This window comes from Flavobacterium selenitireducens, from assembly GCF_014748335.1.
In the GTDB taxonomy this organism is placed as follows: Bacteria; Bacteroidota; Bacteroidia; order Flavobacteriales; family Flavobacteriaceae; genus Flavobacterium; species Flavobacterium selenitireducens.
The window spans coordinates 57,672-115,342 of record NZ_JAAVIY010000001.1; the positions used below are offsets into that span (position 1 = coordinate 57,672).

Annotated in this window: 46 protein-coding genes and 3 tRNA genes (2 of these 49 cut by a window edge); 27 read left to right on the top strand and 22 right to left on the bottom strand. The window is 48.5% G+C overall.

The features are described from left to right. The 3 genes in view from thrC to thrA are tightly spaced (at most 58 nt apart) and all read right to left on the bottom strand, a layout consistent with a single transcriptional unit that may run on beyond the window. Positions 1–729: the 5' portion of a threonine synthase gene (gene thrC / locus HC229_RS00255; RefSeq protein ID WP_191018436.1), read on the bottom strand. It extends 570 nt beyond the left edge of the window; only the first 729 of its 1,299 coding nucleotides appear in the window; it begins with the start codon at positions 727–729; its stop codon lies beyond the left edge, outside the window. Between the two features lie 3 nt (positions 730–732). Beyond that, positions 733–1,662: a homoserine kinase gene (locus HC229_RS00260; protein ID WP_191018437.1), complete on the bottom strand. Its 930-nt coding sequence runs from the start codon at positions 1,660–1,662 to the stop codon at positions 733–735. 58 nt (positions 1,663–1,720) lie between these two features. Continuing rightward, positions 1,721–4,168: a bifunctional aspartate kinase/homoserine dehydrogenase I gene (gene thrA / locus HC229_RS00265; RefSeq protein WP_191018438.1), complete on the bottom strand. Its 2,448-nt coding sequence runs from the start codon at positions 4,166–4,168 to the stop codon at positions 1,721–1,723. A 625-nt stretch (positions 4,169–4,793) separates the two neighbouring features. Here thrA and hutH point away from each other — a divergent pair. From hutH to HC229_RS00295, 6 genes are all read left to right on the top strand, one after another. Further along, a complete protein-coding gene (gene hutH, locus HC229_RS00270) occupies positions 4,794–6,299 on the top strand; it encodes a histidine ammonia-lyase (RefSeq protein ID WP_191018439.1) in 1,506 nt (501 codons plus the stop codon). Positions 6,300–6,776: 477 nt separating this feature from the next. Further along, a complete protein-coding gene (locus tag HC229_RS00275; protein WP_191018440.1) occupies positions 6,777–7,652 on the top strand; it encodes a carbon-nitrogen hydrolase in 876 nt (291 codons plus the stop codon). A gap of 116 nt (positions 7,653–7,768) precedes the next feature. After that, positions 7,769–8,830, top strand: coding sequence for an agmatine deiminase family protein (locus HC229_RS00280; RefSeq protein ID WP_191018441.1), 1,062 nt, complete (start codon positions 7,769–7,771; stop codon positions 8,828–8,830). 381 nt (positions 8,831–9,211) lie between these two features. After that, the gene (locus HC229_RS00285; protein ID WP_191018442.1) at positions 9,212–9,457 is read left to right on the top strand and encodes a hypothetical protein; all 246 of its coding nucleotides are present in this window, start codon (positions 9,212–9,214) and stop codon (positions 9,455–9,457) included. 109 nt (positions 9,458–9,566) lie between these two features. Then, the gene (locus HC229_RS00290) at positions 9,567–9,803 is read left to right on the top strand and encodes a hypothetical protein (protein ID WP_191018443.1); all 237 of its coding nucleotides are present in this window, start codon (positions 9,567–9,569) and stop codon (positions 9,801–9,803) included. Positions 9,804–9,895: 92 nt separating this feature from the next. Continuing rightward, positions 9,896–10,882 carry a carboxylesterase family protein gene (locus HC229_RS00295; protein ID WP_223845478.1) on the top strand — a complete coding sequence of 329 codons (987 nt, stop codon included), beginning with the start codon at positions 9,896–9,898 and terminating at the stop codon, positions 10,880–10,882. Here HC229_RS00295 and HC229_RS00300 read toward each other — a convergent pair. From HC229_RS00300 to HC229_RS00310, 3 genes are all read right to left on the bottom strand, one after another. Next, a complete protein-coding gene (locus HC229_RS00300) occupies positions 10,874–11,389 on the bottom strand; it encodes a DUF421 domain-containing protein (RefSeq protein ID WP_332871617.1) in 516 nt (171 codons plus the stop codon). The genes HC229_RS00295 and HC229_RS00300 overlap by 9 nt on opposite strands. Further along, positions 11,386–12,768: a 30S ribosomal protein S6--L-glutamate ligase gene (gene rimK, locus HC229_RS00305; protein ID WP_191018444.1), complete on the bottom strand. Its 1,383-nt coding sequence runs from the start codon at positions 12,766–12,768 to the stop codon at positions 11,386–11,388. Before rimK ends, HC229_RS00300 begins: the two co-directional genes overlap by 4 nt. Positions 12,769–12,930: 162 nt before the next feature. After that, the gene (locus tag HC229_RS00310) at positions 12,931–15,477 is read right to left on the bottom strand and encodes an ATP-dependent Clp protease ATP-binding subunit (RefSeq protein WP_191018445.1); all 2,547 of its coding nucleotides are present in this window, start codon (positions 15,475–15,477) and stop codon (positions 12,931–12,933) included. 259 nt (positions 15,478–15,736) lie between these two features. Between HC229_RS00310 and gyrA the strand changes: the two genes are divergently transcribed. From gyrA to HC229_RS00330, 4 genes are all read left to right on the top strand, one after another. Further along, positions 15,737–18,298, top strand: a complete 2,562-nt coding sequence (gyrA, locus tag HC229_RS00315) for a DNA gyrase subunit A (protein ID WP_191018446.1) — start codon at positions 15,737–15,739, stop codon at positions 18,296–18,298. 15 nt (positions 18,299–18,313) lie between these two features. Continuing rightward, positions 18,314–19,609, top strand: coding sequence for a tetratricopeptide repeat protein (locus HC229_RS00320; protein WP_191018447.1), 1,296 nt, complete (start codon positions 18,314–18,316; stop codon positions 19,607–19,609). Between the two features lie 177 nt (positions 19,610–19,786). Continuing rightward, a complete protein-coding gene (locus HC229_RS00325) occupies positions 19,787–20,113 on the top strand; it encodes an ArsR/SmtB family transcription factor (protein WP_191018448.1) in 327 nt (108 codons plus the stop codon). Beyond that, positions 20,110–20,604, top strand: a complete 495-nt coding sequence (locus HC229_RS00330) for an SRPBCC family protein (RefSeq protein WP_191018449.1) — start codon at positions 20,110–20,112, stop codon at positions 20,602–20,604. The genes HC229_RS00325 and HC229_RS00330 overlap by 4 nt, the downstream gene beginning before the upstream one ends. A 37-nt stretch (positions 20,605–20,641) precedes the next feature. Here the strand turns inward: HC229_RS00330 and HC229_RS00335 are convergent, their stop codons facing one another. The 3 genes from HC229_RS00335 to HC229_RS00345 all read right to left on the bottom strand — a co-directional run bounded on the left by HC229_RS00335 (position 20,642) and on the right by HC229_RS00345 (position 23,445). Then, positions 20,642–21,403 carry a C40 family peptidase gene (locus HC229_RS00335; RefSeq protein WP_191018450.1) on the bottom strand — a complete coding sequence of 254 codons (762 nt, stop codon included), beginning with the start codon at positions 21,401–21,403 and terminating at the stop codon, positions 20,642–20,644. A gap of 214 nt (positions 21,404–21,617) precedes the next feature. Then, positions 21,618–22,796 (bottom strand): acetyl-CoA C-acyltransferase, encoded by a 1,179-nt coding sequence (locus tag HC229_RS00340; protein ID WP_191018451.1) that lies wholly within the window; start codon positions 22,794–22,796, stop codon positions 21,618–21,620. 575 nt (positions 22,797–23,371) lie between these two features. After that, positions 23,372–23,445, bottom strand: a tRNA-Arg gene (locus tag HC229_RS00345). 284 nt (positions 23,446–23,729) lie between these two features. Between HC229_RS00345 and HC229_RS00350 the strand changes: the two genes are divergently transcribed. Then, positions 23,730–25,892, top strand: coding sequence for a hypothetical protein (locus tag HC229_RS00350; protein WP_191018452.1), 2,163 nt, complete (start codon positions 23,730–23,732; stop codon positions 25,890–25,892). Between the two features lie 604 nt (positions 25,893–26,496). Here the strand turns inward: HC229_RS00350 and HC229_RS00355 are convergent. Both HC229_RS00355 and HC229_RS00360 read right to left on the bottom strand, forming a co-directional pair. Beyond that, a tRNA-Pro gene (locus HC229_RS00355) sits at positions 26,497–26,571 on the bottom strand. A 52-nt stretch (positions 26,572–26,623) separates the two neighbouring features. Beyond that, a tRNA-Ser gene (locus tag HC229_RS00360) sits at positions 26,624–26,707 on the bottom strand. Positions 26,708–26,900: 193 nt separating this feature from the next. Here HC229_RS00360 and HC229_RS00365 point away from each other — a divergent pair. Further along, positions 26,901–27,632 carry a M15 family metallopeptidase gene (locus HC229_RS00365; protein ID WP_191018453.1) on the top strand — a complete coding sequence of 244 codons (732 nt, stop codon included), beginning with the start codon at positions 26,901–26,903 and terminating at the stop codon, positions 27,630–27,632. Here the strand turns inward: HC229_RS00365 and HC229_RS00370 are convergent. From HC229_RS00370 to tsaD, 7 genes are all read right to left on the bottom strand, one after another. Then, positions 27,625–28,194: a hypothetical protein gene (locus HC229_RS00370; protein ID WP_191018454.1), complete on the bottom strand. Its 570-nt coding sequence runs from the start codon at positions 28,192–28,194 to the stop codon at positions 27,625–27,627. The two genes, HC229_RS00365 and HC229_RS00370, sit on opposite strands and share 8 nt — an antisense overlap. Then, positions 28,195–29,376, bottom strand: a complete 1,182-nt coding sequence (locus tag HC229_RS00375; RefSeq protein ID WP_191018455.1) for a THUMP-like domain-containing protein — start codon at positions 29,374–29,376, stop codon at positions 28,195–28,197. A gap of 2 nt (positions 29,377–29,378) precedes the next feature. Beyond that, positions 29,379–30,467, bottom strand: a complete 1,089-nt coding sequence (locus tag HC229_RS00380) for an AI-2E family transporter (RefSeq protein WP_191018456.1) — start codon at positions 30,465–30,467, stop codon at positions 29,379–29,381. A 2-nt stretch (positions 30,468–30,469) separates the two neighbouring features. Then, entirely contained in the window at positions 30,470–31,111 is a 642-nt protein-coding gene (locus HC229_RS00385; protein WP_191019065.1) for a DUF4159 domain-containing protein, read from the bottom strand. A gap of 146 nt (positions 31,112–31,257) precedes the next feature. Further along, complete coding sequence (locus HC229_RS00390) at positions 31,258–32,280, bottom strand: alpha/beta fold hydrolase (RefSeq protein ID WP_191018457.1); 1,023 nt, start codon at positions 32,278–32,280, stop codon at positions 31,258–31,260. 4 nt (positions 32,281–32,284) lie between these two features. Further along, positions 32,285–32,989: a 16S rRNA (uracil(1498)-N(3))-methyltransferase gene (locus tag HC229_RS00395; protein ID WP_191018458.1), complete on the bottom strand. Its 705-nt coding sequence runs from the start codon at positions 32,987–32,989 to the stop codon at positions 32,285–32,287. Further along, entirely contained in the window at positions 32,989–34,011 is a 1,023-nt protein-coding gene (gene tsaD / locus HC229_RS00400; protein ID WP_191018459.1) for a tRNA (adenosine(37)-N6)-threonylcarbamoyltransferase complex transferase subunit TsaD, read from the bottom strand. The genes HC229_RS00395 and tsaD overlap by 1 nt, the downstream gene beginning before the upstream one ends. A 188-nt stretch (positions 34,012–34,199) precedes the next feature. Here tsaD and HC229_RS00405 point away from each other — a divergent pair, with 188 nt between their 5' ends. The 4 genes from HC229_RS00405 (at position 34,200) to HC229_RS00420 (ending at position 42,002) form a co-directional block, all read left to right on the top strand. Then, entirely contained in the window at positions 34,200–38,654 is a 4,455-nt protein-coding gene (locus tag HC229_RS00405) for a translocation/assembly module TamB domain-containing protein (protein ID WP_223845479.1), read from the top strand. A gap of 205 nt (positions 38,655–38,859) precedes the next feature. After that, a complete protein-coding gene (pfkA, locus tag HC229_RS00410) occupies positions 38,860–39,846 on the top strand; it encodes a 6-phosphofructokinase (RefSeq protein ID WP_191018460.1) in 987 nt (328 codons plus the stop codon). A 99-nt stretch (positions 39,847–39,945) separates the two neighbouring features. Further along, the gene (gene gap, locus HC229_RS00415; RefSeq protein ID WP_191018461.1) at positions 39,946–40,950 is read left to right on the top strand and encodes a type I glyceraldehyde-3-phosphate dehydrogenase; all 1,005 of its coding nucleotides are present in this window, start codon (positions 39,946–39,948) and stop codon (positions 40,948–40,950) included. Positions 40,951–41,153: 203 nt separating this feature from the next. After that, positions 41,154–42,002, top strand: a complete 849-nt coding sequence (locus HC229_RS00420; RefSeq protein ID WP_191018462.1) for an N-acetylglucosamine kinase — start codon at positions 41,154–41,156, stop codon at positions 42,000–42,002. Between the two features lie 143 nt (positions 42,003–42,145). Here HC229_RS00420 and HC229_RS00425 read toward each other — a convergent pair whose 3' ends face one another. Then, entirely contained in the window at positions 42,146–42,535 is a 390-nt protein-coding gene (locus HC229_RS00425) for a RidA family protein (RefSeq protein ID WP_191018463.1), read from the bottom strand. A 124-nt stretch (positions 42,536–42,659) separates the two neighbouring features. Then, a complete protein-coding gene (locus tag HC229_RS00430; protein WP_191018464.1) occupies positions 42,660–45,338 on the bottom strand; it encodes a putative LPS assembly protein LptD in 2,679 nt (892 codons plus the stop codon). 131 nt (positions 45,339–45,469) lie between these two features. Between HC229_RS00430 and HC229_RS00435 the strand changes: the two genes are divergently transcribed. The 11 genes from HC229_RS00435 (at position 45,470) to HC229_RS00485 (ending at position 56,870) form a co-directional block, all read left to right on the top strand. Next, positions 45,470–46,624, top strand: a complete 1,155-nt coding sequence (locus tag HC229_RS00435; protein WP_191018465.1) for an N-acetylmuramoyl-L-alanine amidase family protein — start codon at positions 45,470–45,472, stop codon at positions 46,622–46,624. A 49-nt stretch (positions 46,625–46,673) separates the two neighbouring features. Continuing rightward, positions 46,674–47,636 carry an MlaD family protein gene (locus tag HC229_RS00440; RefSeq protein WP_191018466.1) on the top strand — a complete coding sequence of 321 codons (963 nt, stop codon included), beginning with the start codon at positions 46,674–46,676 and terminating at the stop codon, positions 47,634–47,636. A gap of 5 nt (positions 47,637–47,641) precedes the next feature. Further along, positions 47,642–48,973 (top strand): (Fe-S)-binding protein, encoded by a 1,332-nt coding sequence (locus HC229_RS00445; protein WP_191018467.1) that lies wholly within the window; start codon positions 47,642–47,644, stop codon positions 48,971–48,973. A gap of 261 nt (positions 48,974–49,234) precedes the next feature. Then, on the top strand, positions 49,235–49,681 hold the full coding sequence (locus HC229_RS00450) for an LNS2 domain-containing protein (protein ID WP_191018468.1): 447 nt from the start codon (positions 49,235–49,237) through the stop codon (positions 49,679–49,681). A gap of 151 nt (positions 49,682–49,832) precedes the next feature. Further along, a complete protein-coding gene (locus HC229_RS00455) occupies positions 49,833–50,624 on the top strand; it encodes a (Fe-S)-binding protein (protein WP_191018469.1) in 792 nt (263 codons plus the stop codon). Next, a complete protein-coding gene (locus HC229_RS00460) occupies positions 50,621–51,214 on the top strand; it encodes a hypothetical protein (RefSeq protein WP_191018470.1) in 594 nt (197 codons plus the stop codon). Before HC229_RS00455 ends, HC229_RS00460 begins: the two co-directional genes overlap by 4 nt. An 11-nt stretch (positions 51,215–51,225) precedes the next feature. Beyond that, entirely contained in the window at positions 51,226–51,708 is a 483-nt protein-coding gene (locus HC229_RS00465) for an ABC transporter ATPase (protein WP_191018471.1), read from the top strand. A 128-nt stretch (positions 51,709–51,836) separates the two neighbouring features. Continuing rightward, positions 51,837–54,737, top strand: a complete 2,901-nt coding sequence (locus tag HC229_RS00470) for a glycoside hydrolase family 3 N-terminal domain-containing protein (protein ID WP_191018472.1) — start codon at positions 51,837–51,839, stop codon at positions 54,735–54,737. 40 nt (positions 54,738–54,777) lie between these two features. After that, entirely contained in the window at positions 54,778–55,272 is a 495-nt protein-coding gene (locus tag HC229_RS00475) for a hypothetical protein (RefSeq protein WP_191018473.1), read from the top strand. A gap of 42 nt (positions 55,273–55,314) precedes the next feature. Further along, positions 55,315–56,448, top strand: coding sequence for an N-acetyl-alpha-D-glucosaminyl L-malate synthase BshA (gene bshA / locus HC229_RS00480; protein ID WP_191018474.1), 1,134 nt, complete (start codon positions 55,315–55,317; stop codon positions 56,446–56,448). Then, positions 56,445–56,870 carry a protease complex subunit PrcB family protein gene (locus tag HC229_RS00485; protein WP_191018475.1) on the top strand — a complete coding sequence of 142 codons (426 nt, stop codon included), beginning with the start codon at positions 56,445–56,447 and terminating at the stop codon, positions 56,868–56,870. The genes bshA and HC229_RS00485 overlap by 4 nt, the downstream gene beginning before the upstream one ends. A 127-nt stretch (positions 56,871–56,997) precedes the next feature. Here HC229_RS00485 and HC229_RS00490 read toward each other — a convergent pair whose 3' ends face one another. Both HC229_RS00490 and HC229_RS00495 read right to left on the bottom strand, forming a co-directional pair. Further along, on the bottom strand, positions 56,998–57,513 hold the full coding sequence (locus HC229_RS00490) for a hypothetical protein (protein ID WP_191018476.1): 516 nt from the start codon (positions 57,511–57,513) through the stop codon (positions 56,998–57,000). Positions 57,514–57,600: 87 nt separating this feature from the next. Next, positions 57,601–57,671: the 3' end of a UDP-2,3-diacylglucosamine diphosphatase gene (locus tag HC229_RS00495; RefSeq protein WP_191018477.1), read on the bottom strand. Its footprint extends 778 nt past the window's final position; the window shows 71 of its 849 coding nt (coding positions 779–849); its start codon lies off the right edge, out of view; the stop codon is at positions 57,601–57,603.

Here is a 57,671-nt window from a genome sequence, read left to right on the forward strand (position 1 = left end):
AACAAGAGGTCTTCCCAAACTTTTCAGTCGTTTGTATGCGAAGAAGAAATAGAACATTTGCGGAAGCCAGCGGGCCACGTTGATCGAATTGGCCGACGTAAGGTTGAGATGCGCTAGGTCCGGGTCCAAAAAAGCAGCTTTGACCATAGCCTGGCAGTCGTCGAACACGCCATCGACGCGCAACGCCGAGATGTTGCGGCCATAGGTCGTGAGTTGTCGTTCCTGTATATCGGAAACCTTCCCGTCAGGATATAAAATGACGATCTCGACGCCCGGCACGTTCAGGAAGCCACTGGCAACAGCGCCGCCGGTATCGCCTGAGGTTGCTACCAGGACGGTATTTCGGGCGTGTGGATCCGCCCGGTTGAAGTAGCCGACACATCGCGCCATGAAACGGGCGCCCACATCTTTAAAGGCCAGCGTCGGGCCGTGAAAGAGCTCGAGTGAGAACACATTCTTCCCGACTTCTACCAACGGAAACGGGAACGACAGCGTTTCCGATACGATATTTCGGAGTTCCGCTTCGGGAATTTCATCTCCAACGAACTGGCGAATTGCCTGGAACGCGATTTCTTCGTCGGTAAGCTGTTCGATATCTTCAAAAAAGTGGCGTCCCAAAGGCGTGATGCTTTTCGGAAAATACAATCCCTTGTCTGGCGCGAGGCCTTGTATTACCGCGTTCCGGAACGTAACAGAAGGTGATTTGCGATGCAGGCTGTAATACTCCATTTTTTATTTTTTTTCGATGATTCGGATGCCGTCCGGATTGATTCCAGATACGTGTATTTCAAACGGCAGGCCCATGTTTTCGTAGACTTTGCCCATAGCCGAAGCGACCTCGTGAGCGGTTTGCTCGCCCTTGCTCAGTGCAAACACAGACGGGCCGCTTCCCGAAATTCCCGAACCCAATGCCCCGTGTGACTGGGCCGCGCTCTTCAGTTGGTCGAATCCCGGTATCAGCATTCCTCTCACGGGCTCCGCGATTTTGTCCGTCATCGACCTTCCGATGAGATCGTAGTCGTTCGTATACAGTCCGGCTACGAAGCCGCCCACGTTTCCCCATTGGATGATGGCGTTCTGCAACGTGATGCTCTGTTTCAGTATCGAACGCGAATCGGCTGTTTTAAGCTCTATCTCCGGATGGATTACCGTGGCGAACAATTCAGGAGGTGCGTCGATCCTGATCACGTCAACCGGATCGTAACTCCTGATGAGCGTTAATCCGCCCAACAGCGCCGGAGCGACGTTATCCGCATGGGCACTTCCCGAGGCGAGCTTTTCGCCTTGCATGGCAAACTTGATCAGCTCCCGGGCCTCGTAAGGGCGGCCGAGCAGTTCGTTTATTCCAAAGACCGCCCCGGCTGCGCTTGCGGCCGAGCTTCCGATCCCACTTCCGGCTTTGATGCGCTTTTTTATCTCGATTTCGAACCCGAAGTCGGTTTCCCATTCGCGAAGCATCGCCAATGCCGCGACTCCGGCAACGTTGTGCGTGGCTTCCATCGGCAGGTCGGCGCCCTCAATCTTATTGATCCGGACGGTTTTTTCGCCAATCTTGCGAATCGTCATTTCATCCCCGACATTTTCCAGGCAAAGGCCGAGTACGTCGAAGCCGCAGGAAAGATTGGCAATCGTGGCCGGTGAGAATATTTTTATAAAGTCCATCTTATTTGATTAGTGAATTACCGATTCTTGGTCGGGCAGCGATTTCGTGTTAGTTTCGTCAATTGTTCCCTACCCGGATCACATCAGCGAAAATCCCGCTGGCCGTGACCGCCGCTCCGGCTCCGGCCCCTTTGATGAGCAACGGCTGGTCGGGATAGCGATCGGTATAAAACAGCACGATGTTGTCCTTGCCTTCAAGATCGTAGAACGGGTGTGATTCGGGGATAAGCTGCAATCCGACCGAGGCTTTTCCGTCCTGGAACCGCGCGACATATTTGAGTCGGCAGCCCTTCGATCTCGCATTTTCATAAAGTTCGTCAAAATGTTTGGCGTTTGACGCGAGCGACTCAAAAAAATCTGGGACCGAGGTAGTGTTTCTGCAGGTTTCCGGCAGGAAAGACGTATTTTCAATATCGGACATTTCGATTTCGTATCCGCTTTCGCGAATCAGGATCAGGATTTTGCGCGCGACGTCTACGCCACTTAAATCAATTTTCGGATCAGGCTCTGTAAATCCTTGGATTCCTGCTTCTTTTACAATGTCGTGGAAATTTGTTCCGTTCGTGAAATTGTTGAAAATGAAATTGAGGCTGCCCGACAATACCGCTTGTATCGACCGGATTTTGTCGCCCGAGGCAACCATGTGCTTTAGGGTGTCGATGATGGGCAGTCCGGCTCCTACGTTGGTCTCGAACAGGAATGGCGCGGCGTATTTCCGGCTCAGGTTTTTGAGTTTCCGATAACCGTCGTAATCGGACGAGCAAGCGATTTTATTGCAGGTCACCACGGCGACACTTTCGCGGAGAAATTCAGCGTATGTAGCCGCTATGTCAGGATTGGCCGTGTTGTCGACAAAAATGCTGTTGCGCAGATTCAGTTGCTTCACCCGTCCGATAAAATCCGAAATATTAGCAGGCATTCCCGCTGTCAAAGCAGCTTCCCAATCGTTCAGCGAAATCCCGCGCTCATCGAAAATCATCGTTCTGGAATTCGATAAGGCGACCACACGGAGGTTGAGGCGCAGGTTCTCGCGAAGAAATGTCTGTTGTTGACAGATTTGATCCAAAAATTTACCTCCGACGTTCCCGACACCTGTCACGAACAAATTCAGTTGTTTGATATCGTCCTCGAAAAAGCGTTCGTGCAAAGCGTTCAGCGCTTTTTTTACATCGGCTTGCCGTATTACGACCGATATGTTGCGTTCCGAGGCTCCCTGGGCGATCGCGCGGATGTTGACGTTGTTTTTGCCCAAAGTGCTGAACATTTTACCGCTGAGTCCCTGGTGGTTTTTCATGTTTTCGCCCACGACCGCCACAATGCACAAGCCCGTTTCCACGATACAGGGTTCGATTTTTCGCAACAGGATTTCGGCCTCAAACGCTTTGTCGATCGCGCTGCTTGCCTTTTCCGCATCCGAATCCAGTATTCCGACGCAAATCGAATGTTCCGATGAGGCCTGCGTGATGAAAATAACATTGATCGCCTTGTCGGAAAGCACCTCGAACAATCGCTTTGACGAGCCCGCAACGCCGATCATCCCCGATCCTTCAAGCGTCAGCAGGCAAATGTTCTCGATGTGGCTGATTCCTTTTACGGGATTTTCGGAATGTTTCGGCTCGGAGGAGATCCACGTTCCGGCAGCCTCCGGTTCAAAAGTGTTCTTGATGAGGATCGGGATGTTGTGGTCAAGCGCGGGCTGGATGGTTGGAGGGTAAAGCACTTTCGCTCCAAAGTGTGACAATTCCATCGCTTCCTGGTACGAAATCGACGCGATGGGTTGTGCCTGCGCAACGATTTTGGGATTGGCCGTATACATTCCGTTTACGTCGGTCCAGATTTCCAATTGGCGCGCACCGATGGCCGAGGCGATGATGGAGGCCGTAAAATCGGACCCGCCGCGTCCGAGCGTCGTATTCTCGCCTTCCTGCGTCGATCCGATAAATCCGGGTAATATTGTAACCGGCTTATTATCTGATTCAAAAAAAGCTTTTATTAATGTGTTTGTTATACTGAAATTAACATTGGCCTTTCCGAAATTATCATCGGTTTTAATCAATTCTCGACTGTCTTTATAGCGACTCTCCGGAATGGATTGCTTGATCGCTTCCGCCACGATGCACGACGACAGCAATTCCCCAAAACCAATTATGGTATCGGATGTCCGTGGCGACAATTCCCCTAACAGGAAGCAGCCGTCGAGCAACGTATCAAGGTGGTTGAGAAGGCGCTTGACATGGCTCAACAGGGCGCTTTGGTGTTGGATCGGAAGCAAATCCCTGACGACCTCCAAATGTTTTTTTTCTATTTCGGACGCGATATCCCGATATGTTTCCTGTTTGGAAGCGGCCAACCTGCCCGCGGAAACGAGTAGGTCGGTCACGCCGCCGAACGCAGAGACTACGACAATGACGCTTTGTATTTTGCTTTTTTTGGAAACGATTTGGCAAACCAATCGGACATTTTGGGCGTTGGCAACGGATGTGCCGCCGAATTTCATTACTATCATGACAAGAAAATTGGGTAAACGAAGGTTATTGCTCCTGTAAGGGTGCGCACGATTGCCGTAATATGTAGAAGATTAACCCCGAAGGGTCGTGGATGTGCCAACCGTAGTCGCGACCCAAAAGGTCGTAAGCGAAGAGGTGTATGTTGCGTTGATTGGCATTTTCCAAATGTAGCAATTTTATGATGCCATCCAATTCAATTTATAATTTTTGCGAATAATACAAATTGATTTAAGAAAAAAGCCCATCATATTCGCAATAGAAATGACAGGCTCGTAAAAAATATTAAATTTTGAACTATAATGGCAAACGGTCAAGGAGTCTGGCGAGTTCGGGATCGGATGGGCGGGGAGCATCTGCAGTAACGATTTTCATGTCAAGCGATGAGATAAAACGCGGGATGCCGTTAATGTTATACTGATCGGAAATCTTTCCCCGGGACAGTTGTGGTGATTTTAGCCTGGCAAAGCCGTCCGACCAAAAGAAAAAGAGCCAACAGCAATATTTTTTCATATCGATGGTTGGTTTAAAATTACAACCGGAAATCGTTTTCGCAAAGTATATTTTTTCGATTTCATTTGCCTTATCGGATGCAAATGCGGAATTTTGGGAACCTAATTTTACAAGATGGAAACCCACCATTATATCAGCACTGATCTCGTGCGCCTCGACACCTTGTCGGACATTATTTCGTCCGATAAAAAACTGGCGCTTTCCGAAGAAGCCCGCGTCAACATCCGCAAATGCCGCGAATATCTCGATCGAAAAATGGATTCCCAAACCGACCCGATTTACGGCATCAACACCGGTTTTGGCTCACTTTACAATATCAAGATCGACAGCGAAAACTTATCGAAATTACAGGAAAACCTGGTAATGTCCCACGCATGCGGGGCTGGGGCCGAAGTGCCTCGCGAGATCGTTAAGCTGATGTTGTTGCTCAAGATACAATCCTTGAGTTATGGGAACTCAGGCGTCCAGGTGGAAACCGTAGAGCGCCTCGTGGATTTCTACAACGAAAATGTGCTGCCTATCGTTTTTGAACAAGGTTCGCTGGGCGCTTCCGGCGATCTCGCACCATTGGCGCATTTGTCCCTGCCGCTTATCGGACAGGGTGAAGTGTGGTTCGACGGGAAAAGACGGGAGGCGTCAGAAGTCTTGAAACACTTCGGCTGGGAGCCAATCCGACTCAAATCCAAAGAAGGGCTTGCGTTGCTCAACGGGACGCAGTTCATGCTTGCCTATGGCGCCCACGTATTGCTCAAAGCCGACAAATTGTCGTACCTCGCGGACCTAATCGGAACGATTTCCCTCGAAGCCTTCGACGGTCGCAGGGAGCCGTTCAACGAGCTCATCCACGCGGTGCGACCGCACAAAGGCCAAATCGTCACGGCGGCCCGCATCAGTGTTTTCCTCGAAGGAAGCGAAATCATCAAGCAGTCCAAAAAACACGTTCAGGATCCGTACTCGTTTCGCTGCATGCCTCAGGTTCACGGGGCGTCTAAAGATGCGATCGAATACGTCCACAAGGTATTCAAGACGGAGATTAATTCCGTTACGGACAATCCCAACATTTTCATCGAGGCCGACCAGATCATATCGGGAGGAAATTTTCACGGACAGCCGCTCGCTTTGGCGTTGGACTTTCTTGCGATTGCATTGGCGGAACTCGGAAATATCTCCGAACGACGCACATATCAGCTCATTTCAGGACTGAGAGGATTGCCTGCATTTTTGGTGGACAACCCGGGATTGAATTCCGGATTCATGATCCCGCAATACACCGCGGCCAGCATCGTAAGCCAGAACAAACAATTGGCCAACCCGGCCAGCACGGACAGTATCGTTTCATCGAACGGTCAGGAAGACCACGTTAGCATGGGATCGAATTCCGCTACGAAAGTCTTGCGTATCGTCGAGAACCTGGAGACGATTCTCGCCATCGAACTGATGAACGCGGCCCAGGCGCTGGATTTTCGTCGTCCGTTGCGCTCGAGCGAATTCGTGGAAACTTTCGTGAAGTCGTATCGCGAAGAGGTTCCCCATGTTAAGGAAGACCGCATTTTGCATTACGATATCGAGAAGTCGAAGCTTTTCTTGAGGAGTTTTGGGATTGCCGAGGAATTGTTGTAATGCCTACTGTCACGTACTTTTTTCGGATATCTTTTTGTCCACGGATTGCGTGATGCAATTACAACTTCTGACGATTCAGTTGCTGAATTTTCGGAAATTCGTTCGGGTGTTTGGAAAAGCGTAGATCAATTCAGGAAAATTGCGGAGCGGATGCTTTACATGTTTTGACGGATGGTTGCTGAGTGATAATTTCGTGTCCAGGCGGATTTTGGCAAATTTAGGTTTAACAATTCCGGCAGATTTTCTGTAAAAGGGATGTTTTTATTAGGCGTATTTTTACGATGGGAGGGTCGGAACGACCGTTCACAAAAAAACAGTCAGCTGATAGTGAATACCGGACCACGATCGCGAATGCAACACTCCAAAAGTTTAAGCGTGGCAAACAACTAAAAATTAGCATTCTCCTAACAAACTAGGCGATCGGGCGCTTCAAACTCTTTTACTTTTTACGTAAATTTGCGCCCTAAAACGTCAACTATGTCTAAAGTCCAGATTGGTTTGGTTCAGATGTCGTGTGAATCCGATAAGCAAGCCAACCTCAATAAGGCCATTCGCGAGATTCGCGTCGCCGCCAAGAAAGGTGCTCAAATCGTGTGTCTCCAGGAATTGTTCACCTCGCTATATTTTTGCGATGTAGAGGACTACGACAATTTCAAATTAGCCGAGGCCATTCCCGGCCCGAGTACGTCCGCTTTGCAGGAAATCGCCAAGGAGTTGGGCGTGGTGATCATCGCTTCTTTGTTTGAGAAAAGGGCGGAAGGTCTGTACCACAACACAACCGCGGTGATCGATGCAGATGGATCTTATCTCGGAAAGTACCGCAAAATGCACATTCCGGACGACCCTGCTTACTATGAAAAATTCTACTTCACTCCGGGAGATCTTGGCTACAAGGTATTCAAAACCAAATTCGCGACGATCGGAATCCTGATTTGTTGGGATCAATGGTATCCGGAAGCCAGCCGCATCACGGCACTTATGGGAGCCGAAATCATGTTTTATCCGACAGCTATCGGATGGGCGACAGACCAGGACGAGGAAACCAATAAAGACCAATACAACGCCTGGCAGACGATACAGCGTTCACACGCAGTGGCCAACGGTGTTCCTGTCGTGAGCGTGAATCGCGTCGGATTTGAGCAGGATGGGGCGATGAAATTCTGGGGCGGAAGTTTCGCCACGAACGCCCAGGGTAAGTTGCTGTATCTCGGATCTCATGACGATGAGGAAACGGTCGTGGTCGAAATCGACAAGAACGAATCGGATTTCTTCAGGATGCACTGGCCGTTTTTGCGCGATCGCAGGATCGACAGTTACCAACCGATCACGAAGAGATTTATTGACGAAGATTAAATAATTAGCGAGTTAGGAAATTAGCGAATTAGCGAATGATGTGCCTTGAGATTGTAATCTTGGCAAAATCGTGGCACAATTCGCTAATTTGCTAATTCGCCCATTCGCTAATTGACATGACTCCAAAACAACTAGGCTTCCATTTCCCTGCAGAATTCGAAAAACAAACCGCCTTATGGCTTTCCTGGCCGCATAAAGAGGCGTCGTGGCCGGGAAAAATCCATATGATTTACGATTCGTATTGCGAATTCATACTGAGAGTGGCTTCCCACCAAAAAGTTTGCGTCAACGTGGCGGGAGAGGAGATGAAGGCGTTTGCTTTGTTGAGTCTTTACAATTCGTTGTACGCAAAAACGGCTGTCAATCTTGAAAGCCTGCTCGACAACGTGAAATTTTATTTTCATCCGACGAACGATGCATGGTGCCGCGATCACGGGCCTGCGTTTCTGGTGAATCGGGAGACGCGCGAGAAAGCCATTGTCGATTGGGGCTATAATGCCTGGGGCGGAAAGTATCCGCCGTTCGACCTCGATGACGTTATTCCGACGGAAATCGGGAAAGCCCTTGGGTTGCCGGTTTTCAATCCCGATATCGTCATGGAAGGCGGAAGCGTCGAGTTCAATGGGAAAGGAACATTGCTTACCACGACGGCTTGTCTGCTCAACAAGAACCGCAATCCGCATCTGACTCAAAAACAGATTGAGCAGTATCTCGTAGATTATTATGGTGTGGACAATATTTTGTGGATAGGCGACGGGATCATCGGTGACGATACAGACGGGCATATCGATGATATCACGCGTTTTGTAAGCGAGGATACGGTGGTAACGGTGATCGAGGAAAACAAATCGGATGAGAATTACGACATCCTTCAGGAGAACCTTAAAACGCTTAAGACGCTGAGGCTGGAAACCGGAAAGCAACTCAACATCGTGGAACTTCCAATGCCGAAGCCCGTAATTTACGACGACCAAATCCTGCCGGCGTCGTATGCAAATTTTTACATTTCAAACGAAAATGTGATCGTGCCGACTTTTCGCGACGCCAACGACGACAAGGCCTTATCGATTTTACAGGATTGTTTTAAGACCCGAAAAGTGATCGGCATCGATTCGACCGACATCATCTGGGGATTGGGAAGTTTTCACTGTCTAAGCCAGCAGGAACCGGCGGTCTGATTAGTCAATTAGTCAATTAGTCCATTAGATGATTAGTCGATTAGTCAATTAGATAATTAGTCGATTAGATAATTAGTCGATTAGATAATTAGTCGATTAGTCGATTAGTCAATTAGATGATTAGTCAATTAGATGATTAGTCGATTAGATAATTAGTCGATTAGTCGATTAGATAATTAGTCGATTAGTCGATTAGTCAATTAGATGATTAGTCGATTAATCAATTAGTCAATTAGTCAATTATCTAATTATCTCATTATCTAATTATCTAATTATCTCATCATCTAATTACCCACCCATTCTGCCAACTTTGTGCTAAACGTCTTTTCGTTTCTTGTTGGTTTGTGTAACTTGTTGTAACAACTTAAAAACACAACTATCATGGAAACCAACCACAATGATGCACGACATCGGGAAGATGAACGCAATCGCAAGCCAAATACCAACGAAAATGAAGAGCCGTATGTAGGTGCGGACAAAGACGTATCGGGTAACGACATCCGCGATGAAGGACGTGAAGAACGGCGTTTTCACCAAGATCACGGAAACAGGAAATACGAGTCGCATTCGAACCATTCCTCGGCCGACGATCAGCCCACAACCAATACCGGTCCCGGAAATATATAATGATGACAAGAGCCTTAGGGCTCTTTTTTTTGTAGCGTTAAAAATCAGTAAATGATTGGTGGTCAGGATATTTAAAAGTAACTTTATCTGATAATTTAACTTGGTATCCATGGAAACTGATCGAACCGGTTTTACTCCCGAAGACGAAATTTCGGGACAAAACCAAAGCCCGTCCGGATCATTCCTGCAATTCGATCGATTGCGGCACGATGATTCTTTTGGAGAAACGGCGAATGAGGCTGCCGACAAGAAGCGCCACCATTCGCATCATGGAATTGGAAGGTACAGGTCGTTCTCGAATTATTCCTCGGCAAGCGACCAACCACACACGAACACGGGATGGTAACGAATGAACTTCAACCTGCTTCACGGCAGGTTTTTTTATTGCAGATGAGACCATCGCATACGACTTGTGCGTTTTAGCGTTAAATTGTCGGCATGAAAAGAATCGCATCGCTATCGTTATTGCTTTTGGTTTCAGTCGTAATGGCGCAACAGACCGCCCAAAAATTTGTATTGGAAACCAAGTACTTATTGTATTTGCCGGATGGATACGAATCGGACACGACCAGGAATTGGCCACTTATGATTTTTCTTCACGGGTCCGGCGAAAGCGGGGAGGATGTCGACAAGGTCAAAGTGAACGGCCCGCCTAAGCTGATCGAACAGGGAAAAAAATTCCCGATGATCGTTATTTCTCCACAAGCCCCGAAAGCGGAAGGCTTTAAACCCGAAATCCTGAAAAAGATGCTCGACGACCTGAAATCGAAATACCGCGTTGATGCCGACCGCGTTTATTTGACAGGCTTGAGCATGGGCGGGTTCGGGACGTTTGAGTTTGCCGGTCGGTTTCCGGATGAATTTGCAGCGATCGCACCCGTTTGCGGTGGAGGCGACCCAACTAAAGCGTACCGACTGCGCCACATTCCAACCTGGATTTTTCACGGGGCGAAGGACGATGTGGTGTTGCCCATCGAATCGCAGCGCATGGCGGATTCCTTGTCCAGATTTTCCAAAAATGTCAGGCTTACGATGTATCCCGAGGCCAACCACAATAGTTGGGACGTCACGTACGCCAACGACAGTTTGTATTCGTGGATGTTGCAACAGAAAAAATTTCGGTACGCAGGCACAATCGCAGATGCGGGACGGCTCAAGAAACTTCAGGGCACCTTCCGAAACACCCAGGGAAACTCGCTTGTAGTTTTCTTTGCGGACGATGCACTTTGGATCAGGGGAGAATCCGATGAAGAGAAAACAGAGCTAAAACCTTTTTCGTCAGACGGCTTTTTCATCGTCGAAGACCGGTTCATCGAGTTGTACTTCCATCTCGATAAAAAAGGGAAGGCACTGTCGTTCAGCCTCGACGATGCCGAAGGCCGCACAAAATTCACGAAAGTAAAAAATCGGAAAAAGTCAGACTGAAACGACATTTTTGCGATTGCGCCGCCGTTTGTAATGCGTCTGCCTCATTTGATGATTTTCGCCCGAGATGATGCTGATGTTGCCGTCCGATTCGAATATGGCCAGCTTGACATCCGAATAATGTTCCACTCCGTGTTCGCGCATGGCTTCTTTCAATTCGTCATGGCTGATGTCCAATTTTGAAAGAGTCCTGAAATCGGGCACGCCGTCGTGAATCAGGATTTCTGGCTTGTCCCGCAGCAACTTCCGGAAAAACGAAAAGTTACCGGCTGCTTTTTTAAAAATGTAGTTCAATACAAAAAGTGCGACGGCAGCCACGAGCCCGCCGGCCAGGGAAGTATTGCGACCCACCATGGCGTTCTGTACGGCGTTGCTGATCAACAAAATAAGGATGACGTCGAACGTACTCAATTGCGAAAGTTCCTTCCTGCCAAAAACCCGAAGCGCGGCCACCATAAAAATATAGACGGTCGCGCTTCTGAGTATGATGTCAAGATAAGGGTTCACGCTTGGGCTTTTTGGAGTTTGAAGTGTTTTTCAATTGCCTTTATCATTTCGCCTGCCACATCTTTGTTGGTGGCGCCTTCGATTCCTTCAAGTCCCGGAGATGAGTTCACCTCGAGCAATAGCGGGCCTTTCGACGATCGGATGATGTCCACACCGGCCACTTTGAGATCCATTGCCTTGGCCGCCTTGATCGCTATCCTTTTTTCTTCCTGGGTCGGTTTGATAAGCGAGGCCGTTCCGCCTAAGTGAATGTTCGCGCGGAACTCTCCCGGCAAAGCCTCACGTTGTATCGCCGCCACTACCTTTCCGTCGATGACGAAACAACGAATGTCTTTTCCGTCCGCTTCCTTGATGAATTCCTGTACGAGGATGTTGGCATTTAAGCTTTTGAAAGCATTGATGACAGATTCGGCTGCTTTTTTGGTCTCTGCCAAAACGACACCCTTGCCTTGTGTACCTTCGAGCAACTTGACGATCAGCGGCGTCCCACCGACCATTTTGATAAGATCGTCCGTGTCGAGAGGGGAATTCGCAAATCCTGTAGTCGGGATGTCTACGCCGTGATTGAGCAGCAACTGGAGCGAATACAACTTGTCTCGCGATTGGGCGATGGCCTTGGAGGAATTCAGGCTGAAAATCTTAAGCGCCTCGAATTGACGCGTGAGCGCGCAACCATAGAAGGTAATGCTTGGCCGTATTCTTGGGATGACGGCGTCGAAATCGGAAAGTTTCCTGCCGCCACGATAATGGATTTCGGGATTTTGCCCATCCAATTTCATATAACATTCCTTGATGTTCAAAAAGTGCATTTCGTGACCGCGGCTTTCTCCGGCCTCCATGATGCGCTTGTTGCTGTACAGTTCAGGGTTGCTTGCCAACAGGCCGATACGAAGCCCGCTTTTGGCTTGGACCGCATTTTTGTAGACGACTTTCAGATCATCGTTCGAAGGTTGACCCAACAAATACGACTGGCTCGGATCGACCAACATGCGGCCAATCATCGCTTCCCGTCCCAAAAGCATCCGGAATCCCATAGAATCGCGATTGGTCAGCGTGACCTCGATCGGCCAGTTTTGCCCTGCTATCTCAACTTCGGTGGCGATCACGTAGCGTTGTTCGCGATAGCCGCTCGAACTCTTCACGACGCGTTTCCCGACCAATGGCGCTTCGCAATGCAGCACGGTCTTTACGTTTTTCTGGATCGGATTGACATCGAACCGCACCCAATTTTCTTCGTCTTTTCGAAATGGGGCGATGTTGATGGCGTGAAGTGCGGATGTTTTGGCACCCGAATCGACACGGGCTTTGATCTTTGGAATTCCTAGCGTCGGGAAGGAGCACCATTCTTCGCTTCCGATGACAACTTTATCAATTAGCATGGCAATGTGTTTACACCAAAATTAAAATTTAAAAACAGTATGCAAAATTCAAATCTCCGTTTTAATGAAAACTTATCATTTGTTTCCGATCCGGGGCAGACTTTTAGCAATAAAAAAGCCATCCCGTTATGAGATGGCTTTTTATTTATCACGGAATTGGCGTTAGTTCGTAGGTTCTTGTGCTTTTTGCACCGTCACCGTGAGTTCGTCGGCGGCCGTGTCTTCGATATCCATGAAGATTTCGTCTCCTATGCCAATTTTGGACGAGATGATTTCCTCGGCCAATGCGTCTTCCACATATTTTTGGATCGCGCGCTTTAGCGGACGGGCACCGAACTGTTTGTCGAAACCTTTTTCGGCAATAAACGCCTTTGCCGTGTCTGACAATCTCAATGTATAACCAAGATCCGCGATCCTCGCATACAACTTTTTGAGTTCGATCTCGATGATCAGGTCGATGTGCTCTTTTTCGAGCGGATTGAACACGATCACGTCGTCGATACGATTGAGAAACTCCGGAGCGAACGCTTTTTTGAGCGCGTTTTCGATAACCGATTTGGCGTGCTCGTCGGCCTGGTTCATTTTTGCAGATGTACCGAATCCGACGCCTTGCCCGAAATCTTTGAGCTGACGCGCCCCGATGTTCGAGGTCATGATGATGATCGTGTTCTTGAAATCGATTTTGCGTCCCAGTGAATCCGTAAGGAAACCATCGTCCAGTACCTGCAGCATCATGTTGAATACATCAGGGTGGGCTTTCTCGATTTCGTCCAGAAGCACTACGCAATACGGTTTGCGCCGTACTTTTTCGGTCAATTGCCCGCCTTCTTCATATCCGACATATCCCGGAGGCGCCCCAACCAATCGCGAAATCGCAAATTTCTCCATGTATTCGCTCATGTCGATGCGTACCAAAGCGTCTTCCGAATCGAACAATTCCCGCGCAAGGACTTTCGCCAATTGCGTTTTTCCGACACCGGTCTGCCCGAGGAAAATGAACGATCCGATTGGACGGTTCGGATCCTTCAAACCTGCGCGGTTGCGTTGTATCGATTTGGCGATCTTCGCAACAGCCTCGTTCTGTCCGATAACTTTGTCCTTGATAAGATCCGGCAGTTTCGCCAGTTTGTTGCTTTCGGTCTGCGCGATCCTGTTAACCGGGATTCCCGTCATCATCGAAACGACGTCGGCGACATTATCTTCGGTAACGACGATCCTGTTGCTCTTGGAATCTTCTTCCCATTGTTCCTGGGCGATCGCAAGGTCTTTTTCGAGACGTTTTTCATCGTCCCTGAGCTTGGCGGCCTCTTCGTATTTTTGCTTTTTGACCACCGAATTTTTCAATTCGCGCACTTCCTCCAATTGGCGTTCGAGTTCCAGGATCTGTTTTGGAACGTCGATGTTGGTGATGTGTACGCGGGAACCGGCTTCGTCCAGGGCATCGATAGCCTTGTCGGGAAGGAAGCGCTCGCTCATATAGCGGTTCGTGAGTTTGACGCAGGCGTCGATCGCCTCAGGCGTGTAGGTCACGTTGTGGTGGTCTTCGTATTTGTTTTTGATGTTGTTCAGGATCGTGATGGTTTCCTCAACGGAAGTAGGCTCCACGATCACTTTTTGGAAACGTCTTTCGAGCGCCCCGTCCTTTTCGATGTACTGACGGTATTCGTCCAACGTCGTCGCGCCGATGCATTGGATCTCGCCACGCGCCAAAGCCGGTTTGAACATGTTCGATGCGTCAAGCGAACCTGTCGCACCGCCTGCACCGACGATGGTGTGGATTTCGTCAATGAACAAAATAATGTCGTCGTTCTTTTCGAGCTCGTTCATCACGGCCTTCATGCGTTCCTCGAATTGCCCGCGATATTTTGTACCGGCGACAAGGCTTGCGAGGTCAAGTGTCACGACCCTTTTGTTGAAAAGGATGCGCGAAACTTTCTTTTGGATGATACGCAAAGCGAGACCTTCAGCAATAGCCGATTTTCCAACTCCTGGTTCTCCGATAAGCAATGGATTGTTTTTCTTGCGTCGGCTCAAAATCTGGGAAACGCGTTCGATTTCCTTTTCGCGTCCTACGACGGGATCGAGTTTGCCTTCTTCGGCCATTTCGGTCAGGTCGCGCCCGAAATTGTCGAGCACGGGCGTTTTCGACTTTTTGTTCGATTTGCCCTGAGGGTTGTTGAAATTGCCTTCTTTAAGGCTGTCATCTTGTCCCGGATCGTCATTGTAAGACTCGTTCCTAGGCAAGTTTTCCATGAATTCTTCTTCGTTTGGCGTCATATTCAAATACTGTTCTTTGGCTGAATCGTAGTCAATCTTGAGTTTGTTCAGCAGTTTGGTTGTAGGGTCGTTTTCGTTCCTGAGGATGCAAAGGAGCAGGTGGGCCGTGCTGATAGACGTGCTCTGGAATACCTTGGCTTCGAGGAATGTGGTTTTGAGCGCGCGTTCCGCCTGACGGGTAAGGTGCAGGTTTTTCTTTTCGTTGCTCATGTCGACGTTTGGGTTTGCCGGGCTTAGAATTTCGACTTTTCGGCGCAAATGCTCGAGGTCGATCGAGAGGTTGTTCAATATCGTGATCGCCTTTCCGTTTCCGTCCCTTAGAATACCAAGCATCAGGTGTTCGGTTCCTATGAAGTCGTGGCCCAAACGCAGGGCCTCCTCCTTGCTGTAGGTAATGACATCCTTTACTCTTGGTGAAAAATTATCATCCATAATGTTTGTGATTGGGTACGTGAAAAAATTAATTTACGGCCGTGGATTACAAAAACCGTTCCCACCCAAAATCCACTATCGCTAATTGACGAAAATTATGGGAATATACGAGTTAAACAACTACTAATTTATCAACGCCCGATGTCGCCTAATTGTTAATAAAATAAGGGCAAATTAGCATTTATGGAAGTCTAAAACTGCCGTGGAAACGTTATATTAGCGGGATTTTTATACTAAGGTAAATTTTAACAAACGCAATATGTCAGACGGATCAAAGTTAATTCCGATCAACATTGAAGATGAAATGAAAACGGCCTACATCGATTATTCGATGTCGGTCATTGTGTCACGCGCGCTGCCAGATGTGCGTGACGGGTTGAAACCGGTACACCGACGCGTCTTATTCGGAATGTACGAACTGGGCGTGTTATCGAATCGCCCTCATAAAAAATCAGCAAGGATCGTAGGGGAAGTCTTGGGAAAGTATCACCCACACGGCGACTCCTCGGTTTATGATACCATGGTGCGTATGGCCCAGGAATGGAGTTTGCGCTATCTCTTGGTCGACGGCCAGGGTAACTTCGGGTCCATCGATGGTGACAGCCCGGCGGCAATGCGTTATACCGAGGCACGTATGAAGAAGATCTCGGAAGAAATCCTGTCCGATATCGACAAGGAAACGGTAGACTTCCAGCTCAACTTCGACGACACGCTCGAGGAGCCGAAAGTCATGCCGACACGCGTTCCGAACCTTCTGATCAACGGTGCCGCGGGAATTGCGGTAGGTATGGCCACCAATATGGCGCCACACAACCTTACCGAGGTAATTAACGGCACGCTCGCTTATATCGACAATCCTGAAATTGAGATCGATGAATTGATGAACCACATCAAGGCGCCCGATTTCCCGACAGGCGGTGTGATCTACGGATACGAAGGCGTTCGCGAGGCATTCAAGACCGGTCGCGGCCGTATCGTAATGCGCGCAAAGGCGAATTTCGAGGAGGTAGACGGTCGCGAGGCCATCATCGTTTCAGAAATACCCTATCAGGTCAACAAGGCCGAAATGATCAAGAAAACCGCGGACCTTGTCAACGACCGCAAGATCGAAGGCATCGCCAATATACGCGACGAATCGGATAGAAACGGAATGCGTATCGTGTACATTCTCAAACGCGAAGCCGTCCCGAACGTAGTTTTGAATACACTTTACAAATACACCCAGTTGCAGTCGTCTTTCAGCGTGAACAACATCGCGCTCGTCAATGGGCGCCCTCAGTTGCTGAACCTCAAGGATCTCATCCATTATTTCGTCGAGCACCGACACGATGTGGTCGTGCGTCGTACGCAATTCGAATTGAGAAAGGCCGAAGAACGCGCCCACATCCTCGAAGGTTTGATCATCGCATCGGACAACATCGACGAAGTCATCAGGTTGATCCGCGCCTCCAAAGACGGGGACGAAGCAAGAGGAAAATTGATCGAACGCTTCAAATTGTCCGAAATCCAGGCGCGCGCCATCGTAGAAATGCGACTTCGCCAGCTCACGGGACTCGAACAGGACAAGTTGCGTGCGGAATACGAAGAGATCATGAAACTCATCCAGCGCTTGAAGGATTTGCTCGCAAGCAAAGAACTCAGGATGGAACTTATTAAGGAAGAACTCAACGAGATTCTGACCAAGTACGGTGACGAAAGACGTTCGGTCATCGAATATGCCGGAGGCGATGTCAGCATCGAGGATTTGATCGCCGACGAAAGTGTCGTCATCACGATTTCCCACGCGGGTTACATCAAACGCACGCCGTTATCCGAATACAAGACCCAGAATCGCGGTGGCGTTGGCCAAAAAGGCGTGGCGACGCGCGACGCGGACTTCCTCGAACATTTATATGTGGCGACCAACCACAACTACATGATGTTCTTCACCCAAAAAGGGAAGTGTTATTGGATGCGCGTCTACGAAATCCCGGAAGGGAACAAGACGAGCAAAGGCCGCGCGATACAGAACCTTATCAATATAGAGAATGACGACAAGGTAAAAGCTTTTATCTGCACGCAGGATCTCAAGAATACGGAATATGTGAACAACCATTACGTAATCATGGTGACCAAGCAGGGACAAGTCAAAAAAACCTCGCTCGAACAATATTCACGACCTCGAACCAACGGTGTAGCCGCCATTACAATCAGGGAAGACGACGAGCTGCTCGAAGCCAAGCTTACCACCGGAAACAGCCAGGTGCTCGTTGCCGTCAAGTCCGGTAAGCTTGTGCGCTTTGAAGAAGGAAAGACGCGTCCGATGGGAAGGACGGCATCCGGAGTTCGCGGCATCACGTTGGCCGACGACAATGATGAAGTCATCGGCATGGTAACGGTAAACGACATGAATTCCGAAATTCTCGTCGTATCCGAAAACGGTTACGGAAAACGTTCGTCGCTTGAAGATTACCGCATCACCAACCGAGGCGGGAAAGGTGTCAAGACGCTCAACATTACCGACAAGACTGGAAAGCTCGTTTCGATAAACAGCGTGACCGATGCCGACGATCTGATGATCATCAACAAATCCGGATTGACGATCAGGATGGCCGTCGAAGATTTGCGCGTGATGGGACGTGCCACCCAAGGCGTGCGACTCATCAACATAAAAGGAAACGATTCTATCGCCGCCGTGACCAAGGTCATGAAAGAGGAGGAAGCGCTAGAGGTGGACGCCGAGATGCTCGAAGCGAACGGGCCGATTTCGGTAGAAGACCTTCCGGGACACGATGTATCGGATGATGCCGGGCAGGATGAAGAAGACGAAACCCAGGAATAATAAACGCAACAACTTATGAACATACGCAAACTAGCATTGGCCACGATCATCATGGCATCGCTTTCGGCCAATGCACAAAAGGACGAGCTCAAAACGCTCAAAAAGCTTTATTCTATCGAGGAATTCAAAGCCAAGGACATTGCCGATTACAAGGCTGCCCTCAGCAAGGCCGAGCCATTGGTCGCTGAACCTGCCGACAAGATTTACTTCAATTTCTACAAAGGCATGTTGCCGCTTCTTGAACTCAATGTGAAGGAGAATGCGATGAATCCGCAGTTCATCATGACGGCTTTGTCTCCTGAAAAGGTGGACCTGTTATCGAAGTCGCTTAACGCTACTTTGGAACACGAAAAGACCAATAAAAAAGTGTATACGGACGACATTAAGGAAACCATTGAATCGTTCCGGCCGAATTTATTGCAATATGCGGTCGCTTTGGGGAGTTCGGGTAAGAACAAAGAAGCAGGCAAAATCCTTTATTCCATCTATGAATTGGATAAGAACGATAAGGACGTTTTGTACTATGCCGCGAGTTATGCCGTGAACGGCCAGGACTATGACAGCGCCATGAGCTATTACAAGGAACTCAATGCCGCCAAATATACAGGCGAACGCACGATTTATTCCGCCAAGAGCAAGCTCAACGATCAATATGAGGGCTTCAACAACAAAGCAGATCGCGACAATGCCGTTAAACTCGGTACGCACGTGCTTCCAAAGGAAGAAAAAGAGCCGTCAAAACAAGGTGAGATCTATTCCAACATGGTGCGGATCCTGATCCAGCAAAAGAAAAACGACGAAGCTAAAAAAGTCGTGACCGAAGGTTTGGCCGCCATTCCCAACGATCCTACATTAAAGTCACTTGAGTCTGAACTGGTTTTGAATTCCGCGAATTTCGAGGAATACAAAAAAGTCGCCAATATGAGCGATGCCAATGCGGTCTATAACCTTGGCGTGCTCGCATTCCAGGAGAAGAAAATGGCCGAAGCGGAAAAGTATTTTGAAAGCACGATCCAACTCGATCCGAAATACACCAATGCCTACGTCAACCTGTCCGCCGTGAAGCTCGGTGCCGACAAAGCCCTGACCGAGCAAATGAACAAATTGGGAACGTCTGCGGCCGACAATAAAAAATACGACCAACTCAAAGGCCAACGCGTCGCGCTGTTCAAATCGGTATTGCCACTTTTGGAAAAAGCTCACGAACTGGCGCCCGAAGATCCAAACGTAACGAGCAATTTGCTGAGCGTCTACAATTATCTTGAAATGAAAGATAAATACCAGGCATTGAAAGCCAAGCAAACGAAATAAGCTGCTATAAAAAGTGAAGGCCCGGAAGTAATTCCGGGTTTTTTTGTTTATGGTATTTCCATTCAAGCGTCAACCATATTGGATTTACATTATAACGTCATCAAAAAACCGCGGCAAAAATTGCGCAACCGAATAATTGCATATATATTTGCAACCAGATAGTTTCAAATTAATTTAATGGAAACCAGACGTGATATTTTTCAGGCAATCGCCGATCCCACGAGAAGGGCCATAATCGGCCTTATCGCCATACAGGCAATGACGCCTAATGCGATCGCGGAACATTTCGCCAACAGTCGGCAGGCGATTTCAAAACATTTGCGGATTCTCACGGAATGCGAACTGGTAAAGCAGGAACAAAAGGGAAGGGAAATTTATTATTCCCTTGAAATCGAAAAAATGAAGGAAATCGACAAATGGCTCGAACAGTATCGGAAGATATGGGAAATCCGGTTCAGCCAACTCGACGACGTATTATCAACCATCAAAACAAATAAAAAATGAACAACGACTTACAATTCGATTTTACTGTCGACAAATCAACGAAAACGGTATTTATCACGAGGGAATTTGCAGCCGAACTGCCACTGGTCTGGGACGCTTTTACCAAACCGGAACTTCTCGACCGATGGGTCGCGCCCAAACCGTTCGTCTCCAGGACGAAATACATGGATTTTAAAGTAGGTGGGAGGCGCTTTTATGCCATGGTAAGCCCTGAAGGACAAGAGCGATGGTCGGTACAGGAATACACGTCCATTACACCCAAAACGAATTTTAAAATGTACAGCGCCTTTGCAGACCAGGACGAAAACCGCGAGTTGCCGGGTTCCGAATGGAACTACGATTTCAGTCAGCAAAACGGCGTGACCAAAGTCGCCATTTCCATTTACAACGAGTCGCTCGCCCGGCTGGAAAAAATGATTGAAATGGGATTCAAAGAAGGTTTCGCCATGTCGGTGGACAACCTCGAGAAATTGCTGTCAGACTCAAAGTAAACTTCGAACTTTAAACCTTAAACTTTAAACGTTAAATTTAAACATACTTTTTAATCACCCTCAACTTATGCGTATGCCGATTCGTCTCGGCATTGTAAATCCCGAGATGGTCCAATCGGTCGATGCGCACTTTGCCGCTCGCGTGGATGATGTAATTGTTTTCCATGATCAACCCGACGTGGATGATATTGCCTTCCTCATTGTCAAAGAACGCCAGGTCGCCCGGTTCGCTCTCTTCTATGAAACTCAAAGGTTCGCCTTCCGTTGCTTGCTGGGAAGCGTCTCTCGGCAATTTATAGCCGTTGAGTTTGTAGACCATTTGTGTCAGTCCGGAACAATCGATTCCAAAAGGCGTCTTGCCGCCCCACAAATACGGAGCGTTCAGGTACATAAAAGCAGTAGGGATAAGATTCGCTTTCGGACGCTCGCCACTCACGCGCAATCCCTCGAACTCAAATTGCCTGGTGTTGATCTCCTCGCAATTCAGGAAGGCCAGCGAAGCACCGAGCGGAATCGGCATCAGCAGATTGTTGGCGCCCGTCACGTATTCAATGAGATCGGAATTCAGCACCAGGGCTCGCTCGTTGAGCAAGTCGAAATCCGGCTGGGAAAGCGGTTGGTATTGTTTGGTATCGATCCAGCCTTCGTAACTGTCAAACCGCAAACGAATGCGCGTCCAGTTATGCTGGGTCTCGAGCACCTCGAAATGTTCCCCGAAGAGCACTTGCGAGACGATTTCGCTGCGATCGCTGCTTTCGGCGCGCAACGGAATAATGGCGAGATTACAAATTCCGAACATCAGATGGTGTTTAGTTGGAGCATGATCCGGCTCTGCACTTCAAGTTTCTTAAAAAAATGTGGTTTTACGACAGTCGTCTCCGGCTTCCTTTGGTCGCCGTCATCGCCTGGTAAAACCAACATTTTTTTTCTCAAAAGCTTTTCGCTGCGATCCGGGCTAGGTTTCGCGTCAAAAATACGAACTCGTTTCTATACTAAAAAACGAATCACGCCATTTACGCTTTTTCCAGGACGATAGCCGATGCGCCGCCGCCCCCGTTGCAAATCGCAGCCGCCCCGATTTTCCCGTTATTTTGTTCCAGCACATTCAAAAGCGTCACGATGATGCGCGCCCCTGAAGCGCCAAGCGGATGTCCAAGGGAAACCGCGCCTCCGTTCACATTTACTTTATCGGCGTCCAAACCAAGTATTTTGGAGTTGGCCAATCCAACAACCGAAAACGCTTCGTTGAATTCAAAGAAATCCACGTCGTCTTTAGTGATGCCGGCTTTTTCCAACGCTTTCGGAAGCGCTTTGGCCGGAGCCGTCGTAAACCATTTCGGTTCTTGTTCCGCGTCTGCATAACCTCTGATGTAAGCAAGCGGTTTCAATCCCAGTTCGATGGCTTTTTCCTCGCTCATCAGCACCAATGCCGCGGCTCCGTCGTTGATCGTCGAAGCATTGGCGGCCGTGACCGTCCCATCTTTTGTAAACGCCGGATTCAGCGCCGGTATCTTGTCCAACTTTACGTTGGTGTATTCTTCGTCTTTGGCCACAACGATCGGTTCTCCACGTCGTTGCGGTACGGAAACCGCCACGATTTCATTGTCAAATTTCCCGGCGTCCCACGCTTTTGCCGAACGCTCGTAAGACTGTATCGCAAAAGCGTCCTGGTCTTCGCGTGAAAAGTTGTATTCCTTTGCGCAATCGTCAGCGAAGACACCCATGGCGTTGTTGTCGTAAGCATCGCTGAGGCCATCGCGCTGCAATCCGTCTACGAGATTCGCTCCACCGAACTTCACGCCGTTTCTCATCTGTACGTAATGCGGGATCGAGCTCATGTTTTCCATTCCTCCGGCCACGACGATCTCGGCATCGCCGAGTTGAATGGCCTGAGCGCCTTGCATCACGGCTTTCATACCGGAAGCGCATACTTTATTTACGGTAGTTGTGATGACGGAATTGGGCAGTCCTGCGCCCAAAGCAGCCTGTCGGGCAGGAGCTTGTCCAACGCCGGCCTGTACGACGTTGCCCATCAGGACTTCGTCTACCATCTCGGGTTTCAGGTTGATTTTTTCCAAAGCGCCTTTAATGGCCGCTGCTCCCAATTGTGGGGCCGCAACCGACGACAAGGCGCCCATAAAACTTCCTATCGGCGTTCTCACTGCCGATACGATAACTACTTTCTTGTTCATGCGTTATATTGTTTTTCGGGATTCACGAATTTGATTTTCATGAATGGTTTTGGTTTGTATGGACGCGAATTTAGCAAATTTTCAAAAAACTTGGTCGTGTTTTATGGTTCTGTTAATAGGTTGCATAGAAAATGCTTGGTTTCTGATTTTACTGCTTGCGCAATTGTAGAAACCAAGGGGCGTTCGGAGCGAAATGATATTGAAAGGCGGGGCGGTGTTCTGTTAAGTTGATTTGGGAATCGCGTTACGCGGTATTTGATTCTTTGGGTTGGGAATCCCGCTATGCGGTATCTTGGTTTGGTGCTACGCTACGCGGTATCGATTTGATGGTTTGGCACGATGCGAATCCCGCTGTGCGGTATTCTTTGGCGTTGAGCCGCGAGGAATCCTCGAATGTGCGGAAACCGCTGCGCAGTATTCTTTAGCGGGCGCTTTTGGGGACATTTTCGGTGTAAGGATCACGAGGATTCCGCTGCGCGGCATCCTTCAGAGCTCCGCTCTGAGAATGCGAGAACCAAACAAAAAAAGCCTCGAGCGAGCTCGGGCTTTTTTTGTTTGGTTCTTGCATTCATTCGTGATCGCAGAAGGATTCGAACCTTCGACCGCCTGCTTAGAAGGCAGGTGCTCTATCCAGCTGAGCTATGCGACCTTTTTAACGGCTGCAAATATAGGTTGGTTTGTCGAGTTAAGCAATACCAGCGCGCAATAATTTCATGAATGTGGGATGCTGGCGCGTAAAAAACTGTAAATCAACGGCCATTTTAGTTCTGAGCTGAAGTATTAATCGGATACATGGGAAAATAACGCGTGTCGCGGGACACTTTTCGGTTATCGATTTTTGAATACCTGTTTAAAACAGTAAGTTTGTCAGCTAGCGACAAAAGCCTGCTCCTGATCGCAACCGACCAATACAAATCAAAAAGAATTTTTCTCATGAGTCCCAAAATTGCTTCGTTATTTACCGCATTTGCCTGTTTGTTTATCCTTTCAGGGTTCGCACCCTTATCCGACGAAAAAAAACAAGGCGGCGGCAAAAAGGGTGAAATTGTCTACGACAGCAAAAAACACAGCATAACCCTATCGTGGCCGGCTTTCGGCTCGTCCGGAAATTACGTGATCACAAGGGGAGGGAGCCGTCTCGCTACCGATTTTGTATCGGTCGGATCGACTCCAAAACGGGCGTTCACAGATCGGAAACCCAATAAAGATAAGTATGAGAATTACTATAAAATTACCCGAAATGGCAAGACCATCCTGCTTTCGCTCGAAAATCAGATTTTTGGCGACAACATGTATTTTTATGACAGGAAATACGAGACAGCACAAGCGGTAAGAGGCGAGATTAATTCACACTTCGACTCTACCGGTCTGGGTGGCCCGAAAGGCGAGTGGAGCACCAAGCGACAGGCGTATTACCTCAAGCCGAACGTCAACGGACAAACATATGACGCCGGCGGATCGGGATCGGCCTCATCAGCCTCCGCGAACGCCATTGAGCTAGGATTTTACTCTCATATCGGAGGGCTTGGGAAAGTTCCATCGGCAGTCAAACTAGGGGCGATATTTACCAGGCCGCATCTTTCCGGAGGCGCAAACGCTACGTGCACGTTTTGGCGATCCGTCGAAAATGTAACGGTGATGCGGGATTTTGCGTGGACCGTTTCCCAATCGACAAGCGCAAGGAGAATGCTTATCGAAAGCACATCCAAGTATATTTCAGATGTCGGGAACACTAATTTTTGGGGCAGCGGCGGCTTTATTGCCGACACACATTATACGACGACGCGTCCCAACTGGGGCGGACAGCAGCAGTGGTATACTCGCAATACTGTCTTTCCGTCCGGTTCCGAGGCGATGGGCGGTTCTTACAACATGGTTTGGCAAGGGTGCGTCAATCCGCCTGCGTCCGATGTGACCAACACGCCGATCGCGACGACTCCAATCATCCGGGAAAAACCATTCCTCTTTATCGATGACGACGGGCAGTACAAGGTTTTCGTCCCTTCCTGGCAAAAAAACAGGGTAGGAACCTCCTGGTCGTCCGACGATATGGGTGAGGGCCAAATACAGGACCTGCTCACCGGCTGGTATGTGGCAAAGCAAGGCGATACAGACATGGAGATCAACAGCGCACTGAAATCCGGCAAGAACATATTCTTTACACCGGGACATTACGCATTGGATGCTCCCATCCAGGTCAACCGCAAAGGGGCGATACTTTTAGGCGCAGGCATTGCTTCGGTCACGCTCGAACCTACTGTCAAAAATACCTGGGGATGCATTTATGCCGACGACAAAGACGGCATCATCGTCGCCGGGCTGCTCATGGATTCATTCAACAGCACGACCTACCAGATAAGGATCGGAAGCGAAGACGCGAAAGGCGATCATTCCGCGGACCCTATTTTTCTTTCAGACATTACGTGTCGCGTAGGAGGTGTGCAGTCAAAAAATATCCAAATCCACGCATCCATGCAAATCAACAGCAACAATGTCGTAGGCGACCACTTTTGGTTGTGGCGTGCCGACCACGGTTCACAACCCGGCGGAAATTTGCGTTGGACACGCGACCGATGCAAAAACGGGCTTGTCGTAACCGGAGATGATGTCACGCTCTATGCTCTTTTTGCCGAGCATTACCAGGAATACGAGGTGCTGTGGATCGGGGAACGCGGCAGGACGTATTTCTTGCAGAACGAACCGCCTTATGACGCCCCGAACCAGGCGAGTTGGAGCAGCCAGGGCGGCAGGGTCGACGGATATGCGGCATTCAAGGTTGCCAATTCGGTAAAGGAACACAACAGCATCGGCTTGGGATCCTACGCTGTTTTTACCGGTACTGATGGCAATGTCAACAAGAAAAATGGCTTTGAGATTCCGAACCGACAAAACGTCAAACTCGAAAAAATGTGCATTACCCGATTCGCCGGTCCTGGAAATATCCAAAATGTAGTCAACGGAACCGGAGGCAGCACGGCAGACGGTGTTAGGCGCGTGGAGCGGTACAATAACGGTGAAGGCGTGCAACCTTACGACGAAGATTTCGTTTTGCCGAATCGTGAGTCATATCCGGCTTACATCAGCATGGAAAAATAAGACAGCAGTTCGTAAACAATCAGACGGTTTCATTTGAAGCCGTTTTTTTTTTGCGGATAATGCTTTGTAATGCGTCAAATTCGAAGTTCGGGAAGTTGTGACAAAATTTCATGAGAAAAAAAATTGCCACAACTTTTGTGACAATTTTAATTTGCGGATGAAATTGACACATGAGGATCATTGACAAAATAGCGGTGGTTCCGAAAGTCTTTGTCAATGCGAAGCGACTAAGGGTTGTCGGCTATTCGTAAATAAATCTATCTTCTCTTTGAACCTTCGACGGATTACGCCGGCGCATGGCCATATGACGTATTTCGGACGATTCTAATATTGCATGGATGTGCTTTTTGCACGATTACGCTTGTGTGTGATCCTGTTTGATTTCCAAATTAACCATCTTCTTTGGAATTCTTCGAGGGATGACGCTGGCGAATGGCCATATGACGTATTTCGGACGAACCCTAATATTGCACGGATATACCTTTTGGCAGGATTACTCTTCACATGATCCTGTTATAGGTCGATTCAACGAGATCCTCTTCTGCGGGCATGTTTTTCGCAAAACAAAAAATCCCTCCGCACAACGTGCAGAAGGATTTCTTTGTCGGGGTGGCAGGATTCGAACCTGCGACCTCCTGGTCCCAAACCAGGCGCGATGACCGGGCTACGCTACACCCCGAAACTCAGTCGCGTTGCCGAAGCATCTAAAGACTGAATCAAAACATTTAAAGCGGAGAGACAGGGACTCGAACCCTGGCGACGATTGCTCGCCGACAGATTAGCAATCTGCTCCGTTACCACTCCGGCACCTCTCCTAAAGCAAAAAACTCGTTGCTTTTTGCGGTTGCAAATGTAAACGTTCAATCCATATTTTACAAAAGTTTGCATTCTTTTTTTAAAACTTTTTGTGATTGCAATCAAAAGTTGTTAAGCATCAAGGCTTAACACGAAATTTCCGATTTCATAACCTTTGCAATTTTTCCTAACTTAGGCAACAAATCAACGAGAATGCACATTTTTAAGGTTTCTGTAATTTTTATCGCAATTGCTACCGCAGGATGTAAGAGCAGCCGAAGTCAGTCCTTTGAAGGTGTTCAGCCGGAAGGGGATATCATCGCGACGGCCACATTTCCCAAAGTGGCCAAAGCCGAAAAGGTCGTGATTCAACCGCAGGGAATTCCGCCGACGCCGGACAGCACTTTTGTCAGCCTTAGCAATTACAGCGCCGATTTTGTCTACGACATGAAATACGCCACAACCGACAACTTCCTCAAAACCCAAGTCTACAATTGCGGCGAATGTTATTTGCGACATACAACCGCACTGGCGCTTATCGCGGCTCAACGCGACTTTATGTCCGTCGGCTATCGCATCAAGATTTACGATTGTTACCGTCCGTTGGACATACAGAAAAAAATGTGGAAAATCGTGCCCGATGCGAATTACGTCGCCAATCCTGCGAAAGGGTCTGTCCACAATCGGGGCGGGGCCGTGGACATCTCCCTTGTCGATGCAAGCGGTAACGAACTCGACATGGGAACCGCGTTCGACCACTTCGGTCCAGAAGCTGCGATCGACTATAAAAACGCATCGAAAGAAGTACAGGACAATCGGGCGTTACTGCAAACGGTAATGCGAAAACACGGTTTTTCCGTACTTAAATCGGAGTGGTGGCATTTTGATCACGAAGGGGCAACCAAATTCAAAGTATCCAACTTCAAATGGGACTGCCCTAATTGAGGATGCAGTGTAAATTGTCCATAAAATACGTTTCGGGCGTGTAGGTTTTGGCATCCGCTTCAGACACGAACGAGCTTTTCACGATGTAGTCGATAGTTTCGGTCGAGAACCGGATCCGCATCATCGTGATCGGGGAATTTTTAAGTTCCTGGAAACTGTCCCTCATAAATAAGAAAACCGCGGTTTGGATGCGGTTATTCATGCCTTTCTGGTCGCGCACTACCGTTCCGCAGCTGTCGTCGCCTCCGTAAACCATCGTCACGACCTTCCCATTGGCAAGCTGGAAGTAAATGCGCGAATTTTTATCGAGGCAGTTGGCCTTGATGAAATCGTTGCTTTTGGTAATGAAGGTCAGGTTCAAGGTCGGCAGGTCGTCCGTCTTGACAAGTGAAAAGAAAATGTGGGCGCGGCTCGAGCCGAAAATCCGCTCGTGAAACGCATATTCCCTCGTCGACTTGTAAGTTCCGATGCTGTCGGTCACATCGCTGCTGAAATCGCAAGGTTTTTGGGCCGCTGAGGCGAAAACGATCAGATAAAAAGCGAAGGGCAGAAGGCGTTTCATTTATGTGATTTTTCGCGAAAGTAACACAATTTTGTCGTTGTGTCCGACTGTGGTGAAAAAACAATAGCGATCGCCACCGTCCGAAATCTTCCATTTTGAGCGCAATTTTTCTACCGATTCCGGAAAATTCCGAACACTGACATTGGCTTTTTTGCCTTGGAGATGGGCTTTCATGCTCGGTTTATCATACGGCAGGCAGTGCTCTATCTTAAAAATCCGACCCGGAAAGTCCGCAATGAGGTCGTCGGAGGTGTAAAGGTGGGAATTAGGATGGAGTTTTTGGAGGCCGAAACGAGTCCCGACGAGATCGAATGCTCCTGATTTGTAAATCGCGGGATTGGGCTCGTACAAAAATTCAAGCGGCTTGCCAAAATTGCTTTCCGCGTGCTCCGATAACCTGAATTGAAAAGTCTGAGTGCTGTCCTGAAGCAAGTTGGAAGCTGTTATCTCAATCGCCGAATCAAATCCATTTTTCAATACGAAGAGCAATTCCTTGACTTCGTTGGCGACCGACACGATATGGATGTGCTTCACATGTTTGAGTTCCGACAAAGCAGCCGAAATATCGAGCAAAGGTGCCGCCTTGATCAAAATATTGTCGGAATAGGAAAAGTAGAAATCCAATAGTTCCGGCACGTTCGGCAAACAATCGGCCAACATGAAAACTTTGCCCTTGGCATCGTTCCGCCTCGATGGATCGACGTAAATCCAGTCGTAACTGCCGTCGCCCATTCTCAAGATTTCCGTGCTGTTGCCGTTTTTGCAGCTAATATTAGCAACGCCCAAAACCTTGAAATTGTGGGTTGCGATATCCGAAAGGGCACTGTCCAACTCGCAGTGCACGACGTTGGTTACGACTTTCGAAAAATAATAATCATCTACGCCAAAACCTCCCGTGAGGTCGATGAGATTGTCGCCTGAAACCAAATTGGCCTTGTATCGCGCCGTTTTCTCGGACGAGGTCTGTTCTACCGAGACTTTAGACGGGTAGACGATGCCGGTCTTTCCGAACCACGTCGGCAATTTGTCCTTGGATTTCGCGCGGGCCGTGACTTGGTTCAGCAACTGTTTATAATCGATCGTGGGGAACGGGTTTTTGGCAAACGCCAGTTTTTCCGTATTGGCGGATGTGTTCTCAAGAATCCAATTCTGGACATCAGGCTTTGACAATTCCGGGTTCACGGTCAGATTTTTCGCGTCAGCAGTTGCACGATGCGGTTTTCGGGAAAAAATTCTTTTGCGATCACCTTCAGGATCGTGTACATCGGGACGGCGATCACCATGCCCAAAATCCCGAACAGAAAGCCTGCGATAAGGATGACCAGGAAAATTTCGAGCGGGTGCGAATTTACGCTGTTCGAGAAAATCAGTGGGCCCGTGAGATTGTTGTCGATGACCTGGACGACCCAAAATCCGATGAGCACATAAATCGTCGTCGGAAGTATCTCGCTCTGGAAGTCGCTGCCGAGGTTGCTCAGCATCGTCAACAGCGCGGCCAGGATCGATCCGATAAGCGGCCCGACATATGGGATGATGTTGAGGATCGCGCACAAAAAGGCGATGATCAACGCATTCTGCACACCAAAAATCAATAAGACAACCAGGTAGAGCACAAAAATGATCGTCAGCTGTATGACCAGTCCGATAAAATAACGCGACAGCAAATGGTCGATCTTGTCAAGTGAATTCAGGATTTTTTCCTTGTGGTTTTGCGGCAGCAACATTTGGGTGGAATTCGAGAACAACTTTCGGTCTTTCAAGAAGAAAAACGTGATGAACAGCACCGAGGCCAGTCCTACGCCGAAACTACTGATGGTGCCCAGTATGATGTTGAGGAAATTCGGAATGAAATTGAAATTGAGTTTGGACGAAAGGTTCGATTCCTTGAGCAGCCGGTTCGAGTCGATGTTGTGGCTTTCGAGCCAATTGCTGGCCTGTTCGATCAGTTGGGTGATATTCTGTTCGATAGCGGCAGTGTTCAACAACGAGAGATTGTGTCCCTGTGAAGCGATCAACGGTACGAACATCATGATGAATCCGAAGATGAACCCGACAAAAATCAGCAAGGTCGTGATCACGGCAAAGATGTTCTTGAACTTGCACTTGGTTTTGAGGAATTTGACAATCGGCATCCCGATGAGCGTCAGGATCAACGAAACCGCCAGATAGATAATGACCGATTGTATCAGCCACAAAAAATAAAATGCGAGCACGACGGCCACCAATACGGCTACGGCTTTGAGCAGCCCTTTTGCAATTGTATTTGACGTCATACTCATTGGTTGAAAGCGTAATGGATGATATTCGCGCCCATTTTGAGCGCTTTTTCACGAACGTCGACGGGATCGTTGTGTACTTCGGGATCTTCCCATCCGTCGCCGAGATCGGTCTCGAAGGTGTAAAGCAAAGCGAGCCGCCCGTCGATGATGATCCCGAAAGCTTGCGGTCGCTTAGCGTCGTGTTCGTGTATTTTCGGTATGCCCGAGGCGAATGTATTCGGACCCTGGAATATAGGATGGCTGGCCGGCAACTCCACCAAAGGATTGTTCGGGAAAAGCCTTTTGATTTCGCGTCTAGCGTATTCGTCCATACCGTAATTGTCGTCGATGTGCAGGAATCCGCCGCCTTCGAGATAATTGCGCAGGTTTTGGATGTCGTTATCGTTAAAAACCACATTGCCGTGGCCCGTCATGTGCACGAATGGATAGGAGAGCAGGTCCGGACTTGCCGGCTCGACCGTTGCGGGTTTGGGCGTGATACGCGTGTTGAGCGTGCGGTTGCAGAATTTGATGAGATTCGGCAATGCCGTCGGATTCCCGTACCAATCGCCTCCTCCGTTGTATTTGAGCAAGGCGATTTCCTGGGCGTTCGCCACCGTTACAATCAGTAAGGCAAGTCCAAATAACATCTTTTTCATCCAGGCGATCGTATGTATATCCAATGGGAGTGAGTTAAAATTATTGTTGTTTCGGTTACGCTACCCGGCTCGCCTCAATGCGATAGGGCGGTCGGTCCCGAAGCAGTATGAAGGTATCTAAATTATCGTTACGAACAACCATCAACTTAAAAATCATCAGGATTGAATCGGTTCGAATCTACCTGAATAAGGAATTTGCGAACGGCAGCGAAATAGGTTTCCGGATCGTCCCACATTGGGAAGTGCGCGCCTTCAGGACAAAGATACACTGCGGTTTTCGCTTTCATGGTCTTTTTGAGTTGAAAATAACGTTCATCGTGTAGGAAATCGTTTCGCGATCCCAATAAAAGAACCGGTTTCTCTATTTGGCGTAATGCCGACAGATAATCCTGTTTCAAGAAATCGAATTCGTATTTTTCTATGGCCGAATTCTCGATATGCCGCATGCTACGTGCCAACGGCTCCGGAAATTTTCCCGCCTTGGTATAATACATCATACGCCCGAAAATACTGTCGTGGACTTTTCCGAAGCGCTTGGCCAGAGCAGCGTCAGCGATTTTTTGCCGGTTTTTTAATGAGTCGATCCCGATTTGTTTTTCAGCAAATTCCGCTCTTCGCGATGCCCGGTTGAACGCAACGCCATCAAGACTATCCATCAATTTATAAAAATAAGTAGGATCTTGTGTTGAAAAGCCGGGTACATTGGATAAGATTACTCCTTTGAGCTGTCCGGGATATTTTGCCGCATATTTTTGGGCCAGCAATCCGCCCCAGGAATGGCCTAGCAAATAAAAATCCGTCAATCCCAAACCGACGCGCACTTCCTCCACTTCAGTTACGAACCGATCCACGTTCCATATCGCGGCATCATCAGGTTGATCTGAGAAGTAAGCCCCTAGTTGGTCATAAAAATAGACGGTTACATTAGCGCTATTGAGCGCTTCGGGAAAATTTTCAAAATATTCATGTCCATGGCCGGGGCCTCCATGCAGTAACAGGAGTTTGATTTTGCCGTTGCCCCATTTTTGGGTAAACACCTTGTATTTCCCTCCGCAAACCGGTACCATTTTGGTTTGGCTCGCCGCTCTCTTGGCGTGAAAAACGCTGTCCTTTGGCAATTGGGCCGAAAGCATAAGGGAGGTAAACAGCGACAGCAACAAAAGGCGCATCAGGCTATTCGTTAGTGAAAATTACACTGTGGCACGCGACCAACGCCGCGGTTTCCGTGCGCAGTCGTGTCTCCCCTAAAGATACGGGAATAAACGACTTTTCGAAGGCAAGTGCAATCTCTTTTTCGGTAAAATCGCCTTCGGGCCCGATAAGGATCGTGACATCGATGCCTTTCGACAACTCGTTCTTTAGCGACCTCTTTTGGGTTTCCTCGCAATGCGCTATGAATTTTTGTCCGCCGAATTCCATTTTCGTGAATTCCTTAAAACTTTTCGCCTCGTTGAGTTTGGGCAGGAAATATTGGTTGGATTGCTTCATGGCCGACACGACGATTTTCTCAAAACGTTCTATTTTGACCTGGGTACGCTCCGAACGGTCGCAAATCAAAGGCGTGATTTCGCTTACGCCGATTTCGGTCGCCTTTTCGAGAAACCACTCGTAACGGTCGTTCATTTTCGTCGGCGCCACAGCAAGGTGTAGATGGAACGGCAACGGATCGGTTTTTTTCTCGCCCATGATTTTTACCGAGCATTTGCTGTCTGAAGCAAGTGAAATCTCCGTGGTGAAAAGTGAACCCAAACCGTTGGTAACGTATATTTTGTCTCCCGTGGTTTTGCGCAGCACTTTAATAATGTGGCGGCTCTCTTCCTTGTCAAAGACAAAGCTTTGCGTTTGTACGTTTATGTCAGGGTTGTAGAATAATTGCATCAGAATTCGATTCGGGCTTTTGAAACGACGGAAGCATCTTCAAAACTGCCATCGAGAAATTTATGATAACCGGCAATCCCGATCATTGCGGCATTGTCGGTAGTATATTCGAATTTTGGGACAAATGTCTTCCAGCCGAGATCGCGCTCCGCGTCTTTCATCGCCTTCCGGATGCCGGAATTGGCCGAAACGCCGCCTCCGATGGCAACCTGGGTGATTCCGGTTTGAAGCACTGCCGTTTTCATTTTGTCCATCAGGATTTCTATGATCGTATGTTGTATCGATGCGCAAATATCGTCCCGGTTTTCCTCGACGAAATTCGGGTTTTTTGCTTTGTTTTTTTGGATGAAATACAGGATCGCCGTCTTTAGGCCCGAAAAACTGAAATTCAATCCCGGGACTTTTGGCTTGGTGAACCGGAACGCCATCGGATTTCCCTGTTGCGCATATTTGTCGACCAACGGCCCGCCGGGATAGGGAAGCCCGAGGATTTTGGCGCTTTTGTCGAACGCCTCTCCAACCGCGTCATCTGTAGTTTCGCCTATGATTTCCATGTCGAAATAGGAATCGACCCTCACGATCTGGGTATGCCCGCCGGAGATGGTTAAGGCGAGGAACGGAAACCTGGGTTTGTCGAAACCCTCCTCATCGATGAAGTGCGCCAGAATGTGGGCCTGCATATGATTAATGGCGATCAGCGGCACTTCGAGCGCCAATGCAAGTGATTTCGCGAACGAGCTGCCCACGAGAAGCGATCCCATAAGGCCCGGACCTTGGGTGAACGCGATGCAGGACAGTTGGCTGCGGTCGATATTGGCGCGTTTCAGGGCCGTGTCGATCACCGGCACAATGTTCTGTTGATGGGCGCGGGAAGCCAATTCTGGAACAACGCCTCCGTATTCATTGTGGATCGACTGATTGGCCACAACATTCGACAACACCTTGTCGTTATGCAATACGGCTGCTGCCGTGTCGTCGCAGGAGCTTTCTATGGAAAGGATAAAAACATCGTTTTGGCGCATATTGTGGCATTTTTTTTGAGAACTTGTCGCGACTTTTCCAGGTTGGGCAAAAAATCAAATATTTTGCTTCGATTTAGGAAAGATTAAATAAGTTCGATAGTATCTTTGATTGAGAATTCACAGGCAAAATTAAAACATTCGCGGGTATCAAAAAATTTAAAAAAATAGCGATTCGTTCCATCATCGGATTGTTCCTGTTTTTGCTGACGCTCGGCATTTTGCTTTCCCTTCCGCCTGTACAGACCGAAATTGCCCGGTTTGCCACCGAAAAGATCAACAAAGATTTTGGTACCGACATCAAAATCGACAAGATCGCCATCAGTATTTTCGGAGGCGTGAAGCTCAAAACGGTCATCATACGCGATTATCGCAAAGATACGCTGGTCTATGCCAACCGGCTGCATACCAATATTTTAAGTTTCAAGCAACTTTACAATGGCGATTTGATGTTCGGCGACATCCGCGCGGACGGGCTCGTGTTCAACATGAAGACCTACAAAGGCGAGCGCGACACGAATCTCGACCATTTCCTCAAACTTTTCGAGACGCCGGGCCAAAAGCCGTCAGGACGAAAATTCCTCATGAAAGCCGATAATCTTTACGTTTCCAACAGCCGTTTTTTGTTGACCGACGAGAATCGCGCGAATCCAAAAGACCTTGATTTCCGCAGGCTCGATGGCAGGATACGCAACTTTATGGTGCACGGGCCCGAAGTCACGATGGACATTCGCGAGCTGGCGTTTCTCGATCACCGCGGGCTTTACGTAAAGAACCTCACTGCCAGATTCAAATACAACAAAACCAACATCAGCCTTAAAGACCTCGATGTCAACACCGCTCATTCGCTTTTGAAGGGCGACGTTTTGCTGACGTATGTAAAAAAGGATTTCTCGGATTTCAACAACAAGGTTCGGTTCGATATCAACGTGGAACAGGCGACGCTGGCCACAAACGACATCTATTATTTTTACAAGGACATCGGCCGCAACAAGTATTTCAGTCTCAAAGCTCACGTAAGCGGCACGCTCAATAATCTGTATGCCGAGAATCTGAGGCTCAAAGACGAAAAAGGTTCGGAGATCATCGGCGATGTAAGATTCCGGAACCTGTTTGGGAAAACGGGCCAGAACTTCTATATGAACGGCAAATTCGAACGCGTCTATTCCGATTATCAGGAACTTGTGGATCTTTTGCCGAACGTTCTCGGGAAGAAATTGCCGACCTCTCTCAAAAAACTCGGAAAATTCAATATCGTGGGAAATGCCGAGATCACGGCTTCGTCCATACAGACCGAATTGAAGATGTCGACTTCGCTGGGCGATCTCGAGACCGAACTCGTCCTTACCGACATCGACAACATCGACAACGCAAAATACACCGGCCATATCGTGCTGCACGATTTCCAGTTGGGAACCTTTCTTGAAAAACGCGACCTCGGCATCGTCAGCCTTGACGTGGATGTCGATGGGAAAGGCTTCCGACAGGAATTCATGGACACGTCGTTCTCCGGTGACATTTACAAAGTGGGTTACCGCAATTACCTGTATACGAATATTTTGATAAACGGGAATTTCACCAATCCGATATTCGAAGGGCAGGTTTTCGTGAACGACCCGAACCTGTTCATGGATTTCGCAGGAAAAGTGAACTTAAGCCGCAAAGAGATCCAATACGATTTCCACGCCAAGGTCGATTACGCCAACATGGGTAAGATGCGTTGGGTCAAAAACGATTCGATTGCAGTTTTCAAGGGAGACATCAGTACACAGATTTCAGGGAATTCTATAGACGACCTCCAGGGCCGCATCCAAATCAATCAAACTTCTTATCAGAACAAGCGCGATACGTACTATTTTGAAGATTTTACGATAGATGTGAGTTTCGATGCCGACCGCGTGCGGACCGTGGCCATCAACTCTCCCGATATCATCGAAGGAGAAATCGTCGGGAAATATAAATTCGACCAGGTTCCCAAAATGGTAGAGAATTCGCTCGGCAGCCTCTACGCCAATTACACGCCTCATAAGATTGCGAAAGGACAGTTCATGAAGTTCAACTTTTCGATCTACAACAAAGTCCTCGAGATCTTTCTACCGGGCATTTCGATCGGGCCCAACACCCAGGTCGCGGGAAGCATCAATTCGGACAACAACGATTTCAAGTTCCGATTTGATTCGCCTCAGATCGGCGCTTACGAGAATTACTTCGACAACGTCCGCGTCCAGATCGACAACAAGAATCCGCTGTACAACGCCTTTGTCGAAATGGACAGCATACGCACCAAATGGTATAAAGTGGCCGATTTCAGTGCGCTCAACGTCACGGCCCGGGATACGATGTTCGTGCGTACGGAATTCGTCGGAGGCGAAAAAGGGCAGGATTATTACAACCTGAACCTCTATCACACGCTCGATAAGCAGAAAAATGTCGTAGTGGGCTTCGCAAAATCCGAACTTAAATTCAAGGATTATCTTTGGTTTCTCAACGAGAATGACGACCAGGCCAATAAAGTCGTCATCGACCGCACGTTCAGGAACTTCAATTTCGACAATCTCGTGCTTTCCCACGACAACGAGCGCATGAAGATCAACGGTGTGATAAAGGGCGCCAAATACAAAGACCTGACGCTTAATTTCGATCACGTCGACCTGTCCAAGTTCACGCCCGACACGCAGAGTTTCCGCGTCAAGGGAAGTCTTAACGGAACCGTGAGCCTCAAGCAGGAGGGCGATATTTACCAGCCGATGTCGTCCGTTCGCATAGACGACCTGTTCGTCAACGAAACCGAATTGGGCAATCTCGTTCTCGATGTCGATGGAGACGATACCTTCAAGAAATTCTACGTGAATTCGGTACTAGAGAACAAGAATTTTGAATCGTTCCGCGCCGACGGGGAGATCAACGTGGCCGGCGGGCAAACGCTGCTCAACGTCGATTTGCGCTTCAACAAGTTCAACCTTTCGATGCTCAACGCATTGCTCGCGGGCGATGCCATTTCAGATATTAAAGGATTGGCTTCCGGAAACGCCAAGATCGACGGCACTTTCAGCGAGCCCGAGATAAACGGAAGGCTTTACCTCGACGACACTTCTCTCAAAGTTCCGTACCTGAACACCGAATATGAAATGGAAAAGCGATCGGTAGTCGACGTGACCGAAAGCCAGTTCATCATCCGGAACACTTCGATGGTCGACACGAAATACAAGACGGTCGGCTTCCTCGAAGGCAGGATATCGCATAAAAAGTTTGCCGAATGGGAACTCGATCTCAACATTTCGTCCGAGCGATTGTTGGCGCTTGACACACAGGATACCGAAGACGCGGCTTATTACGGAACGGCGTTCATAAACGGAACGGCTTCCATTTCCGGGCCTACGAACGGGCTTTTCATCAAAGTCGAGGCGAAATCCGAACAGGGAACTTCGATAAAGGTCCCGATCAACAACACCGAATCGACGGGATCGCGCAGTTACATCCACTTTTTGAGTCCGAAGGAAAAATACAACCTCGAAAAGGGAATCGTAGAACAGACGCGCAATTACAACGGCCTCGAGCTAGAGTTCGATTTCGATATCACGCCGGAGGCCGAGGTCGAGGTCATCATCGACAAAAACAGCGGCCACAGCATCAAAGGAAAAGGTTTCGGGTCGTTGCTCTTCAAGATCAACACGCTTGGGAAATTCAACATGTGGGGCGATTTCCAGGCATATGAAGGGATTTACAATTTCAAATACGGCGGGCTTATCGACAAGAAGTTCACGCTCAAAAAAGGCGGATCGATCACTTGGGAAGGCGATCCGATGCGGGCCGTCCTGAATATGGAAGCGGTCTACAAAACCTCGGCTAACCCGGCGATTTTGCTGGAGAATCCGTCGGTCAACAGAAAAGTCCCGGTGGAAGTCATAATTGGCGTTCGCGGGAATTTGTCGAATCCTGAACCGGATTTCAACATCAACTTCCCAACAGTGAGTTCGGTACTGAAATCCGAGATACAATACAAGCTCGACGACAAGGATACGCGACAAACGCAGGCGTTGTATCTGCTTTCTTCGGGTACGTTCCTAAGTCCTGAGGGCGTCAATGAATCTGATTTTGCAGGGAATCTTTTCGAGACGGCGAGCGGATTGATAGGCGATATCTTCCAGGATCCGGACTCGAACATAAAAGTGGGAGTGGACTTCCAGGCTGCCGACCGCCGCCCGGGAACCGAAGCCGATGGACGCGTGGGCGTGAACATTTCCACACAAGTTTCGGATCGGATTACGATAAACGGAAAAGTAGGTGTTCCGGTAGGTGGCGTCAATGAATCGGCCATCGTGGGCGACGTCGAGGTGCAATACCGCGTCAACGAGGATGGAACGATGAACCTGCGCGTGTTCAACCGCGAGAACGATATCAACTATATCGGGCAGGGCATCGGCTATACGCAAGGTGTCGGTATTACGTATGAAGTGGATTTCGATACCTTCAAAGAACTCGTGAACCGTCTGTTCAAGACAAAAGTGGATATCGAAAAAGCCGATTCCGAAGTGCCGGATTCCTACATACAGGAAGGCATACAATTCGTCCCTAGGGACAAAAAGAAAAAAAAACCGGTAACTCCAAAACCGAATTCACAGGCGATCCCTTCGCCCGAAGATTGATCTTCTCCCGTCAAGAATGCGGACTCCAATGGTTAGGCGAGCGTTTAATTTAGGGAATTTAAACGAGCTTGTATCTTGATAAATCGGGGCTTTTCTAAAACTTATCAACGAAAACGATTGAAAATCCTTAAAATGCTAAAGTAGTAATAACGGGTCGGCGAAAATGGCACATATTTGCTAAGTTTACATTTTAATACCATAATAAATGTCAAAAACAATAAAACGGATTGGCGTGTTGACTTCGGGTGGAGATGCACCGGGAATGAACGCTGCCATCCGCTCCGTGGTGCGTACCTGCGCCTACCATAACATAGAATGTGTAGGGATTTACAGAGGGTATCAGGGAATGATTGAAGGCGATTTCAAGGAAATGGGTCCTAGGAGCGTCAACAATATCGTCAACAAAGGCGGAACTATCTTAAAGTCGGCGCGTTCAAGGGAATTCATGACGCCGGAAGGGCGACAAAAGGCGTTTGCCAACATCCAAAAAGCCGGGATCGACTCGATCGTGGTAATAGGCGGTGACGGGAGTTTTACCGGTGCCGAGGTTTTCCATTCCGAATTCGGCATCCCAATCATGGGAATTCCGGGAACGATCGACAATGACATTTATGGAACAAGCTTCACATTAGGATACGACACTGCGCTCAATACGGTGGTTGAAGTCATCGATAAGATTCGCGATACGGCCTCTTCCCACAACCGGTTGTTCTTTGTTGAAGTCATGGGCCGCGACGCCGGTCACATTGCGCTCAATGCCGGAATCGGGGCCGGAGCCGAAGAAATCCTGATCCCTGAAGAAAATCTTGGCCTCGACCGCTTGCTGGAATCCCTCAAGAAAAGTAAAGCGTCGGGCAAATCCTCAAGTATCGTCGTGATTGCCGAGGGCGACAGCATAGGCAAGAACGTTTTTGAACTCAAAGATTACGTAGAAGAAAACCTGCCCGAATACGATGTGCGTGTTTCGGTCCTGGGCCACATGCAAAGAGGCGGGGCGCCAACCTGTTTCGACCGCGTACTGGCGAGCCGACTTGGCGTGAAAGCCGTTGAATCGCTTATCGAAGGAAAATCGAATTATATGGTCGGGATCCTGGGTGACAAAATTACCCTTACGCCTATCGAACAGGCCATAAAAGGGAATTCCGAGATCGACCGCGAACTTTTGAAGGTGGCGGATATCATGTCGACGTAAATGTTGTTGAAGTTCAGTGTTTAAAGTTCGCCCAGCCTTAAACTTTGAACTTTTAAACTTTTTTGGAACTCTATATTAAAATCAAATAAAACAAGAAAAATGTCAACAGTTAAATTAGGAATAAACGGTTTCGGACGCATCGGACGCATCGTCTTCCGCGAAAGCATCAACCGCGACAATGTTGAAGTTGTTGCCATCAACGACCTCCTGGACGTCGATCACCTTGCCTACCTTTTGAAGTACGATTCCGTTCACGGACGTTTCAACGGAGATGTGGAAGTAATGGAAGGGAAATTGTACGTCAACGGAAAACACATCCGCACGACGGCCGAAAAAGATCCTGCAACCTTGAAATGGGACGAAGTAGGAGTAGACGTCGTTGCCGAATGCACCGGAATTTTCACCACGATAGAATCGGCTCAGGCGCACATCAAAGGCGGAGCCAAGAAAGTAATCATTTCTGCCCCGTCGGCAGATGCGCCTATGTTCGTAATGGGTGTCAACCATACCGAAGTAAAAGCGACCGATACGGTGATCTCCAACGCTTCGTGTACGACCAACTGCCTTGCGCCACTGGCTAAGGTTATCAACGACAATTTTGGTATTGTCGAAGGTTTGATGACGACGGTTCACGCCTCGACTTCTACGCAAATGGTAGCTGACGGACCTTCGAGAAAGGACTGGAGAGGCGGACGCGCGGCAAGCGTGAACATCATCCCGTCTTCTACAGGTGCCGCAAAAGCGGTCGGAAAAGTGATTCCGGCCCTCAACGGGAAATTGACAGGGATGTCGTTCCGCGTACCGACGATAGACGTTTCGGCGGTAGATTTGACCGTGAGACTTGAAAAAGAAACGACGTATGAAGAAATCATGGCGGTGTTGAAAAAAGCATCGGAAACCGATTACAAGAACATCCTCGGATATACGGAAGACGATGTGGTTTCCCAGGATTTCGTTGGGGATTCGCGCACTTCGATCGTCGATGCGAAGGCCGGTATCGGATTGAACTCCACGTTTTTCAAGATCGTTTCCTGGTATGACAACGAGTACGGCTATTCCAGCAAACTGATCGACCTTGCGGTTCACACGGCAAGCTTGAAATAAATCCTCCATTTGAAAAATCCCGTTGATTACAGGCGGGATTTTTCATTTTTGTTTAAGTTTAAAGTTTAAAGTTTAAAGTTTAAGGTTTAAAGTTTAAGGTTTAAAGTTTACTTTAGATTATTGCCAGACAACCATATAACAAACCAAAGAAGGTTTTGCTTCACAACCTCGAGGCAAAGCTGAATAAACCAACCCTTGACCAAATGAAATTATTAGTAGACAGTGGTTCCACCAAAGCCGACTGGATCGCCATCGACGACGCCGGAAAGGTTTTGTTTACCACACAATCGCTTGGGGTAAATCCCGAAGTGCTCGGCAAGGACGAGGTAATTGCCCGTCTTGACGACCGTTTCGACATTTCCCACAACAAAAAAAGCGTAACGCATCTGTATTTTTACGGTGCGGGCTGCGGAACTGAAAGAATGAGAAGTTTCCTGGCAGCGATCTTCAAGGATTACTTCCCCAACGCGAATATTTCGGTAAACGAAGATACGTATGCCGCAGTTTACGCGACCACGCCCAAAAACGACAAAGCCGTCGTTTGTATTTTAGGGACGGGATCGAACTGCAGCTACTTTGACGGCAAGGAATTGCACCAAAAAGTACAGTCGCTCGGTTACATTGCCATGGATGATTGCAGCGGAAATCGCTTCGGACGCGAATTGATCCGATCGTACTACTTCAACAAAATGCCGAAAAACCTGGCAACGGAGTTTGAAAAAGCCCACAACCTCGACGCCGATGTGATCAAGCACAATCTTTACAAGGAGCCGAATCCGAATGCCTATCTGGCTACGTTTGCAAAATTCCTGATCCAGCACAAGGATGACGCTTTCTGTAAAAAACTCATTTATTCCGCAATGGAGGATTTTGTGGAATTGTATATCAAGCAATATGACGAACATACGTCGGTCCCGGTTCACTTCATCGGATCGATCGCGTTCTATTTAAGAGAAGAATTGAAAGAAGTGCTCGAAAAGCACAACATCAACATCGGAAACGTGTTAAGGCGTCCGATAGACGGGCTGATCGCGTACCACTCACTAAATTGAGTGTTTCGGGAAAGGAGTTCGCGGGACTTGTCGCAAAAAAAAACCATCCGGTATTTGGATGGTTTTTTTTGTTTAAGGTTTAAAGTTTAAAGTTTAAAGTTTAAAGTTTAAAGTTTGAGGTCAACAGTTTAAAGTTTGAGGTTTCACTCGGCCATCTTCCTGGCCATCATCGAAATCTCTACCGTCACGCCCTTCGGCAAACCCGCAACCTGGACGGTTTCACGAGCGGGAGCGGTCTGCTCGTTGAGATAACTCCCGTACACTTCGTTGATCTTGGCAAAGTCATTCATGTCCATGATAAAAATGGTGGTCTTGACCACGTCGTCGAAGGTCATGTCTGCAGCTTCAAGCACGGCTTTGAGATTGTCCATGACTTGCCGGGTTTCGTTCCCGACATCGCCTAAAACAAGTTCCCCGCTTGCCGGATCGATGGCAATCTGACCCGAGGTGTAAAGCGTATCGCCAAACTGGACTGCCTGGCTGTACGGTCCGATCGGAGCCGGAGCCTTGTCGGTATAAATGATTTTTTTCATGTTATCTGGTTTAAGGAAAATCCAATGTCTGCTACGCTATCCGCGAATTTGCTAACTAATTCATTCGCCAATTCGCTAATTGATCCATTCGCTAATTCGCTAATTGATTCATTCGCTAATTATCCTATCGATTCGGCAAACTTCTCTTATCGTATTTGATGTCCTGCAAGATGCTCGACTTGATTCCGATAAAAAAGTTCCAGTAGGTATTTTGTCCGAAAGGCACCCAGCTGAAGTCCATTTTCCAGCTCAGCAAGTCGCGTGAAAAGCGCAATTGGGTAAAAGTGAAGCCTTGCTGGACAAAATCGTATCCGGTGGAGACGCCCACTTTCCACATGGGCGTAATGTCGGTATTGGCCGATACCATAAGGGAATTCCCGGCGATTTCCTTCTCGCGCCTGTTGTTCGAATACGTCAGGGAATAGGCGAGGGTCATGTCCCAGGGAATGTCGAGCTTGAAAAAATCCTTGATGTCGGCCGCTTCATCATCTTCGTCGTCGTCCTGCCTCGGATCGCTCGGGTCGAGGTTGGAACCGAAAAGGTCATCTTCGCGTCCTCCGTTGCGAACGCCTTGTGAGTCGGGGCTTTTCTTGTTTGCCGCGTCGTTTCCGTCCGTACTTGCCAACGAATATCCCACGGTAAGATTGGCGTTTGTGAAACGAAACAAACTTCCGCCATTGTCGATGTTGAACTTGTTTATCGTGCGGCCCGTGTTGTCGATAGCGTATGGATTCAGCGTCGCCCCGAAGTTCACGTTCATCTTCTCGAAAAGCGTCGTTCCGCCCGTGATCCGCAAAGGCGACCACTTGAGGGAATCGGCTGCTATATTGTAGGACGTGCTGAAATTCAGGTTGTTGAGCAGCATCAGCTTTTTGGGTTCGGTCTTCGTCGTGTCCCTGTCGGTCATTTTGGCCTCGAAAGTATTGCTCAAACTGAACCCGACGCTGTTGGAAATGTTTTTCCCGGGCGATCCAAAAATTCCGTTCTCGAACCGGGTGTATTCCTTGATGATGGTTTCGGCGGTGACGCGCGTTTCGTAAGTGTCGTAATATTGGTCGAAACTAGGAGTGTAGCTATAGGAAACCGAGGGGCGCATTACGTGGCGTATGGCTTGTATCCTGCTTTTCTCCCCGAATTGGTAGGTTCCGTAAATCGTCGTTCCCAATGACGTCCCGAAGTTATAAGTCCTGAACGAATCGAAACCGTTCACGTTGATCGTCGTGTCGCGGGCGCGCTGTTCGTCATAGCGTCTTTCTATCGTTTTGAAATACCATACTTCATTGTAATTGAATGAAGTGGACGCGCTGAAATATTTGAATATCTTGAAGTTCGTCGACACGGGAATTGTGTGCTGGAACCCGGTTCTGGCGTCCTTGAACATTTCAGGCTTGAAAAACAACGAATCGAACGTCTGGTAACGGTTTTCGCCTTTCAAGCTATACTGGACATTGAGGTTCTTGATAAATCCTTTTTTGGATCCGTCTGCGGGAGCGAACGGGAAAATCCGGTCAACGTTCAATTGTAGCGTCGGCAAGGTCATGCTGATGGCCTTGGTTTCGGTATTTTGCTGATGGCTCGCCGTGACCGACAAATTGACCTGGGGAACCGTCTGGAAGGTCTTTGAATAGGAAATCGACGAACTCAGGGTGTTGTTCAGCGACGAACCTACGTTTACCTGGTTGACGGACTGTCGGAAATACTGGCTGCTACCCAGGTTGACCGAGGCCGAGAACCTTGAGTTCACGTTTGCTTTCGGATCCTGCGAATGCGACCATTGGATGTTGTAGATGCGCTGTTTGGCATAGTCGGGATAGCCGCGTTCGCCATTGATCAGGTTTTCAAACCGCACGTTGAGATTTCCGGAGAAGTTATAGCGCGAGGCGTAACGCGACTCGAATCGCATCGCATAACTGCCGTTGGTGTAGTAATCGCCTGTCACGGCAAGGTCGTAATTGTCTGAAAGCGCGAAATAATATCCGATGTTCTGAAGGAAAAATCCTCTGTTGTTGCTTTCCCCATACGAAGGTATCAGGATCCCGGACTGCGCTTTGTCCGTCATCGGAAAGAACGCGAACGGCAGGTAAATCGGAGTAGGAACATCGGCGATGACCATGTTGGTTCCGCCAACCACGACTTTTTTTCCAGGGACGAACTTGGCTTTCTGGGTAAAGAAATAATATTCAGGGTTGTCGACGTCTTTCGAGGTAGTGAAACGGGCCGATTTCATATAGTAGACCGAGTCGTTTTCGCGTTTGACGATGTCAGCCTTGATGCGGAACTCGCTCTGTTCGGTTCGTGAATTCCAGATCAGCGCCTTTTTGGTCTTGGTATTGAATCGGATCGAATCCGGCTCCACGACGTTCTGCCCTTGCTTGAAAATAGGACGCTGCGTCAACGCTCCGGTTGAATCCTTGATACGCCCGGCATAAATTTCGTCCTTTCCGTAATCGAGCACGATAATGCCGGATTTGAGTTCGATGTCCTGGTAGTATACTTCGGCTTCGTTGAATAGGGTAAGCTGGCTGGTCTTTTGGTTAAAGCGTTCGTAGTCCTTGGCCTTTCGGCGGATCTGGCTTTCCAAAAGTGGTTTTTTAGGCTTTACGGAATCCTGGACGATCGGAACTGCAATTTTTGTGGTGTCGGTTGCGTTAACAATTGAAGAATCCACTGGCTTGGCAGGTGGAGCCTGTAAAAGCGGCGGGATTTTTGTGGTTTGGTTTTTCAGCTCCTGAGAGTAGCATTTTGAGGCTCCGACTGTTAGCAAGATTGCTGATAAAACGATATGGAATAAGTTTGCCCGCAACGCTATTAATGCTACTTTTGTGAAAATTATGGCTTAATTTGAAGCGCCAAACTTACATATAATTTTCCGTCAAAAATAAATAAATAATGACTTTGGCCTCGTGCATTTCATTAAAATTAACTTTTGGATTTATGGGAATTTCCAATACGCGTAAAGCGTCTCTTTTACTGACTTTCTTTTTTTGTGTGGCGGGCAATTCCGTGCTCGCCCAAAAGTTTAAGGTAACGCTCGATGCCGGTCACGGCGGAAAAGATTTTGGAGCGGTCTACCACGGCCATATCGAGAAGAACATTGCGCTGGGCGTCGTCCAGAAAGTGGGTAAGATACTCGAAGGCACACCGGGATTCGATGTGGTGTACACGCGCAAATCGGACGTTTTCATCGAACTCGTCGAGCGCGCCAACATCGCCAACCGCGCAGATTCCCACATTTTCGTCTCGATCCATTGCAACGCCAATAAAAACACGGCGGCAGAAGGAACCGAAACCTACGTGATGGGTATGAACAAGAACGCGTCCAACCTCGAAGCGGCCAAACGCGAAAACTCCGTAATCACGCTCGAGAAAGATTACAAGCAAAAGTACGAGGGCTATGATCCGTCGTCTCCCGAAACGATGATAGGCGTGGAGCTGATGCAGGAAGAATTCCTTGACAACAGTATTTCTCTTGCCAGTAAAATCCAGGACATGTTCGTGCGCTCGCTCGGCAAAAAAAGCCGTGGCGTGAAACAGGCGCCGTTCATGGTGCTTCACAAAGCGTACATGCCGCGCGTCCTCATTGAAATGGGCTTCATTTCCAATCCAAAAGACGGAGCTTTCCTCGATTCGGAGGACGGGCAGGACGAAATGGCCAAGGCGATTGCCAATGCGATCATCGGCTACAAAAAGGAATATTTCGGTTCGGGCAACTACGATCCGGCGAACGAACGTCCGTCACAACGCATAACCGATACTCCTGTTGCGGAAACTCCGGCTCCCGTTGCTGCGCCGGAGCGTACGACGGCTCAAACGCCATTCGAGAGCGATGCTTCAGGGATTGTTTTTAAAGTCCAGATTTCGGCCAGCGGCAACAAACTGGCCACTACGCCCAGCAACTTCAAGGGCCTTAGCGGCGTTTCAGTACAGTCCGACGGAAAACTCTTCAAGTACTTTTACGGAGAGACTCCGGATTACCAAACGGCCCGCCAAAAACTCTCCGAAGCCAAAACCAAGGGATTCCCTTCGGCTTACGTCGTAGCATTCCGCAACGGCCAACGCATCAGTCTCGACGAAGCGCTTAAAAAATAGCACAAGCTTTTCGGATAATTGTCTTACTTTTGTTCAAAACAGCAAAGCTTTGAAAATTACAAAGGAAATCAAGACGGCCATTCTGGTGATCGCTTCTATTTTATTGTTCATCTGGGGTTACAGTTTCCTGAAAGGTACCGACATCCTTAGCAGCGACAAGACGTTTTATGTGGAATATGCCAACGTCGAAGGGCTTCCTCCTTCGGCTCCGGTAACCGTCAACGGCTTCGTCATCGGGCACGTCAAAAAAATATCGCTCAACAACAGGACGGGAAAACTGTTGGTCGAACTCCAGATTACCAACGAAGATTTTCCGATCGCCAAATCGAGCGTCGTCAATATTTACGAGCCTGGCGTCATCGCGGGCAAACAACTCCAAATCGTCCCCAACCTCCAGGACACTCAGGTCGCGCAGTCCGGAGACACCTTGAGAGGAGCGAATGTTCCGGGCCTTACCGCGTTACTTGGTGAAAAACTGGAGCCGATACAGCAAAAGCTCGACAAGGTGTTGTCCGAACTTACCGTGACGATCACGAGCGTGAACAACATCCTCGACAAGAAAAGCCAGGAAAACCTCAAAGGAACCATCGCCGAACTCAATGCGACGATGACCCAATTCCACAAGGCGTCCAACAGTCTTAACGGCATTCTCGATACTAACAAAGGCAAGATCGACAACGTGGTTTCGAATTTCGAAAAAGTGTCGTCGGATTTCAACAAAATCTCATCTGATCTCGAAAAAGCCGAACTCGACAAAGCCGTGGAAAGTCTCAAGGGCACGTTGGCGAAAGTCGACAACCTGATGGCCAACATCGATTCCGGAAAAGGCACGATGGGCAAACTCGTCAATGACGACGCGCTTTACGACAACCTGTCCAAAACCTCACGAGAGCTCGAATTGCTGCTTCAGGACGTGCGACTCAATCCTACGCGTTACATCAACGTCTCGCTTTTTGGAAAGAAGAACAAGCCATACGTCGCTCCTAAAGTCCAGGATAGTATTCCAAAATAATTACCATGAGTTACTTAGACAACATATTCTTTGCCGTCATCCTGGCATTGGGAATAGGATATTTCGCGATGAACGTCCGAAAGCTCATACGCAACATCAGGTTGGGCCGCGACATCGATCGCTCCGACAATCCCGGCGAGCGCTGGACGAACATGGCGATGATCGCGTTGGGCCAGAAGAAAATGGTCAAGCGTCCGATATCCGGGATTTTACACATTTTCGTTTATGTCGGATTCGTGGTCATCAACATAGAAGTACTCGAGATCATCATCGACGGATTGTTCGGAACCCATCGCATCCTATCGTTCCTCGGTGGATTTTACGACTTTCTTATCGCATTTTTCGAGATTCTCGCCGTTTTGGTACTCGTGGGCGTAATCGCATTTCTGATCCGACGCAACATCATCAAGATCAAGCGGTTCATCCACTCCGATTTGAAGGGATGGCCTAAAAGCGATGCGAATTATATCCTCTATATGGAAATCGTGCTCATGGCGCTTTTCCTGACGATGAACGCCGCCGATTACCAGTTGCAGTTCCGTGGTTTTCCGCATTACGACCAGGCCGGATCGTTTCCGGTAAGTTCGCTTATCGCACCTTTGTTCGACGGAATGTCGGATAACGCCGTTTGGGTCATCGAGCGCGCGTGTTGGTGGCTGCATATCGTGGGAATCCTGATCTTCCTGAATTACCTGTATTTTTCGAAACATCTGCACATTCTTCTGGCGTTTCCCAATACGTATTACGCGAATTTGAATCCGAAAGGGAAATTCAACAATCTCGATTCGGTAACGGCAGAGGTCAAGCTGATGATGGATCCGAGCGCCGATCCTTTCGCCGCTCCGGCCAATGCGGACCCGAATGCCGTTCCGGAGAAATTTGGCGCCCAGGACATACAGGATCTCAATTGGGTCCAACTGCTCAACGCTTACACCTGTACCGAATGTGGTCGATGCACCTCGGCTTGCCCAGCCAACATTACAGGAAAGAAGTTGTCGCCGCGCAAGATCATGATGGACACGCGCGATCGCATGGAGGAAGTCGGAAAAAACATTGAGGCAAACAAAGGCGTTTTCATTCCGGATAACAAAACCTTGCTAAACGATTACATCACGCCCGAGGAACTGTGGGCGTGTACGAGTTGCAATGCTTGCGTGGAGGAATGTCCGGTGAACATCGACCCGCTTTCGATCATTATGGACATGAGGCGATTCCTGGTAATGGAACAAAGCGCGGCGCCTCAGTCGCTGAACGCCATGATGACCAATGTAGAGAACAACGCTGCGCCCTGGCCGTATAATCAGCAGGATAGGTTGAATTGGAAAAATGACAATTGATAGTTGACAATTGATAGTTGATAGTTGATAGTTGATAGTTGACAGTTGACAGTTGATAGTTAATAGTTGACAGTTGACAGTTGATAGTTTAGTTGACAGTTGATAGTTGACAGTAAATAGTTAATAATTGATAGTTAATAATTAGGGTCGATGGAGATCTGAGTCTTATTACGAGCTATTGTTACAATAAAAATATTCTTATAAAGTGAGGTTAAGGATGTTTTTAATGATCTAAAAATCAGATAAATTAAAGACAGACAAATGAAAAAGGAAGAAATTGAGGACAACCTTCAGCCCGCGACAGAGAACGGAAAGCACATCAGCCCGATTTTGCCGGCTGACATCAAAAATTACCTGATCGACATCGACGGTACGATATGCGACGACATCCCGAACGAAGAGCCGGAGAGAATGGCGACCGCAGAATTGTATCCCGACGCCCTGACGACGCTCAACAAATGGTATGACGAAGGCCATGTGATCTTTTTTTTCACCTCGAGGACAGAGGCACATCGCCAGGTCACCGAAGAATGGCTTGGCAAACACGGTTTCAAATACCACGGCATCGTGTTCGGAAAGCCAAGAGGCGGGAATTACCATTGGATCGACAATCATTTGGTGAAAGCCACGCGCTATCGCGGAAAATTCACCGACCTTATTGAAAAGGAAGTCACCATACAGGTGTTCGACGACGGAAAGCACGAGTAGGCAATCAGATAATTAGATAATTAGATAATTGGAAAATTAGAAAAAGGTAAATAGATAACGGGACTTGGGCCTAGACGTTTGAGGCAGTTAGAGGACGATCAACATTAAACCCTAAACCCGAAACGCCAAGACGCGAGAAATACAAAATGATATGACAAACGAACTCAAAGTCCCTACAATGGCCGAAATGATGGCCGAAGGAAAATCCCCTGAAGTGTTGTTTTGGGTGGGTTGCTCCGGAAGTTTCGACGATCGCGCCAAGAGGATCACCAAAGCGTTCGTGCGCCTGCTCAACCAGGCCGGCGTCGAATTCGCGGTTTTGGGAACTGAGGAAAGTTGCACCGGGGATCCCGCAAAAAGGGCAGGGAACGAGTTCCTGTTCCAGATGCAGGCCATGATGAACATCGAGGTGCTCAACGCATACGACGTCAGGAAAATCGTGACGGCCTGTCCGCATTGTTTCAATACGATCAAGAATGAATATCCTGGATTGGGCGGGAGTTATGAAGTGGTACACCACACCCAATTCCTCAAATCGTTGCTCGACGACGGCAGGCTGACTATCGAAGGCGGTTCGTTCAAAGGCAAGAAAATCGTATTCCACGACCCGTGTTATTTGGGGCGTGCCAACAATATTTACGAGGCACCACGCGATCTCATCCAAAAACTCGATGCCGAACTCGTCGAAATGAAACGTTCGCGCGCGAATGGTTTGTGCTGCGGAGCCGGTGGCGCCCAAATGTTCAAGGATGCCGAACCCGGTACTAAAGAAATTAACATCGAAAGAGCAGAAGAGGCGTTGGACCTCGAGCCTAAAATCATCGCGGCGGCTTGTCCATTCTGCAACACGATGCTAACCGATGGCGTTAAAAGCAAAAACAGGGAAGGAGACGTCAAAGTCATGGACGTAGCGGAACTTATCGCAAATGCGAACGATCTATGAGAGGGAATTTTGTTCTTGCTGCAGTGTTTGTGTCGTTCACCGGATTCGTTCAGGGCCAGGATGTGATGAAAGCAATAGGAGACGATAGCTGCGCCTGTATTTCCGAGCTTAGGAAATCGGGCCAGGAAGTGACCGACATGCAGTTGGGACTTTGCATCGTCAAATCATACAACGCACGGAAATCGCAGCTGCCGCCTGAAAAGCAGGTTTCGCTCTCGGATTCGGAAGCGTTCGAGGCCATCGCAGCCGAGATCGGGATCAAAATGGTAGAAACCTGTCCTGATTTCATAATGGATATGGCCGACGACAATATAAACGAAACGTCCGAGGCAGCCGAAGCCAGACACAGCATGAATGTCCAGATTACGGACGTGAAGTCGGAACAGTTCGTCACCATAACGGCAAAAGACGAAAATGGCCGCCAACACTCGCTGCTGATGCTCGAATATTTCGGAACCGCCTCGCTGTTCACCGAAGGAAAAGTCAAAAAAGGCGATAAGATCACGATCGCGTACAAGGAAGTCGAATTGTACGATCCTAAAATGAAAGAATTCAGATATTACAAAGTCATTACCGATTTGACCAAATAATCGGACGCAATATGTATGTACCTTTTGACACCTTACCCGAAGATTCGCGTATCTGGATCTATCAATCCAACCGCAAACTGTCGGATGAAGAAATCGCCGAAATCGAAACCGACCTGCAGGACTTTGTAGAGAACTGGGCGGCTCACGGCACCGGACTCGAGGCTTCCTTCGTAACGCGATACAACCGGTTCATCATCTTGGCCGTCAACCAGGAAGTGCATTCAGCCTCGGGTTGTTCGATCGACGCTTCGGTACATTTTATCCAGCAGATCGAAAAAAAATATGACGTCGACCTTCTCGACAAGATGAACGTCACGTTCCGCAACGGGGAATTCATCGCACATAAAACCCTTATCGATTTCAAGAAAATGGCCAAGGACAAGGCCGTGACGTCGAATACGATCGTGTTCAATAATTTGGTGAACACCGTTGGGGAATGGAATGAATTTTGGGAAGTGCCGGCGAGCGAAAGTTGGCACAGCCGATTTTTTTAACCGCGGGCAGTCATTAGTGAAATTGTGGGAACGAGCCGTTCCAGTACATTAAATATTGATTTAGCCGCGAATTCGCAAATTCGCGGCTAAATCATTTTACGAGTTAATATCAGTTATACATTATTACGATGCGTTTTTACCTTTTCGCCATTTTAGTCGGCATGCAGTTCGCCAACGCACAGTTCGCCAAAACGCCTGTCCAGAGAGTCAGGGAAGAGGTTTGGGTGGACAGCATCTACAAGAAAATGAGCCTGGAGGAGAAGATCGGCCAGCTTTTCATGGTCGCTGCCTATTCCAATAAAGATTCGGCCCATTTCAATTCGATTTCCCGACTGATAAAAAACCAGCACATAGGTGGCGTCATTTTTTTCCAGGGCGGACCCGGACGTCAGGCCAAGCTCACGAACCGCTACCAGTCGGAATCAAAAGTCCCGCTTTTTGTAGGCATCGATGCCGAATGGGGACTGGCGATGCGCCTGGATTCGGTAATGCGGTTCCCGTGGAATATGACCTTGGGCGCCGTACAGGATTTGGCGCTTATCGAAAAAGTTGGTGAATCGTATGCCAGGCAAGCCAAGCGAATGGGCATCCACTTCAATTTCGCCCCGGTTCTGGACATCAATACCAACCCGAAAAATCCGATAATCGGGACGCGTTCTTTCGGCGAAGACAAAGTACGGGTTGCCGACCGCGCTTCGGCCATGATGCGCGGCATTCAGCGTCACGGCGTCCTGGCGACGGGCAAGCACTTTCCAGGGCACGGCGATACCGAAACCGATTCGCATTACGCCCTTCCGATGGTCAATTTTTCGAAAGAACGCATACAGGATGTGGAGCTGTTCCCTTACAAACGACTTTTCAACGAAGGATTGGCATCGGTCATGGTAGCCCACCTGAACGTCCCTGCTTACGAGACGCGTGAGAATTATCCGTCATCGATTTCGTATCCGATCGTAACGCAATTGCTACAGAACGAAATGGGCTTCGGCGGCCTTATCTTCACCGATGCGCTCAACATGAAAGGTGCGGCCAACTTCAAGCAGCCGGGCGACATCGACCTCGAGGCGCTGTTGGCAGGAAACGACATCCTGCTGTTTCCAGAGAACGTCCCGAAGGCGCTCGATAAAATCTGCGTGGCGATACAGGACACGATGCTTTCGGAATCCCGACTCGAACATTCCGTTAAGAAAATCCTCAGGTACAAATACAAGGTCAACCTCGATATGTACATGCCGATCGAGATGAAAAATGTCTACGAGGGCGTCAACCCAAAAGAAGACGCGGCTTTGCAGTACACGCTGTACGAGAACGCGGTGACTGTAATCAGGAATGAGCAGGAGGCGCTTCCGATCCGCGACCTTGCCAACGAAAAGATCGCGTACGTAAAACTTGGGGAAGACGGCAACGCCCCGTTCGTCTCGACGCTCAAAAAGTACACCGAGGTTACGGAAATCGCAGACGACAGTATCCATCTGATGCTCGAAAAACTCAAACCATTTTCGACCGTCATAGTCGGATACCACAAAAGCGACGGAGCGTGGCGCAACCACGATTTCAAGCCGGAAGAATTGGCCAAACTCGATTCGATTTCCAAATACAACAAGGTCATTCTTGACGTTTTCGCCAAACCCTATGCATTGCTTCCGGTTTCGGATTATTCAAAATTCAAGGCTGTCGTCGTATCCTACCAAAACAGCGAGGTGGCACAGGTCGTCTCTGCGGAATTGCTTTTCGGGGCGATTTCGGCAAAAGGAAAACTCCCGGTTTCCATCGGCAGCAACTTTAAGGTAGGGGATGGGCTGACCACACAAACGACGGATGTCCTGGGTTTCACGGCTCCTGAAAACGTCGGGATGAGTTCGGCCAAACTTTCAAATATCGACATGCTCGCATACAAAGCGATCAATGCGAAAATGACGCCGGGCATCCAGGTCCTGGTCGCGCGAAAGGGCAAAGTCGTCTACCAGAAATCGTTCGGGTTCCATACATACGAAGCACGCACGCCGGTGGGCAATTCCGATATTTACGACGTGGCGTCGCTTACAAAAATCGTTTCTACATTGCCGAACGTCATGCAGCAGTACGACAAGGGCAAGATAACGTTTGAGAGCAAGCTTGGCGATTTGTTGCCGGTTTTCAAACATTCCGACAAGAAAAACATCAGGATCAAGGAACTGCTTTCGCATTATGCACGCCTCCAGGCTTGGGAGCCATTTTACAAAGCCACACTCGACAGCGCCAAGCAGCCCTCGCCGACGTATTATCGCAAGATGTATGACCCGATGTTCACCAGGCAAGTAGCCGAAAATCTCTATATCCGAAACGATTACCACGACAGCGTGATGAAGTTTATCGCCAACAGCAAATTGCTTCCGAAAAGGGAATACAAATACAGCGATTTTGCGTTCATCATCATGAAGGAATATCTCGAAAAAAGTACGAATACGACGCTTGACGTGCTCAGCGAAGCCAATATTTTCAAGCCACTCGGCATGAGTTCCACGATGTACAATCCGTTGCGCAGGTTCGACATGAGCGCGATTCCTCCAACCGAGGACGACAAATATTTTCGATACCAGGTCGTCCAGGGCTACGTGCACGATATGGAAGCGGCCATGGAAGGAGGCGTTGCCGGTCACGCGGGGATTTTTTCAAATGCGATGGATGTCGCCAAGATCATGCAGATGTATTTGTGGAAAGGACATTACGCGGGCCACCAGTTCTTTTCGCCCAAAACGTTCGACGAATTCAATACCTGCCACTTTTGTAAGGATGGCAACCGCCGCGGCATAGGTTTCGACAAACCGCAGTTGCCGGGACAGGCCGGCCCGACCTGCAATTGCGTTTCCCAAAAAAGCTTCGGACACACCGGATTTACAGGCACGATGGCCTGGGCCGATCCTGAAAGCGAGACAATCTTTATTTTCCTTTCGAACCGGACGTTTCCAGACAGCAACGTAAACGCGCTTTCCAAAGCAAATATCCGCGAAGACATGCAGAAAGTGATTCAGGAATCGATCTTAAAATGAAAATTTGGAAATGAGGTATATTTCCGTAAAAACAATAGTTATGAAAAAAATTATTTCGGTCCTTATTATGGCCATCGCGATCATGTCGTGCTCATCGGATAGCGAAGGTATTGACATTGCGACTTACAACGGTCCGCTAAAAATCAACAATCATTTGTTTGAAATGGGTAGTTCGCCACAAAACGCCACTACCCGCTATTATCCTGACAACCAATCACGCAACATATCCTTTTCGAATGGCCGTATTGTCACTGACGCCTTTGATGGTTTTGCTATCAATATACCGGTCGGGTCTGAAACTACCGATATCTCGGGAGAATATGTTTTAAATAGCGGTGGAGGGTTGGAAGCCTGGTACCAATTCGGAAATTTTTATGCAAGAAAAATGTTGTCCGGAACTATGAAAATCCACGATGCCGGTGATGGCTTTTACCGGGTTGAGTTCCGCAACGTCCACATCGAGGCCAACGAAAGCATACCGACGGATCACAAGATCGCTGGTTATTTTGAAACTACGTTTGTCGCTGCGGAGTGATTTGGTTCCGATTTCGTAACTTCGCACGACAATGCAACTACAATGAAAATAGCAATTGTCTGTTATCCGACCTTCGGAGGTTCAGGAGTTGTCGCTACCGAATTAGGTTTGGAGCTTTCGCGACGCGGACACGAAGTCCATTTTATCACGTACAGCCAACCGGTGCGGCTTTCGCAGTTAAGTCCGAACCTTCACTATCACGAGGTCAACGTTCCGGAATATCCGCTTTTCCATTATCAACCGTATGAATTGGCGCTGTCGAGCAAACTCGTCGACATGGTCAAGCTTTATGGAATCGAACTGCTTCACGTCCATTATGCGATTCCGCACGCATACGCCGCCTACATGGCCAAGCAAATGCTCAAGGACGAGGGTATTTACGTTCCCATCGTGACCACGTTGCACGGAACCGATATCACGCTTGTCGGAAGCCATCCGTTCTACAAGCCCGCGGTGGCCTTCAGCATCAATAAATCGGACATCGTGACCTCGGTCTCCGAGAGTCTCAAAGAAGATACGTACCGCCATTTCAACGTCCACAAAGAAATTCACGTCATCCCGAATTTCGTGGAACTCGACAAGAACACCTCCGATCCGAGCATCGGCTGCCGGCGTTCGGTCATGGCCACCGAAAAGGAGCGCATCGTTACCCATATCAGCAATTTCAGGAAGATCAAACGCATTCCCGATGTGGTCAGGATTTTCCACAAAATCCAACAAGAAATCCCTGCAAAGCTGATGCTTGTCGGAGACGGGCCGGAGCGCGAAAAAGCCGAGAAATTGTGCCGCAAGCTAGGCATTTCCGACAAGGTCATTTTCTTCGGAAACAGCAACGAGATCGACCAGATTTTGAGCTATACCGATTTGTTCCTGCTTCCGTCAGAGACCGAAAGCTTTGGTTTAGCTGCGCTCGAGGCTATGGTTTGGGGCATTCCGGTAATTTCGACGAATTCCGGAGGTTTGCCCGAAGTCAATTTTCAAGGGATTTCCGGCTATCTGAGCGATGTAGGAAACGTCGAGGAAATGGCGGCCAATGCGATCCGGATATTGAAAGACGATTCGGTATTGAAGCAATTCCGCTCCAATGCGCTTGGCGTGGCAAAACAATTCGACATCAAGAAAATATTGCCGCTTTACGAGGCGTTATACGAAGAAGCATTACAACTGAAAGTATGAGAAAAATTGCGATCGCGTCCCTTTTGCTGCTGCTGGCGGCTTGCGGATCCAGCCCGAAAACCGCGGCGTCGAAACCGCTCTACGAAATCCTCACGAGCCAGTCGGATGGAGGCGGCAACATCCGTTTCTTTGAAATCCTGTCGACGCCAGAGGAGATCCGAATGCTTCAGGCCGACGAAAACCTCAGGAAAAAAATTGCGGAATCTGATTTGCAGACTGCGAACTTCATCATCCTGAACATGGGAGAGAAAAACACCGGCGGTTATGCCATTACAGCCGAAAAAGTAGAAGAATTGCCTGACAAGATCGTCGTGACCGTTAAAGAAACTTCGCCACCCGAGGGTTCGATGAACATACAGGTGATCACGTATCCGTATGCGATCGTCAAGATCAATTCCAAAAAGCCGATTGAAATCAGGTAATTAGATGATTAGATAATGAGGTAATGAGGTAATTAGATAATGATATAATGTTGATTGTTAAGCAGTTGTCAATTTGAGGCATAAAAAAATCCCGACGTTCGATCGGGATTTGACTTTTTATTTGGAATCAGAATGTGAACCTAACGGCCAAACCGACGTCAGGGACCAAACTGTGGTAATCGCGGTCGAAATCGTCGCGGTCGTCTCCGAAATGTGCTTCAGGCCTGATGTCGAACGACAATTGAAGCGGAATGTTAGGGAAGACATATTCGACTCCGGCAACTCCTGCAATTACACCGAAGCCTCCGTCGTCATCCCAATTGTCGTTGTCGTTCCAACGGTCGTGTTCCCAGCGACCCGCACCGATGGCCGGGCCCGCGTAGAAATTAAAGCCGTTCTCAATAGGGAAGACCCAGTGGAAACCCGCCATAAATTTAACTTCGTCATAGTGGTCGTCCTCGCGGAGCCCGAGGTCGAATTCCAGCCTGTTTTTTGTAAAGACACGTCGTTGGTAGGAAACATCGGCTCCAATACCGTCTCCGGCGCTGAGCCGTATCCCGATCGCATTATCACGAACGGTCTGTGCCTCTGCCGCAAAACTTGAAGCGATGGCGAAAGCCGCACATAAAAGGATTTTTTTCATCTTGTGTTATTTTAGGTTACTCCCAAAATTAACGCTAGCGCGTGCTGCAAAAAAGATGCTTATAAATACTTTAACAGATGTGACGCCTTAATTGATGCGGTTTGCGAGGCGTTTTTCAGAAAACATCACCGTGGCGATATCTACTGAGGACAGAAGGT

Coding starts and splice junctions, on each gene's coding strand:
- HC229_RS00260 (WP_191018437.1), bottom strand. CDS start 1,662: ATGGACTTTATAAAAATATTCTCACCGGCCACGATTGCCAATCTTTCC.
- thrA (WP_191018438.1), bottom strand. CDS start 4,168: ATGATAGTAATGAAATTCGGCGGCACATCCGTTGCCAACGCCCAAAAT.
- hutH (WP_191018439.1), top strand. CDS start 4,794: ATGGAAACCCACCATTATATCAGCACTGATCTCGTGCGCCTCGACACC.
- HC229_RS00275 (WP_191018440.1), top strand. CDS start 6,777: ATGTCTAAAGTCCAGATTGGTTTGGTTCAGATGTCGTGTGAATCCGAT.
- HC229_RS00280 (WP_191018441.1), top strand. CDS start 7,769: ATGACTCCAAAACAACTAGGCTTCCATTTCCCTGCAGAATTCGAAAAA.
- HC229_RS00285 (WP_191018442.1), top strand. CDS start 9,212: ATGGAAACCAACCACAATGATGCACGACATCGGGAAGATGAACGCAAT.
- HC229_RS00290 (WP_191018443.1), top strand. CDS start 9,567: ATGGAAACTGATCGAACCGGTTTTACTCCCGAAGACGAAATTTCGGGA.
- HC229_RS00295 (WP_223845478.1), top strand. CDS start 9,896: ATGAAAAGAATCGCATCGCTATCGTTATTGCTTTTGGTTTCAGTCGTA.
- rimK (WP_191018444.1), bottom strand. CDS start 12,768: ATGCTAATTGATAAAGTTGTCATCGGAAGCGAAGAATGGTGCTCCTTC.
- HC229_RS00310 (WP_191018445.1), bottom strand. CDS start 15,477: ATGGATGATAATTTTTCACCAAGAGTAAAGGATGTCATTACCTACAGC.
- gyrA (WP_191018446.1), top strand. CDS start 15,737: ATGTCAGACGGATCAAAGTTAATTCCGATCAACATTGAAGATGAAATG.
- HC229_RS00320 (WP_191018447.1), top strand. CDS start 18,314: ATGAACATACGCAAACTAGCATTGGCCACGATCATCATGGCATCGCTT.
- HC229_RS00325 (WP_191018448.1), top strand. CDS start 19,787: ATGGAAACCAGACGTGATATTTTTCAGGCAATCGCCGATCCCACGAGA.
- HC229_RS00330 (WP_191018449.1), top strand. CDS start 20,110: ATGAACAACGACTTACAATTCGATTTTACTGTCGACAAATCAACGAAA.
- HC229_RS00335 (WP_191018450.1), bottom strand. CDS start 21,403: ATGTTCGGAATTTGTAATCTCGCCATTATTCCGTTGCGCGCCGAAAGC.
- HC229_RS00340 (WP_191018451.1), bottom strand. CDS start 22,796: ATGAACAAGAAAGTAGTTATCGTATCGGCAGTGAGAACGCCGATAGGA.
- HC229_RS00350 (WP_191018452.1), top strand. CDS start 23,730: ATGAGTCCCAAAATTGCTTCGTTATTTACCGCATTTGCCTGTTTGTTT.
- HC229_RS00365 (WP_191018453.1), top strand. CDS start 26,901: ATGCACATTTTTAAGGTTTCTGTAATTTTTATCGCAATTGCTACCGCA.
- HC229_RS00370 (WP_191018454.1), bottom strand. CDS start 28,194: ATGAAACGCCTTCTGCCCTTCGCTTTTTATCTGATCGTTTTCGCCTCA.
- HC229_RS00380 (WP_191018456.1), bottom strand. CDS start 30,467: ATGACGTCAAATACAATTGCAAAAGGGCTGCTCAAAGCCGTAGCCGTA.
- HC229_RS00385 (WP_191019065.1), bottom strand. CDS start 31,111: ATGAAAAAGATGTTATTTGGACTTGCCTTACTGATTGTAACGGTGGCG.
- HC229_RS00390 (WP_191018457.1), bottom strand. CDS start 32,280: ATGCGCCTTTTGTTGCTGTCGCTGTTTACCTCCCTTATGCTTTCGGCC.
- HC229_RS00395 (WP_191018458.1), bottom strand. CDS start 32,989: ATGCAATTATTCTACAACCCTGACATAAACGTACAAACGCAAAGCTTT.
- tsaD (WP_191018459.1), bottom strand. CDS start 34,011: ATGCGCCAAAACGATGTTTTTATCCTTTCCATAGAAAGCTCCTGCGAC.
- pfkA (WP_191018460.1), top strand. CDS start 38,860: ATGTCAAAAACAATAAAACGGATTGGCGTGTTGACTTCGGGTGGAGAT.
- gap (WP_191018461.1), top strand. CDS start 39,946: ATGTCAACAGTTAAATTAGGAATAAACGGTTTCGGACGCATCGGACGC.
- HC229_RS00420 (WP_191018462.1), top strand. CDS start 41,154: ATGAAATTATTAGTAGACAGTGGTTCCACCAAAGCCGACTGGATCGCC.
- HC229_RS00425 (WP_191018463.1), bottom strand. CDS start 42,535: ATGAAAAAAATCATTTATACCGACAAGGCTCCGGCTCCGATCGGACCG.
- HC229_RS00435 (WP_191018465.1), top strand. CDS start 45,470: ATGGGAATTTCCAATACGCGTAAAGCGTCTCTTTTACTGACTTTCTTT.
- HC229_RS00445 (WP_191018467.1), top strand. CDS start 47,642: ATGAGTTACTTAGACAACATATTCTTTGCCGTCATCCTGGCATTGGGA.
- HC229_RS00450 (WP_191018468.1), top strand. CDS start 49,235: ATGAAAAAGGAAGAAATTGAGGACAACCTTCAGCCCGCGACAGAGAAC.
- HC229_RS00455 (WP_191018469.1), top strand. CDS start 49,833: ATGACAAACGAACTCAAAGTCCCTACAATGGCCGAAATGATGGCCGAA.
- HC229_RS00460 (WP_191018470.1), top strand. CDS start 50,621: ATGAGAGGGAATTTTGTTCTTGCTGCAGTGTTTGTGTCGTTCACCGGA.
- HC229_RS00465 (WP_191018471.1), top strand. CDS start 51,226: ATGTATGTACCTTTTGACACCTTACCCGAAGATTCGCGTATCTGGATC.
- HC229_RS00470 (WP_191018472.1), top strand. CDS start 51,837: ATGCGTTTTTACCTTTTCGCCATTTTAGTCGGCATGCAGTTCGCCAAC.
- HC229_RS00475 (WP_191018473.1), top strand. CDS start 54,778: ATGAAAAAAATTATTTCGGTCCTTATTATGGCCATCGCGATCATGTCG.
- bshA (WP_191018474.1), top strand. CDS start 55,315: ATGAAAATAGCAATTGTCTGTTATCCGACCTTCGGAGGTTCAGGAGTT.
- HC229_RS00485 (WP_191018475.1), top strand. CDS start 56,445: ATGAGAAAAATTGCGATCGCGTCCCTTTTGCTGCTGCTGGCGGCTTGC.
- HC229_RS00490 (WP_191018476.1), bottom strand. CDS start 57,513: ATGAAAAAAATCCTTTTATGTGCGGCTTTCGCCATCGCTTCAAGTTTT.